Annotated in this window: 50 protein-coding genes and 1 riboswitch; of the genes, 29 read left to right on the forward strand and 21 right to left on the reverse strand. The window is 43.0% G+C overall.

Annotated features, from left to right (window positions below; translation table 11 throughout):
* The first annotated feature begins 325 nt into the window (after window positions 1–325).
* Window positions 326–1,915, forward strand: a complete 1,590-nt coding sequence (gene purH / locus PR808_RS19350) for a bifunctional phosphoribosylaminoimidazolecarboxamide formyltransferase/IMP cyclohydrolase (protein ID WP_272539914.1) — start codon at window positions 326–328, stop codon at window positions 1,913–1,915.
* 17 nt (window positions 1,916–1,932) lie between these two features.
* Window positions 1,933–3,216: a phosphoribosylamine--glycine ligase gene (gene purD, locus PR808_RS19355; RefSeq protein WP_206086785.1), complete on the forward strand. Its 1,284-nt coding sequence runs from the start codon at window positions 1,933–1,935 to the stop codon at window positions 3,214–3,216.
* A 210-nt stretch (window positions 3,217–3,426) separates the two neighbouring features.
* Here the strand turns inward: purD and PR808_RS19360 are convergent, their stop codons facing one another.
* The 6 genes from PR808_RS19360 to nudC form a co-directional block, all read right to left on the reverse strand.
* Entirely contained in the window at window positions 3,427–4,053 is a 627-nt protein-coding gene (locus tag PR808_RS19360; RefSeq protein ID WP_206086786.1) for a DUF1481 domain-containing protein, read from the reverse strand.
* Window positions 4,054–4,142: 89 nt separating this feature from the next.
* Window positions 4,143–4,415 carry an HU family DNA-binding protein gene (locus PR808_RS19365; protein WP_206086787.1) on the reverse strand — a complete coding sequence of 91 codons (273 nt, stop codon included), beginning with the start codon at window positions 4,413–4,415 and terminating at the stop codon, window positions 4,143–4,145.
* Window positions 4,416–4,614: 199 nt separating this feature from the next.
* Complete coding sequence (locus PR808_RS19370; RefSeq protein ID WP_206086788.1) at window positions 4,615–5,202, reverse strand: YjaG family protein; 588 nt, start codon at window positions 5,200–5,202, stop codon at window positions 4,615–4,617.
* Between the two features lie 74 nt (window positions 5,203–5,276).
* Window positions 5,277–5,948, reverse strand: a complete 672-nt coding sequence (gene nfi, locus PR808_RS19375; protein ID WP_206086789.1) for a deoxyribonuclease V — start codon at window positions 5,946–5,948, stop codon at window positions 5,277–5,279.
* A gap of 108 nt (window positions 5,949–6,056) precedes the next feature.
* Entirely contained in the window at window positions 6,057–7,121 is a 1,065-nt protein-coding gene (gene hemE / locus PR808_RS19380; protein WP_272539915.1) for a uroporphyrinogen decarboxylase, read from the reverse strand.
* Window positions 7,122–7,213: 92 nt separating this feature from the next.
* Window positions 7,214–8,005 carry an NAD(+) diphosphatase gene (nudC, locus tag PR808_RS19385; RefSeq protein WP_272539916.1) on the reverse strand — a complete coding sequence of 264 codons (792 nt, stop codon included), beginning with the start codon at window positions 8,003–8,005 and terminating at the stop codon, window positions 7,214–7,216.
* A 265-nt stretch (window positions 8,006–8,270) separates the two neighbouring features.
* Between nudC and PR808_RS19390 the strand changes: the two genes are divergently transcribed.
* The 12 genes from PR808_RS19390 (at window position 8,271) to thiH (ending at window position 19,598) form a co-directional block, all read left to right on the forward strand.
* On the forward strand, window positions 8,271–9,323 hold the full coding sequence (locus PR808_RS19390; RefSeq protein ID WP_225820915.1) for an ABC transporter substrate-binding protein: 1,053 nt from the start codon (window positions 8,271–8,273) through the stop codon (window positions 9,321–9,323).
* Window positions 9,324–9,355: 32 nt separating this feature from the next.
* Window positions 9,356–10,171: an alkaline phosphatase family protein gene (locus PR808_RS19395; protein WP_272539917.1), complete on the forward strand. Its 816-nt coding sequence runs from the start codon at window positions 9,356–9,358 to the stop codon at window positions 10,169–10,171.
* The gene (locus PR808_RS19400; RefSeq protein WP_206086794.1) at window positions 10,171–11,073 is read left to right on the forward strand and encodes an ABC transporter permease; all 903 of its coding nucleotides are present in this window, start codon (window positions 10,171–10,173) and stop codon (window positions 11,071–11,073) included. The genes PR808_RS19395 and PR808_RS19400 overlap by 1 nt, the downstream gene beginning before the upstream one ends.
* Window positions 11,063–11,887, forward strand: a complete 825-nt coding sequence (locus PR808_RS19405) for an ABC transporter permease (RefSeq protein ID WP_225820913.1) — start codon at window positions 11,063–11,065, stop codon at window positions 11,885–11,887. Before PR808_RS19400 ends, PR808_RS19405 begins: the two co-directional genes overlap by 11 nt.
* A complete protein-coding gene (locus PR808_RS19410) occupies window positions 11,887–12,903 on the forward strand; it encodes an ABC transporter ATP-binding protein (RefSeq protein WP_272539928.1) in 1,017 nt (338 codons plus the stop codon). The genes PR808_RS19405 and PR808_RS19410 overlap by 1 nt, the downstream gene beginning before the upstream one ends.
* An 18-nt stretch (window positions 12,904–12,921) precedes the next feature.
* On the forward strand, window positions 12,922–13,584 hold the full coding sequence (locus PR808_RS19415) for an HAD family hydrolase (RefSeq protein WP_272539918.1): 663 nt from the start codon (window positions 12,922–12,924) through the stop codon (window positions 13,582–13,584).
* 208 nt (window positions 13,585–13,792) lie between these two features.
* Window positions 13,793–13,904: riboswitch (TPP riboswitch) on the forward strand.
* Between the two features lie 147 nt (window positions 13,905–14,051).
* Window positions 14,052–16,037 carry a phosphomethylpyrimidine synthase ThiC gene (thiC, locus tag PR808_RS19420; RefSeq protein ID WP_206086799.1) on the forward strand — a complete coding sequence of 662 codons (1,986 nt, stop codon included), beginning with the start codon at window positions 14,052–14,054 and terminating at the stop codon, window positions 16,035–16,037.
* On the forward strand, window positions 16,021–16,686 hold the full coding sequence (gene thiE, locus PR808_RS19425) for a thiamine phosphate synthase (RefSeq protein ID WP_206086800.1): 666 nt from the start codon (window positions 16,021–16,023) through the stop codon (window positions 16,684–16,686). Before thiC ends, thiE begins: the two co-directional genes overlap by 17 nt.
* Window positions 16,687–16,760: 74 nt before the next feature.
* Complete coding sequence (locus tag PR808_RS19430) at window positions 16,761–17,519, forward strand: HesA/MoeB/ThiF family protein (RefSeq protein ID WP_272539919.1); 759 nt, start codon at window positions 16,761–16,763, stop codon at window positions 17,517–17,519.
* The gene (thiS, locus tag PR808_RS19435) at window positions 17,507–17,707 is read left to right on the forward strand and encodes a sulfur carrier protein ThiS (RefSeq protein WP_225820908.1); all 201 of its coding nucleotides are present in this window, start codon (window positions 17,507–17,509) and stop codon (window positions 17,705–17,707) included. Before PR808_RS19430 ends, thiS begins: the two co-directional genes overlap by 13 nt.
* Before the next feature lie 2 nt (window positions 17,708–17,709).
* Window positions 17,710–18,480 carry a thiazole synthase gene (locus PR808_RS19440; protein ID WP_206086803.1) on the forward strand — a complete coding sequence of 257 codons (771 nt, stop codon included), beginning with the start codon at window positions 17,710–17,712 and terminating at the stop codon, window positions 18,478–18,480.
* Complete coding sequence (thiH, locus tag PR808_RS19445) at window positions 18,477–19,598, forward strand: 2-iminoacetate synthase ThiH (RefSeq protein WP_272539920.1); 1,122 nt, start codon at window positions 18,477–18,479, stop codon at window positions 19,596–19,598. The genes PR808_RS19440 and thiH overlap by 4 nt, the downstream gene beginning before the upstream one ends.
* Window positions 19,599–19,652: 54 nt before the next feature.
* Here the strand turns inward: thiH and PR808_RS19450 are convergent, their stop codons facing one another.
* The 6 genes from PR808_RS19450 to PR808_RS19475 form a co-directional block, all read right to left on the reverse strand.
* Window positions 19,653–20,954: a uracil/xanthine transporter gene (locus PR808_RS19450; protein WP_206086805.1), complete on the reverse strand. Its 1,302-nt coding sequence runs from the start codon at window positions 20,952–20,954 to the stop codon at window positions 19,653–19,655.
* 258 nt (window positions 20,955–21,212) lie between these two features.
* Window positions 21,213–21,791, reverse strand: coding sequence for a DJ-1/PfpI family protein (locus PR808_RS19455; protein WP_206086806.1), 579 nt, complete (start codon window positions 21,789–21,791; stop codon window positions 21,213–21,215).
* Between the two features lie 88 nt (window positions 21,792–21,879).
* Window positions 21,880–22,734, reverse strand: coding sequence for a tagatose bisphosphate family class II aldolase (locus PR808_RS19460; protein WP_206086807.1), 855 nt, complete (start codon window positions 22,732–22,734; stop codon window positions 21,880–21,882).
* Window positions 22,735–22,849: 115 nt separating this feature from the next.
* Window positions 22,850–24,316 (reverse strand): DUF2264 domain-containing protein, encoded by a 1,467-nt coding sequence (locus tag PR808_RS19465; RefSeq protein ID WP_272539921.1) that lies wholly within the window; start codon window positions 24,314–24,316, stop codon window positions 22,850–22,852.
* Between the two features lie 63 nt (window positions 24,317–24,379).
* On the reverse strand, window positions 24,380–25,987 hold the full coding sequence (locus tag PR808_RS19470; protein ID WP_272539922.1) for a sulfatase family protein: 1,608 nt from the start codon (window positions 25,985–25,987) through the stop codon (window positions 24,380–24,382).
* Between the two features lie 23 nt (window positions 25,988–26,010).
* Window positions 26,011–27,246 carry an anaerobic sulfatase maturase gene (locus PR808_RS19475; RefSeq protein WP_206086810.1) on the reverse strand — a complete coding sequence of 412 codons (1,236 nt, stop codon included), beginning with the start codon at window positions 27,244–27,246 and terminating at the stop codon, window positions 26,011–26,013.
* Between the two features lie 527 nt (window positions 27,247–27,773).
* On the opposite strand from PR808_RS19475, the gene agaR reads away from it, so the two are divergent.
* The 11 genes from agaR to PR808_RS19530 all read left to right on the forward strand — a co-directional run bounded on the left by agaR (window position 27,774) and on the right by PR808_RS19530 (window position 37,742).
* Window positions 27,774–28,550: a transcriptional repressor AgaR gene (gene agaR / locus PR808_RS19480; protein WP_206086811.1), complete on the forward strand. Its 777-nt coding sequence runs from the start codon at window positions 27,774–27,776 to the stop codon at window positions 28,548–28,550.
* Window positions 28,551–28,601: 51 nt separating this feature from the next.
* On the forward strand, window positions 28,602–29,885 hold the full coding sequence (gene kbaZ, locus PR808_RS19485; protein WP_206086812.1) for a tagatose-bisphosphate aldolase subunit KbaZ: 1,284 nt from the start codon (window positions 28,602–28,604) through the stop codon (window positions 29,883–29,885).
* 8 nt (window positions 29,886–29,893) lie between these two features.
* Complete coding sequence (locus PR808_RS19490; protein WP_206086813.1) at window positions 29,894–31,078, forward strand: SIS domain-containing protein; 1,185 nt, start codon at window positions 29,894–29,896, stop codon at window positions 31,076–31,078.
* A 34-nt stretch (window positions 31,079–31,112) separates the two neighbouring features.
* The gene (gene agaV / locus PR808_RS19495) at window positions 31,113–31,607 is read left to right on the forward strand and encodes a PTS N-acetylgalactosamine transporter subunit IIB (protein WP_206086814.1); all 495 of its coding nucleotides are present in this window, start codon (window positions 31,113–31,115) and stop codon (window positions 31,605–31,607) included.
* Window positions 31,608–31,655: 48 nt separating this feature from the next.
* Window positions 31,656–32,426, forward strand: a complete 771-nt coding sequence (gene agaW / locus PR808_RS19500; RefSeq protein WP_094962833.1) for a PTS N-acetylgalactosamine transporter subunit IIC — start codon at window positions 31,656–31,658, stop codon at window positions 32,424–32,426.
* The gene (locus PR808_RS19505; protein ID WP_206086815.1) at window positions 32,416–33,303 is read left to right on the forward strand and encodes a PTS system mannose/fructose/sorbose family transporter subunit IID; all 888 of its coding nucleotides are present in this window, start codon (window positions 32,416–32,418) and stop codon (window positions 33,301–33,303) included. Before agaW ends, PR808_RS19505 begins: the two co-directional genes overlap by 11 nt.
* 62 nt (window positions 33,304–33,365) lie before the next feature.
* Window positions 33,366–33,797 (forward strand): PTS galactosamine/N-acetylgalactosamine transporter subunit IIA, encoded by a 432-nt coding sequence (agaF, locus tag PR808_RS19510; RefSeq protein ID WP_272539923.1) that lies wholly within the window; start codon window positions 33,366–33,368, stop codon window positions 33,795–33,797.
* The gene (nagA, locus tag PR808_RS19515; RefSeq protein ID WP_206086817.1) at window positions 33,794–34,966 is read left to right on the forward strand and encodes an N-acetylglucosamine-6-phosphate deacetylase; all 1,173 of its coding nucleotides are present in this window, start codon (window positions 33,794–33,796) and stop codon (window positions 34,964–34,966) included. Before agaF ends, nagA begins: the two co-directional genes overlap by 4 nt.
* Before the next feature lie 37 nt (window positions 34,967–35,003).
* Window positions 35,004–35,834, forward strand: coding sequence for a 5-dehydro-4-deoxy-D-glucuronate isomerase (gene kduI, locus PR808_RS19520; RefSeq protein WP_272539924.1), 831 nt, complete (start codon window positions 35,004–35,006; stop codon window positions 35,832–35,834).
* 67 nt (window positions 35,835–35,901) lie between these two features.
* A complete protein-coding gene (gene kduD / locus PR808_RS19525) occupies window positions 35,902–36,657 on the forward strand; it encodes a 2-dehydro-3-deoxy-D-gluconate 5-dehydrogenase KduD (protein WP_206086819.1) in 756 nt (251 codons plus the stop codon).
* A gap of 17 nt (window positions 36,658–36,674) precedes the next feature.
* Window positions 36,675–37,742, forward strand: a complete 1,068-nt coding sequence (locus PR808_RS19530) for a glycoside hydrolase family 88/105 protein (protein WP_272539925.1) — start codon at window positions 36,675–36,677, stop codon at window positions 37,740–37,742.
* A gap of 179 nt (window positions 37,743–37,921) precedes the next feature.
* Here the strand turns inward: PR808_RS19530 and PR808_RS19535 are convergent, their stop codons facing one another.
* Window positions 37,922–38,641: an oligogalacturonate-specific porin KdgM family protein gene (locus tag PR808_RS19535; RefSeq protein ID WP_206086821.1), complete on the reverse strand. Its 720-nt coding sequence runs from the start codon at window positions 38,639–38,641 to the stop codon at window positions 37,922–37,924.
* A gap of 124 nt (window positions 38,642–38,765) precedes the next feature.
* Complete coding sequence (locus PR808_RS19540; RefSeq protein ID WP_206086822.1) at window positions 38,766–40,325, reverse strand: sulfatase-like hydrolase/transferase; 1,560 nt, start codon at window positions 40,323–40,325, stop codon at window positions 38,766–38,768.
* A gap of 906 nt (window positions 40,326–41,231) precedes the next feature.
* On the opposite strand from PR808_RS19540, the gene pepT reads away from it, so the two are divergent.
* On the forward strand, window positions 41,232–42,485 hold the full coding sequence (gene pepT, locus PR808_RS19545; RefSeq protein WP_272539926.1) for a peptidase T: 1,254 nt from the start codon (window positions 41,232–41,234) through the stop codon (window positions 42,483–42,485).
* Entirely contained in the window at window positions 42,482–43,855 is a 1,374-nt protein-coding gene (gene dcuC / locus PR808_RS19550) for a C4-dicarboxylate transporter DcuC (protein ID WP_206086824.1), read from the forward strand. The genes pepT and dcuC overlap by 4 nt, the downstream gene beginning before the upstream one ends.
* A gap of 64 nt (window positions 43,856–43,919) precedes the next feature.
* Here dcuC and PR808_RS19555 read toward each other — a convergent pair whose 3' ends face one another.
* Entirely contained in the window at window positions 43,920–44,879 is a 960-nt protein-coding gene (locus PR808_RS19555) for a VWA domain-containing protein (protein ID WP_442960069.1), read from the reverse strand.
* Between the two features lie 295 nt (window positions 44,880–45,174).
* On the opposite strand from PR808_RS19555, the gene PR808_RS19560 reads away from it, so the two are divergent.
* On the forward strand, window positions 45,175–45,891 hold the full coding sequence (locus PR808_RS19560) for a class I SAM-dependent methyltransferase (RefSeq protein ID WP_272539927.1): 717 nt from the start codon (window positions 45,175–45,177) through the stop codon (window positions 45,889–45,891).
* 41 nt (window positions 45,892–45,932) lie between these two features.
* Entirely contained in the window at window positions 45,933–46,442 is a 510-nt protein-coding gene (locus PR808_RS19565) for a pyridoxamine 5'-phosphate oxidase family protein (RefSeq protein ID WP_206086827.1), read from the forward strand.
* 82 nt (window positions 46,443–46,524) lie between these two features.
* On the opposite strand, the gene rpoC is transcribed toward PR808_RS19565, so the two are convergent.
* The 6 genes from rpoC to rplK all read right to left on the reverse strand — a co-directional run bounded on the left by rpoC (window position 46,525) and on the right by rplK (window position 57,629).
* Window positions 46,525–50,748: a DNA-directed RNA polymerase subunit beta' gene (gene rpoC / locus PR808_RS19570; RefSeq protein ID WP_225820899.1), complete on the reverse strand. Its 4,224-nt coding sequence runs from the start codon at window positions 50,746–50,748 to the stop codon at window positions 46,525–46,527.
* 108 nt (window positions 50,749–50,856) lie between these two features.
* The gene (gene rpoB / locus PR808_RS19575; protein WP_206086829.1) at window positions 50,857–54,885 is read right to left on the reverse strand and encodes a DNA-directed RNA polymerase subunit beta; all 4,029 of its coding nucleotides are present in this window, start codon (window positions 54,883–54,885) and stop codon (window positions 50,857–50,859) included.
* A 357-nt stretch (window positions 54,886–55,242) separates the two neighbouring features.
* Entirely contained in the window at window positions 55,243–55,611 is a 369-nt protein-coding gene (gene rplL / locus PR808_RS19580) for a 50S ribosomal protein L7/L12 (RefSeq protein ID WP_206086830.1), read from the reverse strand.
* 60 nt (window positions 55,612–55,671) lie between these two features.
* Window positions 55,672–56,169 carry a 50S ribosomal protein L10 gene (rplJ, locus tag PR808_RS19585; protein WP_154626049.1) on the reverse strand — a complete coding sequence of 166 codons (498 nt, stop codon included), beginning with the start codon at window positions 56,167–56,169 and terminating at the stop codon, window positions 55,672–55,674.
* 325 nt (window positions 56,170–56,494) lie between these two features.
* Window positions 56,495–57,196, reverse strand: a complete 702-nt coding sequence (gene rplA, locus PR808_RS19590) for a 50S ribosomal protein L1 (protein ID WP_206086831.1) — start codon at window positions 57,194–57,196, stop codon at window positions 56,495–56,497.
* Between the two features lie 4 nt (window positions 57,197–57,200).
* On the reverse strand, window positions 57,201–57,629 hold the full coding sequence (rplK, locus tag PR808_RS19595) for a 50S ribosomal protein L11 (RefSeq protein ID WP_164456258.1): 429 nt from the start codon (window positions 57,627–57,629) through the stop codon (window positions 57,201–57,203).
* Window positions 57,630–57,671 lie beyond the last annotated feature (42 nt).

Below are 57,671 nucleotides of genomic sequence, written 5' to 3' on the forward strand. Positions count from 1 at the left end.
GGCAACCCCTTTTTTGCATTTTTTTATTCAACTGCTGCATTCCACAGCAAAACCCCTACTTATACTGACTTATCCACCAAGTTATCCACAAAGCGAAAATAATTTAAAATTTATCGCGCATTACGCAAACGTTTGCGTTACAATTAGCGCGAAATTTCAGCATTGATTTTGTTTTTATGTTCTGAAATTGTTAGTGACTTATATATCGCTATTGAAGAAGCAATCAAATTCCGCTTTTATAAATAGGTATATAAGAAAAGCCAGTGGCTTTTCACTCATTGATATTCGTATTGCCTTATTTATTCAAATCCAAGGGATCTATCTCATGCAACTGCTTCGTCCTATTCGTCGTGCCCTGCTTAGTGTGTCTGATAAAACAGGGGTTGTTGAATTCGCTAAAGCGCTTTCCGAACGTGGTGTTGAACTTCTATCAACTGGCGGTACTGCGAAACTCCTCGCAGAATCAGGTCTTAACGTGACTGAAGTTTCAGATTACACGGGATTCCCTGAAATGATGGATGGCCGCGTAAAAACGTTGCACCCGAAAGTTCATGGTGGCATTTTAGGGCGTCGTGGCACTGATGACGCAATCATGCAAGAACATGATATTTCGCCTATTGATATGGTTGTTGTGAATTTATACCCTTTTGCTCAAACAGTAGCAAAACCAAACTGCACACTAGAAGATGCGGTTGAGAATATCGATATCGGGGGCCCAACCATGGTGCGCTCTGCGGCTAAAAATCATAAAGACGTTGCGATCGTAGTCAACAGCAATGACTACCAAACTATTATTGATGAAATGGATGGTCACCAAAATTCGCTGAATTGGGCAACCCGTTTTGACTTGGCCATAAAAGCGTTTGAACACACCGCCGCTTACGACAGCATGATAGCGAACTACTTTGGCGAGTTAGTTGCCCCTTATTATGGTGATACCACGCAGCCTTCTGGTCGTTTCCCTCGCACATTGAATTTAAACTTTATCAAAAAACAAGATATGCGTTATGGCGAAAACAGCCACCAAGATGCCGCTTTCTATATAGAAGAAAACCCAAAAGAAGCATCGATTGCAACCGCACAGCAAATTCAAGGCAAAGCGCTTTCTTATAATAATATCACCGATACCGATGCTGCTCTGGAATGTGTGAAGTCATTCGATGAGCCTGCCTGTGTGATTGTAAAACACGCGAACCCTTGTGGTGTCGCTATCGGCAAAGATATTCATGCAGCTTATAATAATGCATTCAAAACTGACCCAACCTCTGCGTTCGGCGGTATCATCGCATTTAACCGTCAGTTAGATAAAACAACTGCACAAGCTATTATTGAACGTCAATTTGTTGAAGTCATTATTGCACCTTCAGTAGCAAATGATGCATTACCGATTCTTGAAACCAAACAAAATGTTCGCGTACTTGTTTGCGGTGAATGGAATAAACCCGTTGCAGGCTTAGATTTCAAACGCGTTAACGGTGGTTTATTAGTCCAAGACCGTGATTTAGGCATGGTAGAAAAAGAAGAACTACGCGTTGTTACGACACGCCAACCTACTGAACGTGAACTAAAAGATGCCTTATTCTGCTGGAAAGTCGCGAAATTCGTTAAGTCAAATGCGATTGTTTATTCTAAAAATGACATGACCATCGGGATTGGTGCAGGCCAAATGAGCCGTGTGTACTCAGCTAAAATTGCGGGGATCAAAGCGGCCGACGAAGGTTTAGAAGTTGCAGGCTGTGCGATGGCCTCAGATGCTTTCTTCCCATTCCGCGATGGTATCGATGCGGCTGCCGCCGTTGGTGTGACTTGTGTTATTCAACCAGGTGGCTCAATTCGTGACGAAGAAGTCATTGCTGCGGCAAATGAACATGGTATTGCGATGATTTTCACTAATATGCGCCATTTCCGTCACTAATTATTAGGAGATTATTCATGAATATATTAATTATTGGCGGTGGTGGCCGTGAACATGCATTAGCGTGGAAAGCGGCGCAATCGCCTTTAGCAAAAAAAGTTTATGTTGCACCAGGTAACGCAGGAACAGCACTTGAGTCTGCTATCGAAAATGTGAATATTTCTGCTACTGATATTGATGGCCTGCTGCAGTTCGCCAAAGAAAAACAAATCGATTTAACGATTGTCGGCCCTGAAGCCCCTTTAGTGATTGGCGTTGTCGATGCATTTAAAGCGGCAGGCTTAACAATTTTTGGCCCAACAAAAGGGGCTGCACAACTTGAAGGTTCAAAAGCATTTACTAAGGACTTTTTAGCTCGCCATCATATTCCGACTGCGGCTTATGAAAATTTCACAGAAGTGGAACCCGCGTTAGCGTATTTAGATAAAGTCGGCGCACCTATCGTGATTAAAGCTGATGGCTTAGCGGCGGGCAAAGGTGTTATTGTCGCGATGACACTTCAAGAAGCAAAAGACGCTGTTCAAGATATGTTAGCAGGCAATGCCTTTGGCGATGCAGGACACCGTATTGTGATTGAAGAGTTTCTTGATGGTGAAGAAGCCAGCTTTATCGTGATGGTCGATGGTGAGAATGTCATCCCAATGGCCACTAGCCAAGACCATAAACGTGTTGGTGATGGTGATACGGGCCTCAATACAGGCGGAATGGGGGCTTACTCTCCCGCTCCAGTTGTCACAGATGAAATTCATCAACGTGTGATGCAGCAAGTGATTTATCCTACTGTTAAAGGCATGGATCAGGAAGGTAATCGTTACCAAGGCTTCTTATACGCAGGGTTAATGATTGATAAAGCGGGCAATCCAAAAGTTATCGAATTTAACTGCCGCTTTGGCGATCCTGAAACACAACCTATCATGATGCGGTTACAGTCAGACTTAGTCGCACTGTGTTTAGCCGGCGCGAACGGTGAGCTGGCAGGCAAAGATTCACTGTGGGATGAGCGCCCTGCTTTAGGTGTTGTCATTGCTGCTGGGGGTTACCCTGGGGATTACTGTAACGGTAATGTTATTTCTGGATTGCCAACCACTGAAGCCGCTGATAGCAAAGTGTTCCATGCAGGCACTCGCATGAAAGATGGTGATGTCGTTACTGCTGGTGGCCGTGTACTATGCGTGACCGCGTTGGGTGATGATATCGAGAAAGCCCAAACTAAAGCATATGAAGCCGCTAAGAATATTCACTGGAATGATAGCTTTTATCGCAACGATATCGGCTACCGCGCCATCGCACGTATTAAGTAATAAAATCCAATAACCGACAAGCTGATAAGAGGAAACTTTTATCAGCTTTTTTATTGTTGTTTGTTTTTAATAGCAGCCAATGGCTCTAAGTATTTCGAAGCATAGCTAGGCGGCAAGGTTACTTATGCCCAGAAGCATAGATAACTATGTGATTGGGTTAAGTCACCGAAGCCAACAACGCTAGGATTTGAAAGACGACGAGCGGTGAAATTAGAGTGAATCTTTAGAAGGCTGCCAGCGGCAAAAATCCGTATCCGCCACCATCAAAAGCTGATTTCCCTCGGAAGACTCCAACCACGCCAAATTCAGCTGAGAATGCCACACTTTCGCACGGCTTTGTAACCAGTTTTCAGCATATGGTTCGAAAGTCACGTCTCTCACATCACCTTCGCAAGTCGTCACTTTACCTTGCTGCCAACGCCCTTGATAAAGTTTAACGCCACCCACGATAAGCGCGGTGTTGGTCTCAAGTACCCGAGCTGCTTCAAAGCGCCAACGCGTGATTTCGTCGGTAGAAAGAGGTGTTTTAGTACCATCCTGAGCACGCTGCATAAAAATAACATCATTATTTTTATCGAAGCGTAACTGTTCCGTAATATCGCCACCTTTTTGGTTCAAGATTTGGCTGCGAATTTGCCAGAGATTACCAGAACGGTATTCGAAGAAATTAACGGAAGTATCAGTGCCTTTATAAGGACTGTAAACCATCATCAAGACAAGGGGTTGGCTTTTTGCATCATTCAGCCGCCACATACGAATGACGCCATCATCGGCAATAAAACCACTTGCACTAAACTCTGGAAGCTTTGGTGCATTCGAGGAACAGGCGCTTAGCATTGAGAGAGCTCCCAATACCAGCAACCCTTTTTGAATAAACAAAAGGGGTAGTTTCTTACCCCCTCTGATAATTCGAGTATACAATGTACTTATTTTACAGCTTCTTTCAGTGCTTTACCGGCAGAGAAAGCTGGTACAGTTGTCGCAGGAATTTGGATTTCTGCTTTAGTTTGTGGGTTACGACCAGTACGAGCAGCACGGTGGCTAACTTTAAAAGTACCGAAACCGACCAGTTGTACACTGTCACCTTTTTTCAGCGTTTCAGAAATAGCATTCAGAGTAGATTCTAAAGCTGCTTTTGCCTGAACTTTGGTCAGGTCTGCTGATTCTGCGATAGCATCAACTAATTCAGTCTTGTTCATAAATTATCCTTACACAGTGTGTTTATCGTTTGCAAAGCATCGAGTGCGTCGGATATGCCAAATTGACAGCCCCTGATACACGCCCCCGATAGCCACTTCTTCTCGCCCCTAAATGTAGACCAGAGTAGGGGCAAATGTGAAGTCTTAGTACTCAGCATTACTGCGCTAAGTCACGTTTTCGATAACGAAAGCGTAAAAATTAGCCTAAAGTAATACCTATATTGCTCACCCCCGCTTCGCGAAGGTCAGATTTTAATCCTTTAATTAACTCTAAGTCGCGCTCTTCACAAGCTGCCAGTAAACGGAAAATGTCCCACTGGATATCCCACTCTTCTTCAATCGCAGGAATTTCTTTAAGTTCTTCATCTGTCATTTCCCGCCCTGCTTGAGTCATTTCGAGCATGGCAACCGTACGAATGGAGGCTTCGCTAACCAATATTGCGTGCTCAAGGGTTTCCCCACTCAATTTTGAGTGAATGATTTCACCTAATGCAATACAGGCATCAATAGCTGGATACACACCATACATATCGAAATCATCTGCTGATGGGATAATTTCTTCTAATTTCTCTAACTGACTGTCGAAATTGACTTTGCTATCTTTAATGACCAAAGTTTCCCAAACTAAATCAAGGATGGAACGATAAACTTTTGCATCGGCAAATTCAGTTTGCTGACAAAACATCTGAAAGTTGGGATACATTCTTTCACATAAACTTGCCATGAAAGTTGTATGTTGCCAGCTTTCTAATTTTTCCAACCTCAAATGAATGGGATTTCTTAACATAATTTCTGACTCATCAATCTTAATACTTCGCAGTTTACCTGAAAATCTGTCAATGCCACATATTTTGCTGATAATTAGCTGATTTTCTCATTCATTCGCTTAAAAAACGTTCGATTTGATGCAATTCCGTCAGCAAAACGTGTTGGTTCAGGCAACCTATAACCCTTTAGACACTGCTTAACCCACGATAAGGAAGACGAAAAACCGACTTTATACCCCGGCGAAACATATAATGGTTTGCAGCGTTTTTTGCTCCGCAATACCCAACCGAGTTGATTTTTCCCTGCCATTAATGGCTGAACACTTTCGGGAGAGTCGTCTAATTCAGCTGCATCACCACATAAACGACTTTTTGCAACGCCTATCGTTGCAACATTGGCCTGTAAACCAAAATGGCAAGCCACGCCAAAGCGCCTTGGGTGAGCAATACCTTGCCCATCCACGAGGACTAATTCAGGCTTGTGCTGTATTTTTTCCCACGCAGCCATTAGACCAGGCACTTCACGAAAAGAAAGTAACCCAGGTATATAAGGTAACTGAGTCGGGATTCGCGCTATCTGATACTCAACGAGTTCTAACTGTGGCCAAGACAACACAACTATCACTGCACGGGTAATTGTGCCTTGTTGTTCAAAGCCCACATCCGCCCCACCAATCAGTTTCAATGATGGAAACTCATCCTGCAAAATGATTTTTGAGGCTTGGCTAGTTTGTTCTTTTCGTAGCTGTTGAGTATCTAAAACCATAGCGCATCCAATGCTTCGATACTTAATTATTCTTAATCATAGATGATAATGGTGTACTTACAAGGTTCTATAAATACACCAAAAATCAAGAACATCAAGAAATGATGACTACTGATGATATTGGCGAGAGAAACGGTGAACCGCATCAACAAATGTGCCTGCATGTTCAGGTGGCACATCCTGATGGATGCCGTGACCTAAGTTGAAAACATGCCCTTCGCCGTGACCAAAACCAGACAGGATATTTTGCACTTCGTCTTCAATACGTGCAGGTGGCGCATACAACATAGACGGATCCATATTACCTTGCAGCGCAACTTTATCGCCAACACGGCGGCGCGCATCGGCAATTTCTGTTGTCCAATCAAGGCCTAATGCATCACAACCAGTTGCAGCCATTTCTTCTAACCACTGTCCGCCACCTTTGGTGAACAAGGTAACTGGCACACGACGGCCATCGTTTTCACGAATTAATCCATCAATGATCTTATGCATATAGTTCAAAGAGAACTGTAAATAATCACGTTTAGTTAATACACCACCCCATGTATCAAAAATCATAATGGATTGTGCGCCCGCACGAATTTGCGCATTTAAGTATAAAATGACGCTATCCGCCAGTTTATCCAATAATAAATGCAGTGTGTTCGGGTCTTCATACATCATTTTTTTGATTTTAGTGAAGGCTTTACTACTACCACCTTCTACCATGTAAGTAGCTAATGTCCATGGGCTTCCAGAGAAACCAATTAGTGGCACGCTCCCTTCAAGGGCTTTACGAATGGCACGAACAGCATCCATCACATACCCCAGCTCCATTTCAGGATCGGGAATTGGGATGTTTTTTACATCCGCCACAGAGGAGATAGGCTTTTGAAAACGAGGACCTTCGCCTGTTTCAAAATACAGTCCAAGTCCCATGGCATCAGGGATAGTTAGGATATCAGAGAATAAAATTGCGGCGTCTAATGGGAAACGACGTAATGGCTGCAATGTCACTTCACACGCAAGCTCAGTATTTTTGCACAGCGCAATAAAATCACCAGCCTCGGCGCGCGTTGCTTTGTATTCAGGCAAATAACGCCCCGCTTGACGCATCATCCATACCGGGGTCACATCTACAGGCTGACGTAGCAGAGCACGTAGATAGCGGTCATTTTTTAACTCAGTCATTATTTACTCCATTATTATTAGTGGCCGCCGCAAATGGCTATAAGCAAAGATGGCTATTGTAACATGTAAAAGGCAACAATATCAGCGCACTGCTACTTGTCCGATTCGTACTCACTTTGACGACACAACGCTACTGTGTCCTCAATTAGGCGCCTTGCGATAGTATCTCCTGGAGGGATAAGCGGTAAGTTATTGTAATGATACCAATTTGCGCTGACTAACTCGTTTGGATCAACCTGAATATCACCGCTCTCATAATCCGCAAGGAAGCCCATCATTAAGGAATGAGGGAAAGGCCATGGCTGTGAAGAGACGTAGCGAATATTTTTCACTTTTATCTGGCTCTCTTCCATGACTTCGCGCATAACGGCTTCTTCTAATGTTTCACCCACCTCAACAAAACCTGCTAATACGGTAAATAATGGGTTTTGGGAATGACGACGGTGCTGCGCCAAGAGAATATGGTCATCACGACGGATCCCTACGATAATACAAGGGGCAATTTGCGGGTAATAACGCTCATGGCAATGATCACACAAACACGCCCATTCTGTTGCACTGTGGCGCATTGCCGTACCACAGTAACCACAATAGCGGTGGGAACGATAGAATTCAGCCAGTTGTACGCCGCGCCCTGCTAGGCGGAATAAGCCTTCATCTTGCGCTGCAACAACCCGCGGAGACGCCATATCTGATGGCATTTTTTCTGCGATCAGCCAGACAATTTCCCCTTGCCATTCACCGATTGGCGTCGCACTTTTACCTTCTAATGAATAGTCTTTAGCACTGCCGCGTGGAATATCCCCTTTCGGTAACCACAATCGACCAGCGAAACAGACGAACCACCAGCCACTTTCTGTTCCTACTAACGTTAATTTATTCATTTTCTCTATCTTTTTTAGCTTTTTGTTGTTGATAAAAAGGTTGTCGATAAAAAATCAGTCTCGAATCACACAATACACTTCTTTGACACAATGTCATTCAAACGTTTGTTTCATTTCCTATCCCTGTCAATTTTGACAGTTTTTAGACAATTCATCCCTTAAAATGTCTAAAAACTGTCATAAAACGGTCAACTCACTGTCACTAATTAAAATTAGGATGCTCAGTAACCAATCTGGTTCACCGTTCCTCAAAAGTGAGAAAACAATGAAAGCTATCGTTCCTGCGATTTTACTATCACTGACCGCATCCAGTATGACATTTGCTGCTGATGCTAATTTAACAGAGTTAATCAATGCAGCGAAAAAAGAAGGGCAAGTTTACAGCGTTGGGATGCCTGATTCTTGGGCAAACTGGAAAGGAACTTGGCAAGATTTAGCCACGCAATATGGCTTAAAACACCAAGATACGGATATGAGTTCCGCACAAGAAATTGCCAAATTTGCCGCCGAAAAAAATAACGCAACGGCAGATATTGGTGATGTAGGCGCATCGTTTGGCCCTGTAGCGGTACAAAAAGGAGTCACCCAGCCTTATAAACCCACCACATGGTCACAAATTCCTGATTGGGCAAAAGATAAAGATGGCCACTGGGCATTAGCCTATACCGGTTCAATTGCCTTTATGATTAATAATGACTTAGTTAAAGATGCACCAAAAAGTTGGGACGACTTATTAAAAGGCAAATACAAAGTCACCGTAGGTGATGTTGGCATTGCAGCACAAGCCAACAATGCCGTTTTAGCCGCTGCATTTGCCCGCGGTGGTGATGAAAATAACCTTAAACCTGCCATTGAATTGTTTGCTGAGTTAGCTAAGCAAAAGCGCCTATCAGTCAATGACCCTACCGTTGCAAATATTGAAAAAGGTGAAGTGGAAGTTGGGATCTTATGGGACTTTAACGCCTTGAATTATCGCGATCAGATCAACCGAGATCGTTTTACTGTTGTCATTCCATCCGATGGCTCAGTGATCTCTGGCTACACCACTATCATCAATAAATTTGCAAAAAACCCAAATGCGGCCAAGTTAGCACGTGAATTTATTTTCAGTGATAAAGGTCAGTTGAACCTGGCAGAAGGCTATGCTCGTCCAATTCGTGCCCAATATCTGACATTACCTGATGATGTTAAAGCAAAATTACTACCAGAAGAACAGTATAAAAATGTTCAGCCAATCAAAGATGCTGACGGCTGGGAAAAATCATCGCGTAATTTACCAAAAATGTGGCAACAACAAGTTCTGATCCACCAGCAGTAATTGAATTTGTTGAATTTAGGAATAAAAGTCTGATGTCTGAAAAAGTCATACTTGTTGTCCTAGACGGCTTAAGTTATTCAGTAGCCCATCAGTGTATGGGCTATCTCAATGGACTTATCAAAGCCGATAGCGCAACACTTTATCAATTGGAGTGCGAACTCCCTTCCATGTCCCGCCCGTTGTATGAATGCATTTTAACAGGTGTGCCGCCAGTGAAAAGCGGGATCGTCAACAATGAGGTTGTACGTTTATCCCACTTTGACAGCATTTTCTCTCTCGCACGTCTTGCAGGCAAAACCACAGCAGCTGCCGCTTATTATTGGGTGAGCGAGCTATATAACCGCGCACCATTCGTGGCGACTCGCGACCGCTTTACGCACGATGAATTGCTCACTATTCAGCACGGCTGTTTTTACCAAGCAGACAGCTACCCCGATGACCATCTCTTGCTGGATGCAGAGTATTTGCGTAACCAATTTGATCCTGACTTCTTGTTGATTCACCCGATGAACATTGACGATACAGGGCACAAGTTCGGGTTTGATTCACCGCAATACCGCAATGCAGCTCGTCATGCCGATATTATTTTGTCGAATTACATCCCAACATGGATTGAGCAAGGCTATCAAATTCTTGTCACTAGTGACCATGGCATGAACAATGACCGTAGCCATGGCGGTACACTCCCCGAAGAGTGCTGGGTTCCGCTGTTTGTTATGGGTTCAAAATTTGCCCATCAGCCTTGTGATATTCAGCAAACTGACATTTGTGGCACAGTATGCCGTTTATTGGGTATCGACCCGCTCGACAAGCCTGTGTGTGATGCGCTATTACAAGGAGATGAATGATGGCTGACCTGACTGCGCCCTACGAGCAAGCCCAACCACAGCTGGGGAAAATGGCCATGTTAAAAAAAACCTTTGCCCGTTTTCATTGGCGCGCAGCATTACTCTTGTTGCCCTTTTTTGTATTGTTTGGCCTATTTCAACTCGCCCCGATGATTTGGGTGTTTATCAACAGTTTTATCTATGAAGAAGCCTGGTCCTTAGGTAATTACTTTGATGTGTTTACCAATGATTTTTACCTGCAAGCCTTCGAAAATACCTTATGGTTATCGTTGATTTGTAGCGTGATCGGTTTGTTTATCGCTAGTGTTACCGCCTTTTCTATCTACAAGATGCAAGGCAAGGTGCGCCGAATGATGATTTCATTCACCACTATGGCAAGTAACTTTAGCGGCGTTCCGCTGGCCTTCGCGTTTATCATTATTTTGGGCTTTAATGGCGCAATCACTTTGCAGCTCAAAGCGTGGGGGATTATCGAAGATTTTAATATCTACAGCGCCAGCGGGTTAATGCTGCTTTATGTCTATTTTCAAATTCCACTCGGTGTATTGTTGCTCTACCCTGCCTTTGATGCCCTCAAACCTGAGTGGGAAGATGCGGCAAAAACTATGGGGGCCAGCAAATTAACCTATTGGTTGAAAGTCGCTATTCCAGTGCTTTCCCCAGCTTTACTTGGCACTTTTATTATCTTAATTGCCAATGCGATGGGTGCGTACGCCAGTACCTATGCATTAACTAGCGGTAACTACAACCTTGTGACCATCCGTATTGCCAGCTTAGTGTCTGGTGATTTATTCCTCGAGCCAAATATGGCGGCGGCGTTATCTGTCCTACTTATCGCTATCTTAGGGTTTATCACGGGTATCCATCATTGGTTAATCAAGCGGAGCTACCATGCAAAATAACAATGTGATTAGCCCTATAATAACCAATAAGAACTCTGGATTATGGTTTCATAAGTTAGTGCTAATCAGTGTTGCCAGCTTATTAGCACTGCCTATTATTGCTACGTTTGTGTATTCCATCGCCAGTTCTTGGGGCGCAACCGTGTTACCCGATGCTTTGTCCATTAAATGGTATCTGCAATTGTGGCAAGACCCGCGGTTTTTAATGGCATTTGGCCGTTCGTTGATTATCTGTTTTGGCACGCTGTTAATCAGTACCTTGGTCATTTTACCGATGACATTTGCTGTGTTTTATCGCTTTCCCAAGCTAAAAGGGCTAATGGATTTATTGATAATCCTCCCTTTTGCGATCCCCCCCGTGGTGTCGTCCGTCGGTTTATTGCAAATTTTCGCGGATGAACCATTTATGTTAGTGGGCACTCCATGGATCTTAATTGGCACCTATTTCACCATCACACTGCCATTTATGTACCGCGCCCTCGCCAATAGTTTTCAAGGGATTAACTTACATGACCTAATGGATGCGGCACATTTGCTGGGGGCAAATACCTTTAATGCTTTCATGATGATTGTGCTGCCAAATATTCGCAAAGGCATGTTGGTTTCATTATTAATTTCATTTTCATTTTTGATGGGTGAGTTTGTGTTTGCCAATATTTTAGTGGGAACACGTTATGAGACCTTGCAAATCTACTTGTTCAATATGCGCCAAACCAGTGGGCACTTCACTTCTGCACTAGTGATGTCTTACTTCTTATTTACGTTATTGCTGACGTGGTTAGCAATGCGTTTAAATCGTTCAGGAGATGAATGATGAGCTATGTTATTGCTGAAAACTTAACGAAATCTTTCGGGTCAAATCAGGTCTTCGCCGATATTCAATTTACCATTGAAAAAGGCGAATTTATCACCCTATTAGGGCCAAGTGGTTGCGGGAAATCAACGTTATTACGCTGTATTGCAGGCCTTGAGCAACCTAATAGTGGTGAGCTTTATATTAACCACAAAAATATTACTCACCAACCTGCCCAACAACGCGGTGTGGGCATGGTGTTTCAAAGCTATGCGCTATTCCCCAATATGACCGTCGCAGACAATATCGCCTTCGGCTTAAAAATACGTAAAATCGATAGCAACGAAAGAACCAAAGCCGTTGCAGAAGTAATCGAACTGGTTGAATTGCAAGGTAAAGAGCAGCAATTTCCCCACCAATTGTCAGGCGGACAGCGCCAACGCGTGGCACTAGCAAGGGCGCTAGTAATGAAACCGCAAATTTTATTACTCGACGAGCCGTTATCCGCCCTTGATGCACGCATTCGTAAGCATTTGCGCCAGCAAATTCGACATATTCAGCGGGAACTTGGGCTAACGACGATTTTTGTCACCCATGACCAAGACGAAGCGATGATCATGTCTGATAGGATCTTTTTGATGAATAAAGGGCAGATCGTACAAAGTGATACGGCAGAGAATATTTATACCCAGCCAGCGAACGAGTTTGTTGCTCGTTTTATGGGGCACTACAATTTGGTGGATGCTCACAAAGCCAATACCATGTTAGGGTTAAATTTACAGGGTACACTCGCCATCCGCCCTGAATCTATTTATGTGAAAGAAGCGGGTCGCCAATACGGTACACATATTTCTCACCCTGTGGATGCCGTGATTTTAGATCATCAGTTGCTTGGCAATATTATTCGTTATAGCGTGAATACCCCTGTAGGAGATATGACCGTCGACCTACTCAATCGCTCTTCTGAACGTTTATTTGAACCTGGCACCCGCCTTGAGTTAATGTTTAATAAAAATGAAATTCGCGCACTTAGCTAATCATACGATAGGAATATAATGCAAAACCAATTAGCCATTTTTGACTTAGATGATACGTTGATTCAAGGGGATAGCAGCGTATTGTGGACACAATACCTGTGGGATAAGCAAATCATCAGTGACCCGCAGTTTGTGGAAGCCGATAAAGCCATGATGGCGCAGTATAATGCAGGCACTTTGGATATGCCGACTTACCTGCATTTTAACCTGCAAACCCTCGCTAATATCAAAACGGAACAAGTGGATATCTGGCTGGATGATTTCGTGCAAAGCGTGGTTTTACCAAAGATCTACCCTGAAGCGAGTCAAACGATCGCCCGCTACCGCGCCAAGGGGATCCCGATTATTGTGATCTCTGCAACCGTTTCATTTATTGTCAAAAAGATCGCGGCTCAACTCAATGCCGATGTCGCCATGGGCATTGATATTAAGCAGCAAAATGGCTGCTATACGACCGAAATTGATGGTATTCCAACCTTTAAGGAAGGTAAGGTTAAACGCCTTATGAATTGGGTTCGCCACCAGCCAATCACCGATGCGTATGTATACTTCTACACCGACTCTGCTAACGACCTCCCGATGTGCCAATTCGCCGACGAAACGTTTATTGTCAACGGCGACCACCGACTTCTCCAAGCCGCCAATGAAAATAATTGGCCGCAATATCAGTGGAATTTATAAACCTTATTGTTATCCGAACCTTGATTTCAATTTTTTAGGTTTTAGGTTTTAACTAACTTGCCTTTCAAAGGTTCCTCTAAATTATTCGTGCTAGAGGAAGGAGATAAATAGAATTATCCCGATGAGCATACATAAGTATGTGACTTGGGGAGCCGAGCGCAGCCAACGCACTTATCGCTTGAAGAATGACGAGGAAAGCTTATACTGAAATCTCTTGTCGGAGTGCCTAGTATGCATAGCATCAGGCTGAGACCGTTAATTCGGGATCCGCGGAACCTGATCGGGTTAATACCCGCGAAGGGAACAAGAGTAATCACTCAGCGCCATTTTTGACCTTTTCCTTTTGGTGAAAATTTAAACGCAACGTCTTTTTTATTACTCCTCCGAACTCCTGACAAGCAACTTTCTTTCGATAAACCCGCTTGGTGCGCTTTGCATCATAGCCGTGACAATGTCAGGAAATTGCTATGTCCAATATTACAAATAATGTTATACCGACCGCTGATTTATCCCCACAAGCTGCACCTGCTCGCACGCGTAAGGCCCAACGTGACGCTGCTGAAAACTTTATCAACACCGTTTCTGGTGTTTCATTTCCGAATTCTGAGCGTATTTATCTCCAAGGTTCAAGAGACGATATTCAAGTCCCGATGCGAGAAATCCAGCTTTCGCAAACCCTCATTGGTGGCGACAAAGATAACCCGCAATTTGAAGATAACGAACCCGTTCCTATCTACGATACCTCAGGCCCTTACGGCGACCCAACATCAGAACTCAACGTTCACAAAGGCCTGAAAAAAATTCGCGCACCGTGGATAAACGAACGTTCAGACACCACCGAAGTCGAAAACTTAAGTTCTGACTTCACACAACAGCGTCTCGCTGATGCGGGTCTCGACCACTTACGCTTTAACAACCGCCCACACCCATTAAAAGCGCAAACCAACAAATGCGTCACCCAACTTCACTACGCTCGTAAAGGCATCATTACCCCAGAAATGGAGTTTATCGCCATCCGCGAAAATATGGGTCGTGAACGTATTCGTGGTGAGGTTTTGCTGCAACAACATCCAGGGCAAGGCTTTGGGGCTAATTTGCCCGAAAACATCACGCCTGAGTTTGTTCGCCAAGAAGTCGCCGCGGGTCGCGCCATCATCCCAGCCAATATCAATCACCCTGAATCTGAGCCGATGATTATTGGCCGTAACTTCTTGGTGAAAGTGAACGCCAATATCGGCAACTCGTCGGTCACTTCATCCATCGAAGAGGAAGTGGAAAAACTGATTTGGTCAACGCGCTGGGGCGCAGATACCGTAATGGATTTGTCCACGGGCCGCTACATCCATGAAACCCGTGAATGGATTTTACGTAATAGCCCAGTCCCCATCGGCACGGTTCCCATCTACCAAGCCCTTGAAAAAGTCAATGGCGTAGCGGAAAACCTGACGTGGGAAATGTTCCGCGATACGTTATTAGAACAAGCCGAGCAAGGCGTTGACTACTTTACTATCCATGCTGGAGTCTTGCTGCGTTACGTACCAATGACCGCTAAACGCTTGACGGGCATTGTCTCGCGCGGTGGTTCTATCATGGCAAAATGGTGTTTATCTCATCACCAAGAAAACTTCCTGTACGAAAACTTCCGCGAAATTTGTGAAATTTGTGCCGCTTACGACGTTTCCTTGTCATTAGGTGATGGCTTGCGCCCAGGCTCCATCCAAGATGCAAACGATGCCGCACAATTTGCCGAACTTCATACCCTTGGCGAGTTAACCAAAATTGCGTGGGAATATGATGTCCAAGTGATGATTGAAGGCCCCGGCCACGTACCGATGCAGATGATCCGCCGCAACATGACGGAAGAGTTGGAGCATTGCCACGAAGCCCCATTCTATACCTTAGGGCCGCTCACAACCGATATTGCACCAGGTTATGACCACTTTACCTCAGGCATTGGTGCAGCAATGATCGGCTGGTTTGGTTGTGCAATGCTCTGTTATGTCACACCAAAAGAGCATTTGGGCCTGCCGAACAAAGACGATGTTAAACAAGGGCTTATCACCTATAAAATTGCAGCGCACGCAGCTGACCTTGCCAAAGGCCACCCAGGTGCACAAATTCGCGACAATGCCATGTCAAAAGCACGTTTCGAATTCCGTTGGGAAGACCAATTTAACTTGGCATTAGACCCCGAAACCGCACGTAAATATCACGATGAAACCTTGCCACAAGCTTCGGGGAAAATTGCCCATTTCTGTTCAATGTGTGGGCCGAAATTCTGTTCGATGAAAATCTCCCAAGAAGTACGTGATTACGCAGCCCAAAAAGAAGCAAACGAAAAAGAAGCGGGTATGGAACAGATGTCTGAAGCCTTCCGAGCCCACGGTAGCGAGCTATACCATGGCGCAGAAATTGTGAATGCAGAGGTCGCTGATAATGAAAAAATCGCCTAATCCTATTATTACGCCAACATCGCCATTCCCCGAAACCGAGCAATACCTCGGTCTCTACCCTGTTGTTGATTCCGTTGAATGGATTGAACGCCTGCTTAGTGCAGGTGTTTCCACCCTTCAATTACGCATCAAAGACAAAGCGGATGCTGATGTACGCGATGATATCCAAAAAGCTATTGCTTTGGGTAAAAAACATAACGCACGGTTATTTATCAACGACTACTGGCGCTTAGCCGTGGAGTTTGGCGCTTACGGCGTACACCTTGGTCAAGAGGATTTGGAAACCACTGACTTGCTGGCAATCCACCAAGCAGGGCTTCGGTTAGGCATTTCAACTCACGATGAACATGAGTTAGCCATCGCCAAATCCGTGCGCCCCTCTTATATTGCAATGGGGCATATTTTCCCCACACAAACCAAAGAGATGCCGTCATCTCCTCAAGGATTGGAAACGCTAAAAGCGATGGTTGAGGCAACACCTGATTACCCAACTGTCGCCATTGGTGGAATATCCATTGAGCGCGTACCTGCTGTTTTAGCAACAGGTGTTGGCAGTGTGGCACTGGTCAGTGCAATTACCAAAGCCGATGATTGGCGGGCAGCCACTGAAACGTTACTGAATTTAATTGAGCGTCATCGCGCTTGTTAATTAATTCATAATCAAATAATTAGCCGTGTATTTAGTGAAATAGACACACGGTTGATAATTCGAGGAATTTAATCATGTTAAGTGACCAAGAATTCATGCGTTACAGCCGCCAGCTATTACTTGAAGACATTAGCCCTGAAGGGCAACAAAAACTGAAAAATAGCAAAGTGCTGATTGTCGGTTTAGGTGGGTTAGGCTCTCCCGCATCCCTCTATTTAGCTGGTGCAGGCGTTGGCGAATTATGGCTTGCTGACCACGATAACCTGCATGTCTCTAATTTACAAAGACAAGTGCTCTACAATACTGATGATATCGAACAGTCAAAAGCCCAACTTGCAGCAAAGAGGCTTCATCAACTCAACCCGCTCGTGAAAACACGAGCAGTTGTGCAAAAACTAGAAGTTGAAACATTAATCCCACTCGTTGAGCAGGTCGATTTAGTGCTTGATTGCTGCGATAACATGGCAACACGCCATGCCGTCAATGCCGCCTGTGTCATGACCAACACGCCACTCGTTAGCGGTAGCGCAGTGGGCTTTGGTGGACAGCTAATGGTGCTCGAACCGCCGTTTAGTTCAGGGTGTTACGCCTGCCTTTACCCCGATCAAGATGAACCTGAGCGAAACTGCCGCACAGCGGGAGTATTAGGGCCTGTCGTTGGTGTTATCGGTACGCTACAAGCACTTGAAGCCCTTAAATTACTTGTCGGGTTGCCTTCATCTTTAAGCGGAAAACTACGCTTGTTCGATGGAAAACAACAACAGTGGAACACTTTGCAGTTAACGCCTTCGCTGCAATGTCCAGTTTGTCGGGAAGAAGCATGCATATCCTAATTAATGACCAAACTATGGCGCTTGATGCCCCGCTGACTGTCAACCAGTTATTTGAGACGCTAGGCCGCTCCACCGCTGGCACAGCACTGGCTATCAACCAAGTGATCATTCCAAAGAGTCAGTGGGATTCTCATCTCATTAATGACCAAGACAATATCTTGTTATTTCAAGCTATCGCTGGGGGCTAACAATGTTAAAAATCGCCGATTTTACCTTTCAATCACGTCTATTTACAGGAACAGGAAAGTTTGCCAATGCCAGGCTAATGCAAGATGCCATTCAAGCCTCAGGTAGCCAATTAGTCACCATGGCCATGAAACGAATTAATTTGCGTGGACAGGATGATGGTATTTTACAACCTCTTCAAGAGCTTGGCGTAAAGCTTTTACCCAATACATCGGGGGCAAAAAACGCCCAAGAAGCGGTATTTGCTGCCCGCCTTGCTCGAGAGGCACTGGGCACCAACTGGGTCAAACTCGAAATTCACCCTGATATGCGCTATTTATTACCCGATCCTATCGAAACCCTGCTCGCCGCGGAGCAGCTCGTCAAAGAAGGGTTTGTGGTATTACCTTATTGCAGTGCAGACCCTGTACTGTGCCGCCGTCTTGAAGAAGTTGGCTGCGCGGCAGTCATGCCATTAGGTGCGCCTATCGGCACCAATAAAGGCTTAGCCACTAAAGAGATGCTGCGGATTATTATCGAGCAAGCCACCGTGCCCGTTATTGTCGATGCAGGGATTGGCGCACCGAGCCACGCCGCAGAGGCTATCGAAATGGGGGCTGATGCGGTGTTGGTGAATACCGCGATTGCCGTTGCCAAGCACCCCATTTTAATGGCGAAAGCCTTTAAACTTGCCGTCGAGGCCGCTGAACTAGCTTATCAAAGTGGATTAGCGGCACCGAAGCAACAAGCCCAAGCTTCCAGCCCACTCACCAGCTTTTTGGAGGCATTATCATGATCCCCCGTTTCCAAGAGCGCTTAAGTACATTGGATTGGGACGACACAACACTGCGAATCAACAGTAAAACCGCCCACGATGTAGAACACGCTTTAGCGAGTGATATCCTCACCCTCGATGATTTTATGGCGCTACTCTCCCCTGCTGGACGCCCTTATGTCGAGGCAATGGCACAAAAAGCACAAAGACTCACCCGCCAACGTTTTGGTCATGCAGTTGGGTTTTACGTTCCTCTTTATTTATCCAATCTCTGCGCAAACGATTGTACTTACTGTGGTTTTTCGATGAGTAACAAAATCAAACGCAAAACACTCAATGATGCTGAGATAATCAATGAGTGCGAAACGATCCGCAAAATTGGGTTTGATAGCTTATTGTTAGTCACAGGGGAACATCAAAGTAAAGTGGGGATGGATTATTTCCGCCATACTTTGCCTATCATTCGCCCTTATTTCAGTTCGTTGATGATGGAAGTGCAGCCATTAAGCACTGACGAATATAAGGAATTGAAAACATTGGGCTTAGATGGTGTGATGGTGTATCAAGAAACATACCATGAGCCAACCTACCAGTTGCATCACCTCAAGGGTAAAAAACAAGATTTCCACTGGCGTTTAGCCACCCCTGAACGACTTGGTGAAGCTGGTGTGGATAAAATTGGTCTTGGGGCATTAATTGGTTTATCTAATAGTTGGCGCACCGATTGCTACATGGTGGCCGAGCATTTACTGTATTTACAGCAATATTATTGGCAAAGCCGCTATTCCATTTCATTTCCGCGTTTGCGCCCTTGTGCGGGTGGCGTTGAGCCTGCATCACTGATGAATGAAGCGGAATTGGTCCAACTCATTTGTGCCTTTCGGTTACTTGCCCCCAATGTTGAGCTTTCACTGTCGACTCGTGAGTCTCCGTACTTTCGCGACCATGTAGTACCACTCGCGATTAATAATGTCAGCGCAGGCTCAAAAACCCAACCAGGTGGCTATGCAGATACCAAAGAAGAGCTAGAACAATTTTCCCCAAATGATAACCGCAGTGCCGCACAAGTAGCGAATGCACTTGTGCAAGCCGGTTTACAGCCCGTTTGGAAAGATTGGGATGGTTATTTAGGCCGTTAGAATTTTACTGAAAAAGAGCATTAGCTGCACAACCGCTTAGTGCTCTTTTATTATTTAGGAGATTTTATCCCACTTGATCGTATTTTCTAAAATAAGAGCCAATATAATGCCTATAAGTAACCCATTACCCAGTAAAGAACTAAACATTGTTGGTAACGAATTTAGTACCGCAGCAGGTGCTGACATCAAAAAAATGCCAATAAAAATAGGTAATGCGAGGCGATAAATATTACGTGCATTTAATTTCATATCCGTCAGAAATGAAAATGACGAAAACAATAACGGCAAATAAGTTGCTAACATAACCGCGCTACCAATGGCTAACGGCAAAGAGCGGAAAAATTGAGTCAATACTGCAACCCCGCCCACACATAAGAAAATAAGGCTGCCAATAGTAAAAGAGATACGTGAACAGTCTTTTGTTTGAGTAATTAGACCAATTGATGAAACAAACGGTGAAAAAGGCACTACGCCTATCGGCGCTGCTAATATTGTTACAACTCCTGACATCATAAAACTACGCCGATATAAGGACTTAACGGGTAATGAATTAGGGTAAAAAACATCCGTTCCCCGCATTGCTCCAAACGTATTTGATGTGTTTAATATTCCAGCCAAAATCGCTGTTATCACAATGCTTATATTAATTTCATCAGAGCGGCCTAATGGAAATAATACCCATTCCCCTGATGAAACAGATGATATCGTGCTACCAAATAACCCACTATAGGCAACCCACCCTATGATTGTTCCAATCAATAATGCATATTTGCTAATATTCACGGGTAAATACACAATTACCCCTATCACAAATATCAGTACTGCGAGCGCCAAAAAGAATACAGGATAATTAACTGTAATATTTTCACTGCCAACACCAAAGGGTAGCCCTAACATTCCTTTTAAAAAAATAGTGACCAGTTGCGCGCCAAGTAAAAACATAAAGACCACCAGCACACCAGGCTTGAACAAACCCGCTAACCAACCACCAAGACCGCTTAGGCCAATAAGAATAGTAATAATCCCAGACAGAAAAATCCCCATGGCTAAACTCCATCCAATCGTCTCAAGAGGAGTTCCTTGCATAGATTCTGACAAAGTTACGGTTAAAATTGTTGCCCACCACAACCCTGTTGGCCCCTCCATCACGGAGCGTTTATGGCCTATAAATGCTTGCAACAAGCAAGCTAAAGCTGTTAATAAAAAAGCATACTGAGTAATAACAAACGTGGTTTGTGGTGACAAATGAAAAGCAGACTGTAACGTCGGGGGAATAACAACCGTATTACAAAAGATAAAAAAGAACCATTGAAAGCCAGAAATAATATTATTTTTTGTAATAGCAATATTCCGCATTTTCATTCCTTACCGGTGATTATATATCTGACCAGCTTAATGTTTATAACGGAAAATTTCTAATTTAAATCTAATTGTTATGATATTTATAAATCATCATTTATTCTTATCATTATAAAAAATAGCTTCATACGCTATTAATTCTCTATTTTTATTTTCATTCGACTAGTTGATAAAAATAAAGCGGGGGAAAATATTATTCCCGCTTTATTTATTACCTTTATTGCCGATATAAAAGTACGTAGTTACCAATAAAAATTATAGATAGGAAAGCGGCCAGTGTTTAAAATAAATATGCTTAGCTTGCCAATCCACTTTATCAATATTGTCGACCAATAAATGTTTTGCAACTGTAAATGCAAATTCAAAACTCACACCAAGCCCTTTTGCACTGATAAACTTTCCATCAACAACAACATCCTGATCAAGATAAATACCATCATTAAATTTTTCAGCCAGCTTGTCGCCTGTACTATAGTATCTCCCTTCCAGTAACTCGTGTGCGGCTAATACCTTTGCGCCTGAAGAGCATAGTGCACAAATATATTTATCCTCATGTATATGCCGACGAAGAAAATCAACCACCTTTTCATTCGCATACAAGCGATCAGTTCCTTTTGGCCCCCCAGGCATCATCACCGCATCATAACTATGGGCTAGCTTATCGACTAAAAGATGATCTGCACTAATTTTAGTACCAAAATACGTATTTAAAACAAGCGTATCCATGCAAGACAGCACATCTACATGAATATCTAACCGGCGCATGACATCAATGAAAACGACCGCTTCTCCTTCCTCAAAACCATCAGCGAGTAAAACAGCAACTTGTTTCATAACATTCCTTTTTTTAAAAAGATCTACTGCGTATCATCAACAACAAATTTGGTTTATACATCAAACAAATTCAGATTATTTTGGCTTATTAAAGTGTTCCATCACTTTTACAAACACGAATTTTATCCATCACAACCGCTTTCATCGCCGCCTTTCCGGGAACCAGATAATGACGGGGATCTGTCGCTTCTGGGTTTTCAATGAAATACTGCTTAATTGCATCAGAAAATGCGATTTTGAGTTCTGTTGCGACATTGACTTTACAAATTCCAAGCTCAATACAATGCCTAACATCCGCATCAGGGATCCCCGAAGCACCATGAAGCACTAAAGGCACATCTGTTTTTTTACGGATTGCTTCTAGCCTAGCGAAATCCAGATGTGGCTCACTTTTGTACATACCGTGAGCTGTTCCGATTGCAACGGCTAATGAATCAATACCCGTTCTTTGAATAAAAGTAACGGCGGCATCAGGGTCAGTAAAAAGCGCATCCGCGGCATCAACAACTAAGTCATCTTCTTGTCCGCCTAAACGCCCCAGCTCCGCTTCTACTGTGCAATCCCATTGATGACAGAAATCAACAACCCGTTTAACGATTTGAATATTTTCATCAAACGGAAAATGAGAAGCGTCAATCATCGCAGAGCGCACCCCCGCAGAGACTTTCTGGAAAATATCTGGAATATCTTCATGATGATCGAGATGTAAAGCGACTGGGACTTTATAGCGCTCAGCCGCTTGCTGACAAATAGCAATCAAGTAGTCACTTCCTGCATAAGAAAATGTACTCGGTGTCCCCGCTAAAATAACGGGAGACGCCATTTCTGCGGCAGTTTCCATAACAACTTGAATGGTCTCCAAATTGTGAATATTAAATGCGGGAACTGCATAGCCTCCCAGTTGGGCTTTGTTCAACATATTACGGGTAGATACCAAGTACATAGTCGCCTCTTAACTTTCGATTGATTTCGATTAATATTAAACGAAAGAATAGGAAAGGTAAAAGATCTAAATCACATTTCCATCCCTTTCGCACTGAAAGCAAATGAAAGAAAGGCTAGAAGTAGTGAGCCATTTTAGAGCTATAACTCGTGACTCCTTTACGTAACAGATTGTTTTTAGGGCGCCTTGATTGACCTAATAGCATTTCAACTACTTTCTGAGAACATAACTGCTTTTCTAAGCGACGTGTCAGAGGAGATTGTTGTTTGAGGTAATCTTCACGAAATATCACAGTAACCTCTTGTGTTTCTTTCACACCAATAACCGTTGCTGCAATGGACGATATTTCGAAATGAAAGTCTGAGTGTTCAATTGGCAGCGGACTGCTAGGGCTATCCCAAAGTTGAATGCGGTTGCCACAATACAAAGCAATAATCACTGCACGTAATGACCAAAAACTACTCGCAGGACCACTATAATTATCGACTAAGCGGGCATCATAACCAAATAAACCTTGAGTTGGCGCTCCTGCTTTTAAAGCACCATGGCCAATAAAATAACGTAAAGTACTTTCTAGTGCATTTTTAGCCTCACCCACACTCACTGCATCACCACCTAAATCAACGCCTGCAAGTAAAGGTGCGGACACCGCGAGGCGATAACATGCACTGCGGCCAAAAAAGGGGATCCCTTGTGGTGTCATAAAATAACGATAATGATGGTTAAACTGATTTAGTGAACTACGAATGAATTCTTCATCGAAGTCTGGGCAAATTTGGTTTAGCCAATATAATGAATAGTAAAATCCCCATGCATTGTAATAATCAAAGTTACCTTTCGCGCCATCTCGAAACCAACCATCACCCACGTAAAATTGTTTCACTCTTTCATACCGCCACGTTGCAATGGCATCTCGACCAGTGAGAGCTTGGAGCACAAATTGCACAGTAAGCGGGAAAAGGTGCCAGTTATTATCAACGATATCGCAATGATTAACCTGTTCAAACCACTCAATAATTCGTTGTTGCGCAAGGTTATCTAATTTTTCCCATACCCACTCACGACTCAACCAGAGAGTCAGCGCTAAATCTGCAGATTCACAAATTTTTTGGTCATAATTTTCAAGCCTTCCCCAATAGCCTTTATGAGCAGGGTCTGTACCATGTAAAAATGCATTTTTGATGATTTCAGAAAGGTCAATTGATGCTAAATTTAACCCATTCAATGTTGCTTTTTGGCTGTGAACTAGCCATGAAGCAAGTAAAGGTAGTACCCTACTAACCCCTTCTAGGGCATCAGTTCGCACTGTTTGCTGGCCTGGGCTACCAGGGTAGTAAGCGTGGGAGTAACCCCATGTTTGATAATGAACAAAGGCTTCCGTCGTATAGCGTACTAATAATTCGCAAAGAACTGAAAGAGGTTGATTTTCATCTTGAAAGGCTTTGGTGATGTGGTTATCGTTACATTGATAGGCTGACTTTCTAATTAATCTTCGAATGATATTCTCTTTGAATAACTTCTGATAAATTTTGATATCAGGGTGTTCATAAGGCAGCTTTGGGCGTTCAGTCGGTATTGTCATACGTATTTCTCTATGATGCAAACAGGCGCATCCTTGCGCGCAGATTAAAATAAAATCTTGTGTTTATTTTGCTGATTCAATCAGAACTTGGTAACGATCTTGCCCCCATACAACGGGTTTAGGCTTATCTTTAACCCATTGATAATAAGCAGATTTTAACTCTTTTACTTTTTCTGGATATTGCGCCGCTAAATCATTCGATTCGGCTGGGTTTTGTTTATCATTGAATAATTGAAGCTGGTTAGAACCATCATCATAAAAATAAAGTGCCCATTCCCCATCACGGATCGCCCATGAACCTTTCGATAGTTTTTCTAAATTTGGGTTGTTTGGAATTTCTTTGCGTTGATAAGTGATCCATTCATGGTAGCCATGCCAAAAATCTTGGTTTTCTTCGCTGTAATGTTTCGTCCCTGGCCCTGTCCAATACAGGTAGTCATGTGGTGACTTTTCTGTTTTACCCATTAAGAGTGGCATAATATTTTTGCCTTCAATCTTCATGCTATCAGGTATGGAGATCCCTGCGTTTTGTAATGCAGTTGGTAAGATATCAATCGCAGAGACCATCGCATCACTCTGTTTACCCGCTGGAATATGCCCTGGCCAATAAGCGACAAATGGAACACGTACACCACCATTAAACATTTGTCCTTTAAAGCCTTTATCCATCGCATTCATTGGCATTGGCGACTCATGCACCGCGCCATTGTCAGAAATAAAGAAAATTAGCGTATTATTTAATTCACCATTTTCCTTTAGCGTGTTGATAATTTTGCCAATTCCCTCATCAGCCGCATTTAATGCAGCAAAATATTTGTCGGCTTCAACATTACCCGTGTTGAATTTATCCATGTATTTCGCTGGCGAGGCTTCTTCTAATGGGATGTGTGGTACGCTGTATGAAAGATTGATAAAGAAAGGTTTATCTTTGTGCCCATCAATGAAATTAATAGTTTCATCCGTTAGTAAATGCGTGGTATAGCCAGACGCTGGCACATTTTCACCATTTCGCCACATTGCCGGAGAGTTCCAAAGTGCCGCTCCCGATGCATAGAAACTATACGCATAATCGAAACCTCTTTCATGAGGTGAAAAACCAGGCTCTGGTGTCGAAATCATATTATCGTGATAATCACGAGTTTGCTTTTCTGATGCAATTTTAGGTTTTTTCAAGACCTTCGCATTATGCCATTTCCCGATACTAGCTGTGGCATAACCATTTTCTTGGAATAGTGCCGGTAATAGTTTGATGTCTTGTGGAATACCTAACATCGCATCATCATTACTGTAAGTGCCAAAGCTCGCAGGAGAACGCCCAGTAAAAATACCCGCTCGTGATGGGCCACAAACAGGATGAGCAACAAATGCATTGGTCATCTTAATTCCACCAGCAGCCATATCCGCAACATTTGGCATTGCCACTCTTGCTGCTTCCACCATCTGATTAATATCACCCTGATAACGCTGTGGTGACGGGCGCTGTGCAAGTTCTTTGACATCAAGACTATCAAGCACAAAATCGAGCTGCCCTGTTCCTAAGTCATCCATGATAATCAATAAAACATTCGGCTTTTCTGGTGTCCCGCCCGCATTCGCCGCAATGGGAGGCACTAGGCTACTCGCTGCTATCAATCCAGCTAGCAGGCTTCTCTTCATAGAAGGTAATCTCACAAAAATATCTCCAGATAATATGATTATTGCTTGTAAGCATGCTGTATTGCACCCAGTGCATCACTGGCTAAAGCGCCACGTGATATCGCTTGGCGCATTAACTGCATACCTAAAGCGGTATGATGAAAAATCTTTTTATATGAATGACATAAATAATTATGGCGATATTTTTCACCTTCTATCGCCGTGATCCGGTGCTTAGGGCAACCACCATAACAAAGGCTTTGAACCTCACAGCGCTGGCAAAGATTAGTTAGCTTGTCATATTTATTTTGCCCAAAACGGACTTGCTGCTTAGAGGAGACAATACGAGAAAGGGAGTGTTGTTGTACGTTACCTAATCGATTTGCGGGGTACACATAGTGATCACAGGAATAGACATCCCCATTAGATTCAATAATCAGCGCTTGCCCACACGTTTTAGATTGGACACAGGTTGATGCTGGATAGCCCATCCAAGTCCCTAATAAGCTATCAAATAGACGAATATAAACTTTGCCAATATCTCCTTGATGGATCCATTCATCAAAAACATCAGCCATAAACTGCCCATAACCTTCAGCGGGCACTGAAAAAGGTGCCATTACGGCATTTGGCCCAGGTGCATAATGGCCACCTTGGATATGAGGAAAGCGCCTATCCACCTCAACAATAGGGATAAACTGAAAAAACGTGGAACCCAATGCTTTCAAAGCACGGTACGTTTCTTTCCCTTTCCGCCAATTTTGGTCATTAACAACGGTTAAGGTATTAAATTCAACACCATATTCAATCAAAAGCTGAATTGCTTTTTTAACACGCTCAAAAGTTGGGTTGCCATTAACGGAAATTCGATATTTATCATGAACTGCTTCTAAACCATCAATAGATACACCGATTAAAAAATGATGATCTGCAAAAAACTGCGCCCATTGCCGATTAATCGCTATCGCATTAGTTTGCACACTGTTTGTGATGGTTTTTCCTTGGGCATATTGCTTTTGATATTTTACAACTCGCTCAAAGAATTCGAGCCCTGCAAGTGTTGGCTCACCACCTTGCCATGAAAAATCGACCTGCTCACCTGCATGGGACTGGATATAGTCTTTGATATAACGACGTAGCACGTTATCAGGCATAACGTCATGTTGGTCTTGCGCAGGTTGCTCGTGAAACACATTTTCTTTTTCCAGATAAAAACAGTATTCGCATTTAATATTGCAGCGATAACTCGTGGGTTTCGCCATCATATGAAAGTAAGTGGGTTGGTTTGCAGGCATTTAAATTAATCCGAAACAGTCAGGTTATTTTTATAGCATTACCCAAAACACGAAAAATCAAAAGAGATTGAAATCACAAAACAGCAAAATGAAAGAATTTGAAAGAAAGAAGTTTGAGTTAGAGCAATTGAAGAGAGTATAAATAACATACAGTAAACCGCTGACTTTTGTTTTTGATTTAAAGAAACTTCTCTTCCTTTCGAAATTTAAATATCACCTTCACACTTTATGCCGATTTTTGAGCTTATATTCCGCGAATTTTTTGCAAATATTGCTAATATTTATGCAAAACACCGAGTTTGCTCAGTAAAAGTACAATTATTGATACTTTATTGATTGGATACTTTCTTATTCGAAGATATGATATTTAAAATTTGAAAATATCCGTAAGCAAACAACACGCAAATCGAAACTTTGTGAAAGAGATCAAAAGTTTTGTTTTTTTTCGTTGTCGGTATTTTTTAGCGTAGTAAACTTAATTCGAAATCAAATGAAAGCAAATCATTTGGTTTCGTAAGGAGACGAAAGTGAAAGCGGCAGTTGAACGGCGTATGGAAATCCTCGACATGATTAACCAACAAGGTAAAGCACGAGTCGAAGATTTAGCCGAAATATTTAAAGTTTCAAGTGTCACCATCCGTAGCGATTTAAGCTTTCTTGAAAAGAATGGTTATGTGGTCCGCTCCCATGGGGCAGCAATTCCGAATACTGGGTTTATTGCTGAACTAAGCATCCACGAAAAGCGTGGGCAGAATGCGGGCACAAAAACATTAATAGGGGAAGCCGCCGCCGCGCTCATTAATGATGGCGACACGATCATTTTAGACTCGGGGACAACGACACGGGAAATTGCGACACACTTAAAGTCGCGGGATAACGTCGTTGTCATGACTAACGGTTTAGATGTCGCAATGGAGTTAGCAACAGCCGCAGGCGTTGATGTACTAATGACTGGCGGCGCATTGCGCAAAAATGCTTTATCGTTTTCTGGCTCACAAGCAGAAAATAGCCTCAGAAATTATCGTTTTGACAAGGTTTTTCTTGGGGTTGATGGATTCGATTTACGCGTTGGTATCACAACACACAATGAACAGGAAGCTAGCCTTAACCGGTTAATGTGTGAAATCTCGGAAACAGTTATTGCGGTTGCTGATTCTACGAAATTTGGTAAGCGCAGTTGTCATATGATCCGTGAATTCGCTGATATTGATGTTTTGGTGACAGACTCTGGCATTCCTGAAGAATATGTCCAAGAGTTGAAAAACCATAAAATTGAAGTAGTCATCGTCGATAAAGAGCAATAATTCGCTAACTCCATTAACAATACAACCGTGTTGATTGTGGAGTTAGTATTAATGCATCCTTTAGAAAAGATTGTTCAGCAAAATAAACTTGGTAAACAGAATGGTATTTATTCTGTTTGCTCAGCCCACCCATTTGTGATTGAAGCATCATTGCACCAAGCGCTGGATAATGATTCCTTTCTTTTAATTGAAGCCACATCGAATCAAGTTGACCAATTTGGTGGCTATACGGGTATGACTCCGGCTGATTTTTTCAATTATGTAGTTGAAAAAGCAGAAAAAATCAATTTCCCTCTGAATAAGTTAATTCTTGGTGGTGACCATTTAGGTCCTAATCGTTGGCAAGGGCTTAATGCCGCTGATGCCATGAATAATGCGGATGTCTTAATTGAGCATTACGTTGCCGCAGGGTTCAAGAAAATCCACCTTGATTGCAGTATGTCCTGTGCAGATGATCCCGTTCCACTCACGGATGAAATTGTTGCACAACGTGCCGCCCGACTCGCCGTTATTGCAGAAAAGACCGCCAAAGAAAAATTCGGTTACAGCGATATCGTGTATGTTATTGGTACAGAAGTTCCTGTACCTGGTGGAGCAACTGAAGATCTTGAAGGCGTTGAAGTGACAGCCCCACAAGCCGCGAAGAAAACATTAGACTGCCATGCGAAAGCATTCGAAAAAGCAGGTATCAGTGATTGCTGGACACGTGTTATTGGCCTAGTCGTTCAACCTGGCGTGGAGTTTGACCATATTCATGTTATTGATTACCAACCCCAAAAAGCACAAGCCTTGAGTAAAGTTGTTAATGACTATCCTCACCTCGTTTTTGAAGCACACTCAACCGATTACCAAACACCAGATGCCTATAAGCAGCTCGTTCAAGACCACTTTGCCATTTTAAAAGTTGGCCCTGCTTTAACATTTGCTATGCGAGAAGCACTCTATTCTCTATGTGAAATTGAGGATGAAATGTTCCCGACGGAACAGTGTTCCCACTTAAAAGAGAAAATGGAACAGCTGATGTGCCGTGAGCCCGAATTTTGGCAAAAGTACTACCATGGTGATGCCCAGCAGCAAGCGTTTGCACGCGTTTATAGCTTTAGTGACCGAATTCGTTATTACTGGCCTGATAAAGAAATTAACCAAGCCATAGAAACACTGATGGCTAACTTATCTTCAAAACCGATCCCGTTACCACTTTTAAGCCAATACATGCCGCATCAATTCCAACAATTGAGAGAAGGTATGATCGACGGCTCAGCGAAGTCCTTTATTTTTGCAAAAATTCGCGACGTACTTTCGGTATATGCCGATGCATGTAAATTTAGTCACTGAGGTTTGACATGGAATATTTAAGCTATCAAACACCTGAACTCGAAAAGCTAAACGCATTCTGGACAGCAAAAGAAATTGAACAACAACCTGAGTGTTGGGAAAAAACAAACCAGCTAATACAAAAGCAACGCGCTGAAATTGATGCATTTTTAGCTAAAGTACTTCAGGCATCAAACGCACGGATTATCATGACAGGTGCTGGAACATCAGCCTTTGCAGGGCGCGCTCTTGCCCCTGTTCTAACAGGCCATTTAAAACGTCGCGTAGATGCCATTGCCACCACGGATTTAGTTGCCGACCCAAAAGAATATTTAGCAGAAGACGTACCAACGTTACTCATTTCTTTTGCTCGCTCGGGCAATAGCCCCGAAAGTGTTGCCGCCCTCGATGTGGCAGAAAAATGCTTAACTCAATGTTATCACTTAGTTTTAACCTGTAACGAACAAGGGCAGCTATATCGTTATTGCCAAAATAATACCCATGCATTAGCCATTTTAATGCCTGAAGAGTCAAATGACCGTTCATTAGCAATGACGTCAAGCTTTTCATCCATGATGATGGCTGCACTGTGTATCTTCTTAACCGAATCCTTCTATTTAAACGAAATTAAACCTTATTTCCAAGATTATCACGACAGTTATACCCAATTTAACCGTCGTATCCGGGAAGATTATGCAGGTAAATTTAAACGAGTCATTTATTTAGGTAGTGGTGGCCTACAAGGATTAGCACAAGAAGCCGCCTTAAAAATGTTGGAACTAACGGCTGGTAAGGTCGTTGCTAACTTCGATACTCCTTTAGGCTTTCGCCATGGACCGAAATCTATCGTCAATAAAGAAACGTTGGTCGTGCTGTTTCTGTCAAACGATAAATACACCAGACAGTATGAAACTGACTTATTAAGAGAGGTAATTCACGATAATGCTTCAGCAAAAGTGATCGCGGTCACCTCCTCTTCTGATGACACACAAATAGAAGAAAGTTTTGTTTATATTAAAAAAATGGAGAAATGCTCAGACTCAGCCCTGTTTTTTCCTTATTTAATGTTAGCACAGGCCTTTGCATTCCATAGTTCCATTGCACTGGGGAATACACCTGATAACCCATCTCCAACTGGAGAAATTAATCGAGTTGTTCAAGGTGTCACTATTTACCCGTTCTCATATCAAGAAGATGGCGTCATACCTTCTTAATGATAAATATAGCTAATAATAAGAGAGCAATTATATGCACGCACCAAATATTGTCTGGACCCGAATCGATGAGCGTTTATTACATGGGCAAATTCGAATCACTTGGGGTAAACACACTGAAGCAAATTTAATTCTTGTTGCTAATGACGATGCTGCGGATGGCCCTAACGCCGCTTTTATGCAAGCAGGAATGAAAGCCTCCGCGGGTGGAGAATATGCCGTCCGGTTTTTCTCTATTGAAAAAACCATTGATGTCATTCACAAAGCATCTCCTCGTCAAAAAATCTTTATTCTTTGCAATAACCCAACAGATGTTGCTCGTCTTGTCGAAGGCGGCGTTCCTATCACTCACTGCAACGTCGGCAATATGCATTTCCATGAAGGAAAGCGCCAAATTGCCAAAACGGTGTCAGTGGATGAAAGCGACTTAGATGCATTTCGTCGGCTTGTTAACAAAGGAGTAGCTTGCACGATTCAAAATACTCCCGATCAAACCCCCGTTAATGTTCTGACTCTCGCATCAGCATAGGCAGAGTGAAATAACAACTTAACACTAAGGCGTTTAAGGAAAACTATTATGATTTATGAAGCTTCTCTTGTGGCTTTATGGGCCTTCTTTTGCGGTATAGATAAGTATGACGTTGCACTCAATATCCACCGCCCGCTGATCACAGGGCCTGTAGTTGGCCTGATTATGGGTGATATGCAAGTCGGTTTAATTGCAGGTGCAACATTAGAATTAGCTTGGCTTGGGCTTGTTCCAAATGCTGGAGCTCAGCCACCTGATGTCACTTTAGGAACTATCGCTGCTGTTGCATTTGCCATCATGACTAACCAGTCACCAGCGGTAGCTATGGGGATCGGAATGCCAATTGCCGTTCTCATGCAAATGATCATTATCGGGTTTTTCGCTATCACCGCATTCACCATGGGGAAAGCTGATCGCTACGCGGAAAAAGCGGATGCAGCTGGGATCTCCCGATTATTAATCGCCACAATTACCGTTCGTTCTTTACTCTATGCGATCGTCGCCTTTGTAACAGTTTACTTTGGTGAACACGCAGCACAGTGGATTGATGAAAACACGCCAAAAGTGCTCCTCGAAGGCTTAGGTATTGGGGCGAAAATGGTTCCAGCAATTGGTTTCGCTATGCTGTTAAAAATCATGTGGTCAAAAGAAGTGGCTGGCGTGTTCTTTGTTGGTTTCGTTATGACCACTTATCTCAAACTACCAATTATGGCCGTAGCAATACTCGGTGCATCTGCAGCGGCACTGTATTACTTCTTCAGCGGTAACAACAACAAGAATAACTCACAACAAAATGAGGATTTTGAAGATGGTATCTGATAACAAAACTGCAGTAGAAACCAAAAACTTACCAGCGGAATCCTACGTTGATGGCATTGATGAGTATCAAGATACCACTGTCCGCAAAGTCATCACGAAAGGCGATCTATGGCGTTGTGCTTTTCGCGGGCTATTTATGGAGGGTAACTTTAACTTTGAACGTATGCAGGGGGGAGGATTTGCATTCTCCATCATCCCAGCACTACGCAAAATTCATGGTAATAACAAACGTGATTATGCAACCGCACTGAAAAACCACTTGCAGTTTTTTAATGCGAGTCCAAAATTATTTACTTTCTTACTTGGTACTGCTGTTGCCATGGAAGAAAACAAAGAGAAGCCTTCTACTGTTAACGTCATGAAAGTAGCGGGTATGGGCCCAACAGGTGGAATTGGCGATGCTATCGACCATATGACATTGATGCCACTGACTTTAGCGTTAGGTGCATCTATCGCAATGGAAGGCTCAATTGCTGGCCCATTCGTTTTCTTCTTTTTGTATCAAATTGTTCACTTTTTTGTCTATTTCGGCTTGATGTTCATGGGCTATCGCGCAGGTACTGCAGCGATGGTTAACATGAGCGACGCAACAGAAAAACTGGCTAAAGCCGCTAACATCATGGGTATTTTTGTGATTGGAGCACTTTCCGCCACTTTCATAAAGGTACAAACCACCGCCGCAGTCGAGGTGGGTGGCAAGGTGGTCGAACTACAAACCGCCTTGTTCGACAAAATCATGCCTAACTTGCTCCCTCTGTGCCTTGTCTTTTTGATGTTCAAAATGGTGAAAGGGACTGGTTTCTGGGCAAAACCGCCAGTACTTATCTTCTCTGTCTTAGCCTTCGGTGTTATTGGCCATGTACTTGGTGTGATGTAACAGAATCGTATTAAATTGTTTTTAGGTGGGTAACTAAGTTACCCACCAGCAAGGAGTTGTAAATGATTGGTTTGATTGTTTCTGGACACATTAATTTTGCAAGTGGCATGGCTTCCGCAGTTAAAGCCATCGCAGGTGAACAGGAAAATATGGTGTTTATTGATTTTGTTGAGACCCTTTCTCCCAACGAATTGGAACAACAAATGCGAGCAGCAATGGACACCATGAATTGTGAACATGTGCTTTTTCTCACCGACCTTCCTGGTGGAACCCCTTGTAATCGCGCTATGGCAATTATGATGGAAGATAAATCCGTTGAAGTTTTAGCTGGCGTTAATCTGCCGATGATCGTCAATGCGGCATTAGAGCGTGAAGGCGTTGATACAAAAGAACTTATTTCTATCTTACACGATATTGGCACTAGCAGTATTCAAGACCTACGTCAGCAACTGACTATGATATCAGCACCTGAATTTGAAGAAGATGGCCTATGAAACAGCAATATGCCATTTTAGCGGATCGCACCTTTACTCCAGAGGGAATTCGCTATCAGCAATATGTTCGAGTGTGTAACGGTATTATACAGGAAATTACGGATACCGCCCCCGAACACTGCCCAGTCATTCGTCTTGAAGGCCGCTCCTTACTACCAGGATTTGTTGATATCCATATTCATGGCCGTGCTGGTGCAGACGTCATGGATGCAAGCCAACAAGGGTTGCAAACCATTGCTGATGCATTAGTCAAAACAGGTGTTGTGGCTTGGGTGGGAACGACCGTCACCGCCCCCATGGATGATATCAAACGCGCACTAATCCAAGTGTGTGAATTTATCACCAAGCCGCAAACATCAGGCGCCCAATTAGTCGGCAGTTTTTTAGAAGGCCCTTACTTCACTGAACGTCATCGAGGATCACATCCTGTTAAGTACTTAAAGGCGCCGAGCATTCATGAGTTGGAAGACCTTGTGCAATGTGCTAACCACACCCTTTTGCGTGTAGCTGTTGCACCTGAAGCAGAAGGCGCTATTGAGGTTATTGATTGGTTAGTACAACACGGTATTAAAACCAGTGTTGCACATACTGCTGCCGATTTTATACAAACCCGCCTCGCATTTTCACATGGTGCAGATTGTGGCGTGCATCTTTATAACGGCATGACGGGTTTACATCATAGAGAGCCTGGTTGTTGTGGCGCAGTGTTGTACCACGATGTCCTTGCGGAACTGATTGCCGATGGCATTCATGTTCACCCTGTCATGATGCAGTTGGCTTATCGAATGAAAGGTTACCAACAGCTAGCGTTAATCACGGATTGCATGCGAGCTGGAGGGCTACCAGATGGTGATTATGCCCTAGGGGCACAGACGGTGAAAGTCACCCAAGGGCAAGCCCGCACTGCAGATGGTTCTCTTGCTGGTAGTACGTGCAGCCTTGATAACGCACTGCGCAATATGGTGCAACTCGCTCATGTTCCTGAGTGGGAAGCTGTACAAATGGCCACATCGGTCCCCGCTCAATACCTTGGAATTGATGACCAATTTGGCTACATCCGAGTTGGGGCTCAAGCTAATTTTGCCGTTGTTGATAATAATTTTTATCTAACAGACACATTCATCAGAGGTGAACACGTTCACTCTGTATTCGGGGATACCGACCATTAAGGTTGGTTACCTATCAGTAAATCATGAGGTATTTATAATGGAAATTCGTCAACCAATTCACAGTGAGCATGCAAAAACACTTGATACTGAAGGCTTACGCAAACAGTTCCTGATCGAGAACTTGTTCCGTGAAGGGGAAATGAATCTCACTTATAGCCATATCGATCGCATTATTGTGGGCGGCATTGTTCCAACACAAAAGCCACTCGCTCTTATGGCAGGAAAAGCATTAGGCGTTGAGTTCTTTCTTGAGCGTCGTGAACTGGGTGCAATTAATATTGGGGGGGCAGGTCAAGTTATCGTTGATGGCGAAACTTATGATATCGCACCAAAAGAAGCTATTTATATTGGTATGGGTGCTAAATCTGTCGAGTTTATCAGTAACGATGCCATTACCCCTGCACGTTTTTACATCAACAGTGCTCCTGCACACCATACCTATCCAACACGCAAAATTACTATCGAACAAGCTTCACCAGAAAAATTGGGTAATGTTGAAAATTGTAACGTTCGAACCATTTATAAATTCTTACACCCATCTATTTTACCAACCTGCCAATTATCAATGGGTATGACAGTTCTAGAGCCTGGCAGTTTATGGAATACCATGCCATGCCATACCCATGAGCGCCGTATGGAAGTGTATCTGTATTTTAATATGCAAGAAGACAACGTTGTTTTCCATTATATGGGTGAGCCTTCCGAAACACGTCACATTGTTGTTCGTAATGAACAAGCCGTCATTAGTCCAAGCTGGTCTATTCACTCAGGCGTGGGAACTGCGGCTTATACATTTATATGGGGAATGGTTGGGGAAAACCAGGTATTCCACGATATGGACCATGTCGCGATGAAAGATCTGAAATAACCCTTTTATCTTTTTAACATAATAAAAAACGATGTGGCAGTACTGTCACATCGTAAGTGAGGCACAGATGAATTTATTTGATTTAACAGGAAAAGTTGCGATTGTCACTGGATGTAATACCGGTTTAGGTCAAGGGATGGCAATTGGTTTAGCCCAAGCAGGCGCGGATATTGTTGGGGTTGGTATCCAAGATGCCCCTGAAACACGTGCTCAAGTTGAAGCTTTAGGCCGTAAATTTCACTATATTATCATGAATTTAATGGAACAAGATGGGTTACAAACTTTGGTTGATGATGCAGTATCCGCCATGGGCCATGTTGATATCCTTGTCAATAATGCAGGTATTATTCGCCGTGAAGACTTATTAGAGTTTAGTGAAAAAGATTGGGACGATGTGATTAATATTAATCAAAAAACCTTATTCTTTTTATCTCAACGCGTTGCGCGCCAATTCGTGAAACAAGGTAATGGCGGGAAAATTATTAACATTGCGTCAATGCTCTCGTTCCAAGGTGGTATTCGAGTTCCATCATACACGGCAAGTAAGTCAGCTGTCATGGGGCTCACTCGAGCACTTGCCACTGAACTTTCCCAATACAATATCAATGTGAATGCAATTGCCCCAGGTTACATGGCAACAGACAACACGGCGGCACTGCGCGCTGATGCAGATCGCAACGCAGCTATCTTAGAACGTATTCCAGCAGGCCGTTGGGGAACACCAGAGGATTTGGCGGGACCTGCCATCTTTTTAGCCTCCAAAGCAAGTGACTATATTAATGGTTATACCATTGCGGTTGATGGTGGCTGGTTAGCTCGCTAACCCATCTGGAGAAAAGAATGGAACAATCATCATTACCAAAACCATTACAACGTAATACAGTTTTAGACGATATGAAACGGGTTTACCGTTATCAATCAAAAAACCAAGTACGCAGTGTGCTTCGTCGTAGTGGCAAAACCCGTTTTATTAAAGATACGGACTGGGAACGTGGTGTTCTGTGGTCTTGTGTTGCTGCTGCATGGCAAGCAACACAGGATAACGAATATCTCGCTGGTGTATTGGATTACACATTACATACAGGATTTCGTACAGGACCTAACCCGCGATTTGCCGATGACCATGTCTGTACCCAAGCCTATTTAGCCGTAAGCTCACAATTTGATCATCCAGAAGTCCTTGAGCCCACTATTAACGCATTCAACCTTATGTTAGTTGAGCCAAAACCAGGTCGAGAGGACTGGTGGTGGTGTGACGCTCTTTTCATGGCTCCTCCCGCTTTTGCAGCATTATCTGCACATACAAGTGACAGCCGTTATTTAGATTATATGCATACTGCTTATTGGGATGCGATAGAACATTTACGAGATCCTGAAACTGGCTTAATTTATCGTGATTATCGCTATATTCCTGATGGCAAAGGTGGTGAGTTGCGTGAAAAAAATGGTGAAAAAGTATTTTGGAGTCGAGGTATTGGCTGGGTTATAGCTTCTATCCCGCGCATCTTACAATCTTTACCTGATGATTTTCCTGCTCGTCAGCAGTATGTGGATTTATTTACTCAGCTAATAGAAACTGTCATTCAATACCAACAAGAAGATGGTTTCTGGCGTACCAGTTTGCTGGATCCCCAAAGCTTTCCAGCTCCCGAAAGTAGTGCCACTGCGTTATTTTGCTATGGCTTAGCGTGGGGCTTAAACCAAGGTTTACTGGAAGAAACACACTACCTGCCTTTGCTCGAAAAATCATGGAGCGCACTGCAAAGCTGTATTCATCCCAATGGGATGTTAGGTTGGGTGCAGCTTCCAGCATTCAACCCACGAGATGTCCAGTATGACCATAATATGGATTATGGCGCTGGAGCCTATTTATTAGCAGCAAGTGAAGTTATTCAACTCAAAATTTAATTTATTACAACCCAATTTACCATTGCTCAAGTTGTCATTTCATTAATTTATTTTTGGCCAATTTATTGGCCATTTTTCTTACTGTTTTTCGTATCATTCTTCCACTTTTATTTACATAGCCAGCAATAAAAAAACCCACGATCACTCGTGGGCATATAGTTATTTAATAGAAAGTGATATCACCAGGTATATTGAATACCCACACGGAAACGTGTTTGTCGATCACTTGAAAATCTATTTTCTTTTACATTACCCACTTCAACAAATGGGCGCCACAAAGCACCATCATCAGCTTTGATATCATAACGAAGACGAACATTGTGTTGATAATCGAATTTCTTATCATTATAAAGAGGTTGAGCGTTGTCAGCCATTTCCCACATTAAATCTAACTGATATTGTAAATCTAAATTACCCCATTTGTAGCCGATCCAACTATCAAACTCTTGGATCTTAGAGTGATAATTACTGCCATTCTCCCCTGCTTGGCCATAATCCCATACTTTCCATTTATAACGGCCTTGCAAACGAATGCCATTATCGAATGTATAATTTAAACGAACATAAGGAACATACACTAGACCTAATTTATCAAAATCAAGAGAAGCACCAACTAGTCCCACTAAATTTGGGTTCAATTTTTTATAATAAAATGCTGAGAATTCGGAGCCATCAATTTTCATTGCATCATAGGCACCATCTTTATTCCCATAACGAGCATCTAGTTCAAATCCAATATTTTTCCCTGTATCCAAAAAAGCCTTAATTCTATCTCCACTTTTTCCTGATGCATCTAAATATTGATGGCGATACTCAATTGTTGTTTTATAGTTATTTGCAAGAGCATATTGTGATGAAATTGAAAGTAATACTGCACTAGCAATAATTAATTTTTTCATTATCTTTATTCCAAAGCTGTGTACTATTTAAGCACGAGGATAGTGATTCCCTGTTTTATTAGAGAATAATATTTTCATTTTTTTAAATTAATGCCACCTAGTTTATTAGGTGGCAAAAAATGATTTATTTAACTTCACAAGCTGAAACTTTTTTATTTAATTTATTTGTTGTTGCTGTAATGAATTCTGTTGGTCTCCAAGAATCACCCGTTTTTTCTAACCATGGTATGAGCTCATCTTTAATTAATTCATCAATAATTGGCTTATTTTCGTCTGCCACATTTTTCATTTGATAAGGGTCGTTTACATTATCATAAAGCGTATATTTCAAAGGTTGTCCATCTTGGCGGTCAATAACCAATGTATGTGTTTTCGTTCTTACGCCACGTTTACCAAACGAAGGTTCACCATAAGGAATAAATAAATAAAGTTGAGAATTGGCGACTTCACCTTCACCAGTAACGACACGCTCAGCTAAGTTACTGCCTTCAACTGAGCCAGGGATCCACTGCTCTAACCCCAATAAGCCTAGGATCGTTGGATAGATATCTGGTGCTGACATTAATGCATCATCTTGTCCTGGTTTAATCTTACCTGGCAAGCGGAACATCATCGGAACACGCATCGATTCTTCATATGGGTTATTTTTCGTCGGTTGGCCATTTGCACCAAGACAACTCCCATGATCCGAAAAGAAAACGACTAGTGTATTATCTGCAAGCCCTTGTTTTTCAAGCTCATCAACAATACGACCAAATTGTTCATCGACGCCGTTTACCATTGCCAGATATTCTTTAAAATATTGAGGGCCGTAACCTTCTTGGTATTCCGTATCCCATTTAACATTCTGCCGAGTATTTAACTCTTGTGATGTTTTTCCTTTATAGACATCGAGATATTTTTGTGGAACTTGGTCATACGGTGAATGTGGGGGGTTCATTGAAACAACCAGCGCAAATGGCTTTGTATTGTCACGATATTGCCCATTTTTATTCTGTAAGAATTTTATGGCCATATCCGCTTCATGTTCTGGTCCCCATTGGTCGACATAAACAGGTTTTTCACGTGGCGTATCGTTGGCCCAATACATTGGCTTCATATGCAGGTCATATGTCCCATAGGAGTACCAAAAATCAAAGCCATGGCGGCGATTTGGCGCTGCCCATTCATTCCAATAACGCCCTTCCATCGGGTTGTTATAACTTTCAATAAAAGGGGCGTATGGCGCATCTAAATGCCATTTACCAATATAACCTGTGCTGTAATCTAGTGATTTTAATACATCAGACCAACAATTAGCATAAGGCGATAAATCAATCCCTACCTTTCCGCCATAATCATGTGCATTGCCAGTGATACCATTACGAACAGGATATTGTCCTGTCATAAACATGCCACGGAATGGAGAACATAATGGGTAATTTGACGCCATTTGCGTCATGACTTTCGCCTGTTTGGCAAACTTATTTAAATTAGGCGTAATTGACGGATCTTCTCCCATAAATTGTAGCGCATGGGCACGCATTTCATCAGGAAATACTATCAATAAATTAGGCGCATTATCAGGCCGATAAGGTGTACCGTTTGAAGGTTTTCCTTCATTGGCTAAAATGGGACTAGAAACCGATATTGCTGCACCGCTGGCTGCTAATCCTTTTATAAAGGTTCTTCGCGAAACAGTCATTGCTTCATCCTCTTTTTGTTTACGTTTTCTTTCGTTTTCGGTTAATACATATTATTTATACTTTTACATAAGATCAAAAAGTAAGTGATCGAAAATACCAAAATTCAAGTAGAGATCACAAAAAGTAAGCAATTCATCGAAAATAAGTCGATTACCTCGCTGTAAAAAGATGATAACAACTTAGGAAAAATAACCATAATCAACTGATTTTTAATAAAAACAAATAATTCAGAGATACTGAGCACAAAAGTGGAATTTTGCTTTGAAATTACATAGCAAGTGGTAGTTAAACAGTCGACAGCAAGTTTTCATTTACTTTCAAACAAGGGGTAGATAGAGGCAATATGAAACAATACAAAGAAAAATTTTTATCACTACCCTATAAAAATCAACCAATATAATGGGCATTATAAAATTTATTCAATTATCTAAATGAAAGATAAAGAAATAAAATGTCAAAATATGATTTTAAGCATTCATTCCATCTACTTTTCTATTAATGTTGTTAAATTAAAATTGTTTTTATTTTTAGAATAAATTATCTTTTAATTACCTAACAAAAATATATATTAATTAAATTTAAGATAGAGCGAGTTTAATACTAGGTGTTAAATAAAATATACATTATGAAAGAATATTATCACGTATCAATATCAATAATTTAACAATGCAAAGTTAGGAAAAATAAGGTAGGAATAAAGTCGCTCATTTTAATTCATTATACGAATAATGCCACTATTAATTATCAATTTTATATTCTCACTAGCATTTCTTAGAAAAATTCAACAGGTCTGATATTCAAAATATCTTTAGTTGTGATACAAGAATAATACTGTGAAATGAAATTACAGTCACAGATATAACTAATGTAAAACGCATTCTATAAGATGCTGGGGAATTAAAAGAATGAATATTGTTGAGCGGTTTATTTCTTACACCAAAATTAACACCACCACTGATAGGGAAAAGGGCGCGGCAGGAATTATGCCATCCTCAGAAGGGCAACGTGTACTTGCGAAACAACTGGTTCAGGAGCTAGAGGCTCTGGGCGTTGAAGATATTAAACTGCGTGACACTGCCATTGTCACCGCCACACTGCCCTCTAACCTTGATTACGACGTCCCAACTGTCGCATTTTTTGGGCACTTAGACACAAGTGCAGAACAAACTAATGATACTAAAGCACAAATATTGCCTTATACCGGCGAAGACTTGTGTATGAACAAAGAACTGAATATTTACTTACGTAAGAGCGACTTCCCTGAGCTAGTCAATTACATTGGCGATGACATCATTGTCACCGATGGAACCAGCTTATTAGGTGCTGATGATAAAGCGGCTATCGCATCTATCATGGATATGCTGCAGTACTTCAAACAAAACCCTGACGTAAAACACGGAACCATCAAAGTTGGTTTTGTACCTGATGAAGAACAAGGCCTGCGCGGTGCAAAAGTGTTTGATGTTAAAGAGTTTGGTGCAGACTTTGCCTATACTCTCGACTGCTGTGGTATTGGTGAGTTAGTGTATGAAAACTGGAACGCAGGGGATGCAGAAATTATCTTTACAGGTAAATCTGCCCACCCAATGTCTGCAAAAGGTAAATTAATCAACTCATTACTGATGGCACAAAAATTTATTGCCATGTTACCTGGGGGTGAAGCACCCGAATATACCGAAGGGCGTGAAGGCTACTACTGGGTTAAACAAATGTCAGGAAACAGCGCGCGTACTGTATTAAAAATGGACGTTCGCGATTTTACTGAAGAAGGCTACTGTGCACGTATGGCTTTCTTGAAAAAACTGGCTGAAAACTGTGAAGACCTGTGGGGCAAAGAAAGCGTCGTTTGCAAATTAGCCGACCGCTATTCAAATGTGTATAACAGCCTGCAAGGTGATAACAGCTATCCGATTGATATTGCTGTTGATGCTTACCAAGCTTGCGGAATTACACCGAAAATTATTCCAATGCGTGGGGGTTATGATGGTGCGGCATTGTCGCAAAATGGCTTACCTTGCCCGAATATTTTTACTGGTGCTCATAACTTCCATTCAATCTATGAATACCTCCCAGTAAAATCTCTGTACGCAGCAAGCGATGTTCTGAAACAAGTGGTCCAAATTACGGCTGAACGCTTCAAACCAGGAGCGAAAGCATGATCCCAATTCTAACGGTTCTGATTATCGTTGTTTTGGTTGCGCGGTTTATTTTGAAGGGCTACAAAGCAGAACCTGTGTTACTCATCGCGGGTTTAGCACTGATGATCTTCACCATGGCACTGGGTTGGGGGCCAATCCTGCCTAAAAACGTCGCAACAACAGGGATAACCTGGCTCGATCCATTTGAAGTAATGCGTGACCTTTTCAGTAGTCGTGCGGCAGATCTTGGTTTGATGATCATGGCTTTGATGGGCTTTGCACAGTATATGGACCATATCGGTGCAAATGAAGCCGTTGTTCGTGTTGCCACTAAGCCACTGAAAAACATGCGTTCGCCATATGTGTTGCTGTTTTTCTCTTTCTTATTGGCAAGTATCCTACAACTGGCAATCCCGTCAGCAACTGGTCTTGCTGTATTACTGATGGGAACCATGTTCCCGATAATGATTGGCTTGGGTTTATCCCCTGCATCCGCGGCTGGGGTTATTGCAACCTCCCTCGGTGTTGCATACACACCAACCGCCATCGATGCGATTCGTGGCGCAAAAGCCGTTGATATGTCTGTCGTTGAATATGTCCTTTACTACCAAGGCCCTGCGGCATTAGCCACTGTGCTGGTGGTAGGTATTACACATATTTTCTGGCAACGTCATTGTGACCGTAAACAAGGCTTTGTGCCTGAAATCGGTAAAGCCGTTCAATCCAATGAGAAAGCTGAAAGCAAAAAATCCGTTCCAGGATACTATGCATTTCTTCCTATGCTACCAATCGTGATGGCGGTCGGTACATCCAATCTATTCTTTGCAGGTATTCACTTAGATGTGGTGACCATTGTATTGATTGCGATGGCAATTTGTATGGTGATTGAAACCCTAAGAGTACGTAATTTTAAATTGGTATGTAATGGCTTTCAGACGTTCCTTAACGGAATGGGACATGCTTTTAGTAACGTTGTTGGCTTACTCGTTGCAGCTGGGGTATTTGCTCACGGTATCAAAGTCAGTGGTGCGATTGACCAACTGATTTTAGGGGCGGAGTCAGTCGGCTTACCGCCATTTGCTATGGCGATCGTCTTTGCCCTAGTGACACTTGCTGCCGCAATTATCATGGGCTCAGGTAATGCGCCATTCTTAGCGTTTGTGGAGTTAATTCCGCAAATCGCACACAGCATGGGCGTGAACCCGATCTCGATGATCCTACCGATGCAACAAGCTTCCCATATGGGTCGTGGTATGTCCCCAGTAGCAGGCGTGATCATTGCCGTATCCAGTGGAGCAAAACTACAGCCTTTCGATGTGGTGAAACGAACGGCGGTACCGCTGATGGTCGGTTTTGTTGCACACTGTGCAATCATTGGTATCTTCTATTAGTCTGTATGACTATGAGTCACAAAATAGAAAAGAGGGAGAAACTCCCTCTTTTTTTGCTTAAAAATCAATGATCACATTGGCAAGCCTTAACCACATCATGGTGCTTCTCGGATCCTCCTGGACAACAAGCATCTATCGTTTTATTGATAATTTCAGCCAATGTATTAACTGTCGCGATAATTAAAGGGAGCTGTTCACAAACCGTTGCACAGCTAGACTTCTCTGTATCTGGGCGACTCGGAGGCGTTAAGCTATCACATAAAATCTCTTGCAGAACCAACGAAAAATTCGCTATTCCAGTAGTATAAATATACGCACGTCCCCCCGTTTGTACTGCTAAACGCTCATACTCTTTCGTGACTTTGTCTCGGTCACTCAAGGTTGGGAAACGGTCAATATTGGATGGATCATCATTTGGTGTGCCTTGATAAGTATATACTTTTACATGGGCATTTTGTGCAACGGCAATAGCCTCGTTATTTTTCAATACCGCCGCGCTCGTTAACGTCCCTCCGCCGCCTTCTAAGCCTTCATCCCCCAAGACAAAAATCGCTCTACGTGCATTATCACGCCAATCAAAATAGTTACTGACATCAATCACCGCGCGACACAAATCTTCTTTATTACCTGCATGGTCAATACCATCAGCTTCTTTAAAAGGCTGCCTTGCCTGTAAACTACTTTGATTAACGCCTAAAGCAGTTAAATAGTCACTCACTGATTGGTCAAATTTTGTGTTATCCCATGTCCCTTGGATACCTAAAAAAGTGGCTCTTAACTGAGAAGGACAATTCGTAGCTGCTTTTTCGATAGCCGCATCAATTTGCTGACTCAGGTCATTTGACTCATCAGACATTGAACCACTGGTATCAATAATAACGACTAAATCCAATGCAATAGAACCACTTCCAGTGACAATCTGGGAAGTATTAATAGCGGCAAAATTATTCGGGAAATTTCCTTGTTGGGTAGACAAGTTCATTTTTTCATTATCACTCTGATTATTTATAATATCTTTATCCATTTAATATTCCTTTAAAATTTAAAATAAAAAATAATTAATCCCCTTATTATTCCCTCTAATTGATATCGAGGTCATTTATTATCACTATTTTTTATTTATCATCATCCTATAAAAATTAACAACATCTAATAAAACTCAATATTTACATATAAATTTACCAACATTATATTATTTCAAATTTTTTTCAAAACTCATGTGAGAGAAAACAAATAACCAGTAAAAACAGCCAATTAAAAAATTATGATAAATATAAAAATAAACGATTAATTCAACTTAATAAATAATTTAAAGTAACATGAAAAAATTTGATCAACTTACTGAAATTTACAGTCATGCCTTTCAGTGGCCCTTTCGTATGCATATCGATATTCCTACGATAAAACCATATATAGATAAGCTAGAAACACTGGCTATTTTAGATTATGGATGTGGTGCAGGGTTTATATCACACTGGTTAGAGAAAGAAAGAGCAAAAAATATAGTTGGGTTTGATATTTCATCCAACATGCTCAATTTGGCAAGAAAAAATGCAAAACTGAATAATTCAAATATTATTTACACCTCTAATCTTGATAATTATTTTGAATATTTTGATTTAGCTCTTGCCATTTATGTTTTTCCTTATTGCCAGCATACGAATGACATACATTCTATTGTGCGGTCAATTTATCGTGTATTGAAACCAAATGGTCGCTTAACGATATTAACAATTAACCCTGATTTTTCTGGCAATAGCGAATATTATTATAATTATGGTTTTCGATTAATTGAAAAGCAACCAAGAAAAGATGAAAGTTCTATTCATTTTAATATTTGCCTCCCTCCGTATAATGAAACAATACAAGCTTACTATTATTCCTATAACACTTTAGGTAATACTATTTTACAGGCTGGATTCAGCTATCTTCAATATGGAAACATAATTGCCGACCATTCTGAAACTACAGAGCTATATTTGGACTACCTACAATGTCCCCACGCCCTACTTATAACTGCATCGAAAACCGCATAGTTATTTCTAATAAACCTACAATTTTGATTAAAGGACCCTATATGAATTTAAAAACACGCAGTTTATTACTACTGCAAAATACCCGCTTTTTAACACTGGCTACACAAGGTAATGATCAATTACCTTGGGCATCAACCGTCGAACATTGCGTCAAATTAAACCCACTACGCTTTATTTGGTTTTCATCTCGACAAGCAAAGCACTCTAAGAATATCCAACAAAATGAAAAGATCAGTGGCTCATTATTTAATCACTCATTACCTGAAATGCTAAAATCAGGTCTAGATGGAATGCAATTTACAGGGAAAGCACGAGAGCTCACGGATGCGGAATGTGAAGAAGCCCTTGAAGAATTTTATCCCCAATCACCTTTTGATGAAATATCGCCCTCTTTCACTCAGGTAAACTTAAATGCATTACGTAGCAATGGCCATTCACGCTTTTATGAAATGACAGTCGATCATTTATGGATGTTTGATATAAAAAGCTGGGAGGATAAGCAAGAAAGTCGAAGAGTCACCGTTCCAATATCATTACTTAGTAATAAATAAGCGTTTTTATCATCTGTTAGGCATAAAAAAACTGGTGCCTTACGACACCAGTTTTTATCAAGAAACACTTGGAAATCAGAAATTAATTCTGGTTGTCACTCGTGAAACCTGCATTTAACAGTTCAGCTAAGTTCGCTGTTGCTTCATCTGCGCTAACTTGTGGCGCTTCCACAACGTCGTTCAGATGACGGCGACGGATACGGTCTTGGTGATACGCAAAACCAGTACCTGCTGGGATCAGACGTCCAACAATAACGTTTTCTTTCAGACCACGCAGTTCATCGCGTTTACCTGCAACGGCTGCTTCTGTCAGTACGCGTGTTGTTTCTTGGAACGATGCTGCTGAGATAAAGGACTCTGTTGCCAGAGATGCTTTAGTGATACCCAACAGGTCGCGTGCGTAATTGGCTGGAATTTTGCCTTCCACTTCCAATTTACGGTTAGAAACTTTAACACGTGAGTACTCGACTTGTTCACCTTCAAGGAATTCAGAACTTCCTGCATCCGCGATGGTGACTTTACGCAGCATCTGACGAACGATAACTTCGATGTGTTTATCGTTTATCTTAACGCCTTGTAAGCGGTAAACTTCCTGAACCTCATTCGTGATATAGCGCGTAACAGCATGGACACCACGCAGACGCAGGATATCATGTGGAGATTCTGGACCATCAGAAACAACGTCACCGCGTTCAACAATTTCACCTTCGAACACGTTAAGCTGACGCCATTTAGGGATCATCTCTTCGTACGGATCGCTACCATCTAATGGGGTGATAACCAGACGACGTTTACCTTTGGTTTCTTTACCAAACGAGATAATACCGCTGATTTCAGCCAAGATTGCAGGCTCTTTCGGACGACGTGCTTCGAACAAGTCAGCTACGCGTGGCAGACCACCCGTGATATCTTTAGTACCCACAGATTCTTGTGGAATACGCGCTAAAGTATCACCCGCATTGATAGCAACGCCATCGTCTAACTGAACAATTGCTTTACCCGGTAAGAAGTACTGAGTTGGCATGTCCGTGTTAGGGATAAGAACATCGTTACCATTTGCGTCAATAACACGCAGAGCAGGACGCAGGTCTTTACCACCACTGGTACGTTCCGCAGTATCCAGAACAACGATTGAAGACAGACCCGTTAATTCATCAGTCTGACGCGTCATTGTTTGACCATCAAGCATGTCAGAGAAGCTGATGAAACCAGAAACTTCACTGACGACTGGCATGGTATGTGGATCCCAGTTCGCAACAGTCTCGCCGCCCGTTACCGCAGCGCCATCACCTTTAGACAGGTGTGCACCGTAAGGTACTTTGTAGCTTTCTTTCGTACGACCGAATTCGTCAATCAGACGCAGCTCAGTATTACGCGAAGTAATAACCAGTTTGCCTTCTGAGTTCGTAACGAATTTCGCGTTAACCAGTTTCAGAGTACCTGTGTTACGGACTTGGATGCTAGATTCAGCTGCAGCACGAGATGCCGCACCACCAATGTGGAACGTACGCATCGTTAACTGTGTACCTGGCTCACCGATTGACTGTGCCGCGATAACACCGATAGCTTCACCTTTGTTAATGATATGACCACGAGCAAGGTCACGACCATAACAGTGTGCACACACACCAAAGTCTGTTTCACAACTTACAACAGAACGTACTTTCACGCTGTCGACAGAGTTAGCTTCTAACAGGTCACACAGTTTTTCATGAAGCAAGGTGTTACGTGGAACCAGAATGTCCGCTGTACCTGGGATCAGGATATCTTCAGCAGTCACACGACCCAGTACACGCTCACGCAGTGGCTCTTTAACGTCGCCACCCTCGATAACCGGAGTCATCAGGATACCTTCGTGAGTTCCACAGTCGTCTTCAGTCACAACCAAGTCCTGTGCAACGTCGACTAAACGACGAGTCAGATAACCAGAGTTCGCTGTTTTCAATGCAGTATCGGCAAGACCTTTACGCGCACCGTGCGTCGAAATAAAGTACTGGAGAACGTTAAGACCTTCACGGAAGTTTGCCGTGATTGGTGTTTCGATGATGGAGCCATCTGGCTTAGCCATCAGACCACGCATACCCGCTAACTGACGGATCTGAGCGGCGGAACCACGAGCACCAGAGTCGGCCATCATAAAGATACTGTTGAAAGAAACTTGTTGTTCTTCGACGCCATCACGGTTGATAACGGATTCAGTTGACAAGTTTTCCATCATCGCTTTAGCAACACGTTCGTTTGCCGCTGCCCAGATATCGATAACTTTGTTGTAACGTTCGCCTGCTGTAACCAGACCAGACTGGAACTGTTCCTGAATTTCTGCCACTTCAGCTTCTGCTTCGGCGATAATCCCAGCTTTTTTCTCTGGAATAACCATATCGTCGATACCAACTGATGCACCTGAACGTGCCGCATAGGCAAATCCGGTATACATGATTTGGTCAGCAAAAATAACCGTAGGCTTCAGGCCCAGAACACGGTAACAGGTGTTCAGCATTTTAGAGATCGCTTTCTTACCTAACGCTTGGTTAACCAACGCGTAAGGCAGACCTTTTGGTACGATCATCCACAAAATTGCACGACCAACCGTGGTATCAACTAACCCCGTGTTGATAGTGATGTTACCTTCCGAATCTTTCACTTCTTCAGTGATACGGACTTTAACGCGGGCATGCAGTGAAGCATGACCTGAACGGTAAACACGCTCAGCTTCTTTAGGACCGGCTAATACCATGCCCTCGCCTTTCGCGTTTACACAGTCACGAGTCATGTAGTAGAGACCCAATACAACGTCCTGAGAAGGAACGATGATAGGCTCACCACTTGCAGGTGACAGGATGTTGTTGGTTGACATCATCAACGCACGTGCTTCTAACTGAGCTTCCAGAGTCAGAGGAACGTGTACCGCCATTTGGTCTCCATCGAAGTCGGCGTTGTATGCCGCACAAACGAGTGGGTGCAATTGGATAGCTTTACCTTCGATCAGAATTGGTTCGAAAGCTTGGATACCCAGACGGTGAAGTGTTGGTGCACGGTTCAGCATGACCGGGTGTTCGCGGATAACTTCATCCAAGATATCCCAAACAACCGCTTCTTCGCGCTCAACCATTTTCTTCGCAGCTTTGATGGTTGTTGCCAGACCACGTAATTCTAATTTGCCATAGATAAATGGTTTGAATAACTCAAGAGCCATTTTCTTCGGCAGACCGCACTGATGCAGACGCAGGTATGGACCTACGGTGATAACAGAACGACCTGAGTAGTCAACACGCTTACCAAGTAAGTTCTGACGGAAACGACCTTGTTTACCTTTGATCATATCAGCCAAAGATTTCAGAGGACGTTTGTTAGAACCTGTGATAGCACGACCACGACGACCGTTATCTAACAGCGCATCAACCGCTTCTTGCAACATACGTTTTTCGTTACGTACGATGATGTCTGGCGCAGCCAGATCCAGAAGACGTTTCAGACGGTTATTACGGTTGATCACGCGACGATACAGATCGTTCAGATCTGATGTTGCGAAACGGCCACCATCCAGTGGAACTAATGGACGCAGATCCGGTGGTAATACTGGCAGCACGTTTAAGATCATCCACTCTGGTTTGTTACCAGATTGAATGAACGCTTCCAGCAGTTTGATACGTTTGGTCAGCTTTTTACGCTTAGTTTCAGAGTTAGTTTCGTTTAACTCTTCACGCAGCGTTTCACACTCGTTCTCAAGATCGAGGTTTTTCAGCAGGCCTTGGATAGCTTCCGCACCCATTTTCGCATCAAATTCGTCACCGAATTCTTCCAGCGCATCTAAGTATTGCTCTTCTGTCAGAATCTGTGCGCGCTCAAGGCTAGTCATCCCGCCTTCAACAACAACATATGATTCAAAGTACAGAACACGTTCGATATCACGCAGTGGCATATCGAGCAGCAAACCGATACGAGATGGCAGTGATTTTAAGAACCAAATATGTGCGGTCGGAGAAGCAAGTTCAATGTGACCCATGCGCTCACGACGGACTTTGGTCTGTGTAACTTCAACGCCACACTTCTCACAAATCACACCGCGGTGTTTTAAACGTTTGTACTTACCGCACAGACATTCGTAGTCTTTCACTGGCCCGAAAATACGCGCACAGAAAAGACCATCACGCTCAGGTTTGAACGTACGGTAGTTAATCGTTTCTGGCTTTTTCACTTCACCGAATGACCATGAACGGATCATATCAGGTGATGCCAGAGCAATCTTGATAGCATCAAACTCTTCGGTCTTGGTTTGCGCTTTCAGAAACTTTATTAAGTCTTTCACAAAATGCTCCTGTCGGAGTTAGACCTGTCAGGTGAGTATTCAAAGACACTCTCCCCAAATCCCAGTGCTTACATAGGCCGGAAGGCGAACCCTCCGGCACAAAACGAATTACTCGTCTTCCAGCTCGATGTTGATACCCAGTGAGCGGATTTCTTTCAGCAATACGTTGAAAGATTCCGGCATGCCAGGTTCCATCTGATGGCTGCCATCGACGATGTTTTTATACATCTTCGTACGGCCGTTAACGTCATCCGATTTAACTGTAAGCATTTCTTGAAGAGTATAGGCTGCACCGTATGCTTCCAGTGCCCACACTTCCATCTCCCCGAAACGCTGACCACCGAACTGCGCTTTACCACCCAGCGGTTGCTGAGTAACCAAGCTGTAAGAACCTGTTGAACGGGCGTGCATCTTATCGTCAACCAAGTGGTTCAGTTTCAGCATGTACATGTAACCGACAGTAACTTGACGCTCGAAACGCTCGCCAGTACGACCATCGAATAATGTAATCTGACCTGAAGTTGGCAGACCGCCCAGTTTCAGTAGTTCTTTGATTTCTTTCTCTTTCGCACCATCAAACACTGGTGTCGCAATTGGCATACCTTTTTTCAGGTTCTCAGCCAAACGCATCACTTCTTCGTCAGAGAAAGTGTTCAAGTCAACTTTCTGGCGTGGATCATCACCTAAATCGTACGCTTTTTGGATAAATTCACGCAGTTTGGCAACTTCTTCATGCTGTTTAAGCATAGCATTGATTTTCTCACCAATACCTTTTGCTGCCATCCCCAAGTGGGTTTCCAAAATCTGACCGATGTTCATACGTGATGGTACGCCCAGTGGGTTCAGAACGATGTCAACTGGGTTACCGTTTTCATCGTAAGGCATGTCTTCAACTGGGTTGATTTTTGAGATAACACCTTTGTTACCATGGCGACCCGCCATTTTATCACCCGGTTGAATCTGACGTTTAACAGCCAGATAAACCTTAACAATTTTCAGTACGCCAGGTGCCAGATCATCACCTTGGGTAATTTTACGACGTTTTGCATCGAGTTTTTTCTCGAACTCAGATTTCAGTTCGTCGTACTGTTCAGCTAATTGTTCTAACTGGTTTTGCTTCTCTTCATCAGCTAAAGATAACTCTAACCAACGATCACGAGGCAGCTTGTCCAGTTTGTCAGCTTCAATTCCGCCGTTAACCAGTACAGAACGGATACGGGCAAACAGGCCAGCTTCGAAAATACGTAGCTCTTCTGTTAAGTCTTTCTTCGCATCACGTAACTGAGTTTCTTCGATCTCTAATGCACGTTTGTCTTTCTCTACACCATCACGGGTAAATACTTGTACGTCAATAACCGTACCAGAAACACCGTTAGGGACACGTAAAGAAGAGTCTTTAACGTCTGACGCTTTTTCACCGAAGATAGCACGCAGCAGTTTCTCTTCTGGGGTTAACTGAGTTTCACCTTTCGGTGTTACTTTACCAACCAGAATGTCGCCGCCTTTCACTTCTGCACCGATATAAACGATACCGGATTCATCCAGTTTAGAAAGCGCAGCTTCACCGACGTTTGGAATATCCGCAGTGATTTCTTCAGGCCCTAATTTGGTGTCACGAGACACACAAGACAGTTCCTGAATGTGAATAGTCGTGAAACGGTCTTCTTGAACAACACGCTCAGAAACTAAGATGGAGTCTTCGAAGTTATAACCATTCCATGGCATGAATGCCACGCGCATGTTTTGACCCAGTGCTAATTCGCCGAGGTCTGTTGAAGGACCATCTGCTAACACGTCACCACGCTCAACTGGCTCACCTAAAGATACACAAGGCATCTGGCTAATACAGGTGTTTTGGTTAGAACGGGTATATTTAGTCAGGTTATAAATATCGATTCCAGCTTCGCCTGGATACATCTCATCTTCGTTAACTTTGATAACGATACGAGACGCATCAACGTACTGAACTGAACCACCACGTCTTGCAACAGCCGTTACACCCGAGTCAACCGCTACTGCACGTTCCATACCTGTACCAACTAATGGTTTGTCAGCACGTAAAGTTGGAACCGCTTGACGTTGCATGTTCGCACCCATCAATGCACGGTTGGCGTCATCGTGTTCAAGGAATGGGATCAGTGACGCACCAACAGAAACAACCTGTTGAGTCGAAACGTCCATATATTCAACCTGTTCACGGCTGAATAAGCTTGATTCACCTTTGTTACGACAAGTGACTAACTCTTCGATAAAGCTACCATCTTCACCTAATACGGTGTTCGCCTGAGCAATGATGAAGTTACCTTCCTCAATTGCAGACAGATAGTGGATTTCATCAGTGACTAAGCCATCACGAACTAAACGGTATGGGGTTTCTAAGAAACCGTACTCATTGGTCTGTGCATAAACAGATAATGAGTTGATCAGACCGATGTTTGGACCTTCAGGCGTTTCGATTGGACATACACGACCGTAGTGAGTTGGGTGTACGTCACGTACTTCGAAGCCCGCGCGCTCACGAGTCAGACCACCAGGGCCTAATGCAGAGATACGACGTTTGTGCGTAATTTCAGACAGTGGATTGTTCTGGTCCATAAATTGTGACAGCTGGCTGGAACCAAAGAACTCTTTAACTGCGGCTGAAATAGGCTTAGCGTTAATCATATCCTGTGGCATTAATGCATCAAGATCACCCAGAGAAAGACGCTCTTTCACTGCACGCTCAACACGAACCAGACCAACACGGAATTGGTTCTCTGCCATCTCACCAACGGAACGAATACGACGGTTACCTAAGTGGTCGATATCATCGACTTCACCTTTACCGTTACGGATATCGATGAGTTTACGCATCACCTCGATGATGTCTTCTTCGCTCAGGATACCTGAACCTTCGATTTCATCACGGTTCAGTGAACGGTTGAACTTCATACGACCTACAGCAGACAAGTCGTAACGATCTTCAGAGAAGAACAGGTTCTCGAACAGGTTTTCTGCCGCTTCACGGGTCGGTGGCTCACCAGGACGCATCATGCGGTAGATTTCTACCAATGCACTCAGACGGTCGTTAGTTGGGTCGACACGAACGGTTTCAGAAATGTAAGCACCGTGGTCTAAGTCATTGGTAAACAATGTTTCGATTGTTTTGTGACCAGACTGGCTCAAACGTGCCAACATGTCTAAAGAAAGTTCCATGTTCGCTGCACAAATCAGCTCACCAGTACTTTCATCGATGTAGTCTCTTGCAACAACTTTACCTGCGATATATTCAACAGGTACTTCGATGTTGCTAACTTCTTCTTTTTCTAACTGACGAATATGACGAGCAGTGATACGGCGGCCTTTTTCAACATAGACTTTACCGTTCGCTTCGATATCAAAAGAAGCAGTCTCACCACGCAGACGCTCAGGAACCAGCGTCATCATCAGTTTGTTATCGCGGATTTGGAATACAGTTTTTTCGAAGAACAGGTTTAAAATTTCTTCGGTGTTGTAATCCATTGCACGCAGAATAATGGTCGCTGGTAATTTACGGCGACGGTCAATACGTACAAACAGGTTATCTTTCGGGTCAAATTCGAAATCAAGCCATGAACCACGGTAAGGGATAATACGTGCGTTATAGAGCACTTTACCTGAAGAGTGTGTTTTACCTTTATCGCTATCGAAGAACACACCTGGACTACGGTGTAACTGAGATACGATAACACGCTCTGTACCGTTGATAACGAAAGTTCCGTTTTCAGTCATGAGTGGAATTTCACCCATGTAGACTTCTTGTTCTTTGATATCTTTAACGGTGCCTTCTGGTGCTTCACGCTCATAAACGATCAGGCGTAATTTAACACGTAGAGGAGCAGAATAAGTCACACCGCGAATTTGACATTCTTTAACATCAAAAACAGGCTCGCCTAAACGATAGCTGACATATTGAAGTTCAGCATTACCGCTGTAGCTCTGAATTGGAAACACAGAACGGAAAGCTGCTTCCAGCCCATTCTGGCCATCTGGATCTTGCTCGATAAACTTCTGGAACGAGTCAAGTTGGATAGAAAGGAGGTAAGGTATGTCCAAAACTTGTGGACGTTTACCAAAGTCCTTACGAATACGTTTTTTCTCGGTATAGGAGTAAACCATAGGTTTCCTCAGCTCGTTGATCAGTGACCCAAGTGGTTAGCTCTTAAAGTAAGAGTCTTAACCGCAACGCGTTTTATATAAGAAATGGAAAATGAATACTTTCCTTAATACTCATTGCTATTACTCTTAAATCATTTCATTGCGCGCTTTGGCTACCGAGCTACCCGAGCGGGTCGTAGCGAAGAACACAGTATATTAAGTCGTCAATAGAAAGAAGTATTGGAGGGTTGTTGTTAACATTAAAACTGCGTGAAAAGCTGTTAACACCCATCACGCTTTACAGCGCAAAAAGGCTGGTGATTAAAAAATCACCAGCCGTCAGCCTAATTAAATTAAGCTGCGTTCTTGAAATTGAACTTATTTAAGTTCAACAGAAGCGCCTGCTTCTTCAAGAGCTTTCTTCAGAGTTTCAGCTTCGTCTTTGCTTGCGCCTTCTTTGATAGTCGCTGGAGCTGATTCTACCATGTCTTTAGCTTCTTTCAGGCCAAGACCAGTTGCGCCACGAACTGCTTTGATAACTGCAACTTTGTTACCGCCGATAGCAGACAGAACAACGTCGAATTCAGTTTTTTCTTCAGCAGCTTCAGCAGCAGCACCTGGAGCAACAGCAACAGCTGCAGCAGCAGAAACGCCGAATTTTTCTTCCATCATAGTAATCAGTTCAACAACGTCCATTACAGACATTTCTGCAACTGCATCAAGGATTTGGTCTTTAGTGATAGACATAACAAGTGTTCCTAAAATTCAGAAATAGTTTATACGTTAAAAAGCAACGAAGGAAAGGGCTTATGCAGCTTCTTTCTGATCGCGCAGAGCAGCCAGAGTACGAACCAATTTGCCGGCAGCGGCTTCTTTCATGGTTGCCATCAGGCGTGCGATTGCTTCATCGTAAGTTGGGAGAGTTGCCAGACGATCGATATCTTTCGCTTGGATTAACTCACCTTCAAAGGCCGCAGCTTTAATCTCAAATGCTGGATTCGCTTTCGCGAACTCTTTGAACAGACGAGCGCCAGCGCCCGGATGTTCGTTAGAGAAAGCAATTAAGGTTGGACCAACAAACGCGTCTTTCAGTACATCATAAGAAGTACCTTCAACAGCACGGCGAATCAGTGTGTTACGAACAACACGGATATAAACGCCAGCTTCGCGACCTGCTTTACGCAGTTCAGTCATTTTTGCTACAGTTACGCCGCGTGAATCAGCAACAACTGCAGAAAGCGCGCCTTTGGCTACTTCGCTGACTTCAGCAACAATCGCTTGTTTGTCTTGAAGATTTAGTGCCATTAGCTTCTTGCTCCTGGATTAACCGGGAAACCCCCGGGACTCACATCACTCGAATACAACATGTATTTGAGCGCTAAAACACGGTGAGCAGAATAGAATCCAGAATAAAATTCTAGGTATCTCTGTCACCGTCTACGCAGGTAAATTAAGTGACTATAAATAGCACACCTGCGGTCTTGGACGGGGTCTGGAAAGGCCAGACTCCATACCGAAATTTGTGGTTTGTTGGATACATTTCTATACCCAACAAACTCAAGGCGTCAAATTTTATACAAAATCGACGCAAAGGTAAAGCCTAATTACTCATTAGCCGAAGCTATAGCAATTAAACTGTCGCTGACAGACCTGCTTGGTCAACAGCAACACCTGCACCCATAGTGGTAGACAGGCTAACTTTCTTGATGAAAACACCTTTAGCAGAAGCTGGTTTTGCTTTTTTCAGCGCGATCAGCAGTGCTTCTAAGTTTTCTTTCAGTTTGTCAGCGTCGAAATCAACTTTACCGATAGTGGTGTGGATGATTCCGTTTTTGTCGTTACGGTAGCGAACCTGACCTGCTTTAGCGTTATTAACCGCTTCAGCAACGTTAGGCGTTACAGTACCTACTTTCGGGTTTGGCATCAGACCACGTGGGCCTAAAACTTGACCTAATTGGCCAACAACGCGCATTGCATCTGGAGAAGCAATAACAACGTCAAAGTCCATTTCGCCAGCTTTGATTTTATCAGCCAGATCTTCCATACCAACCAGTTCAGCGCCAGCAGCTTTAGCAGCTTCAGCATTTGCGCCTTGTGCGAACACAGCAACGCGAACTGAACGGCCAGTACCGTGTGGCAGTACAGTTGCACCGCGAACGTTCTGGTCAGATTTACGAGCATCGATGCCCAGGTTAACAGCAACGTCAACGCTTTCAACGAATTTAGCAGTCGCTAATTCTTTCAGCAGTGCAACGGCTTCAGCGATGTCATACTGTTTAGTAGCATCAACTTTTTCACGGATATTGCGCATGCGCTTAGTCAGTTTAGCCATTGTCTTAGTCCTCCACAACCAGGCCCATGGAACGAGCAGTACCTTCGATTGAACGCATCATTGCGTCAACATCAGCACCAGTCATGTCCGCAGCTTTAGTTTCAGCGATTTCGCGAATCTGAGCAGAGGTCACTTTACCAACTTTCTCTTTGTTAGGCTTGCCTGAACCAGACTTAACGCCAGCTGCTTTTTTCAGCAGAACTGCTGCAGGTGGAGTTTTGGTAACGAAAGTGAAAGAACGGTCTGCGTAAACAGTAATAACAACAGGAATTGGTAAACCTTTTTCCAGGCTGTCTGTTTTTGCGTTGAACGCTTTACAGAATTCCATGATGTTAACACCTTGTTGACCCAGAGCTGGACCAACTGGTGGACTTGGGTTCGCCATACCAGCTGCAACTTGCAGCTTAACGTAGGCTTGAACTTTCTTAGCCATGATATTTCCTCTAGATGGGTGATAACGCCTTAACGTTCGTAA

Source organism: Providencia sp. PROV197 (assembly GCF_028479625.1).
Taxonomy (GTDB): Bacteria; Pseudomonadota; Gammaproteobacteria; order Enterobacterales; family Enterobacteriaceae; genus Providencia; species Providencia vermicola.

Coding starts and splice junctions, on each gene's coding strand:
- purH (WP_272539914.1), top strand. CDS start 326: ATGCAACTGCTTCGTCCTATTCGTCGTGCCCTGCTTAGTGTGTCTGAT.
- purD (WP_206086785.1), top strand. CDS start 1,933: ATGAATATATTAATTATTGGCGGTGGTGGCCGTGAACATGCATTAGCG.
- PR808_RS19360 (WP_206086786.1), bottom strand. CDS start 4,053: ATGCTAAGCGCCTGTTCCTCGAATGCACCAAAGCTTCCAGAGTTTAGT.
- PR808_RS19365 (WP_206086787.1), bottom strand. CDS start 4,415: ATGAACAAGACTGAATTAGTTGATGCTATCGCAGAATCAGCAGACCTG.
- PR808_RS19370 (WP_206086788.1), bottom strand. CDS start 5,202: ATGTTAAGAAATCCCATTCATTTGAGGTTGGAAAAATTAGAAAGCTGG.
- nfi (WP_206086789.1), bottom strand. CDS start 5,948: ATGGTTTTAGATACTCAACAGCTACGAAAAGAACAAACTAGCCAAGCC.
- hemE (WP_272539915.1), bottom strand. CDS start 7,121: ATGACTGAGTTAAAAAATGACCGCTATCTACGTGCTCTGCTACGTCAG.
- nudC (WP_272539916.1), bottom strand. CDS start 8,005: ATGAATAAATTAACGTTAGTAGGAACAGAAAGTGGCTGGTGGTTCGTC.
- PR808_RS19390 (WP_225820915.1), top strand. CDS start 8,271: ATGAAAGCTATCGTTCCTGCGATTTTACTATCACTGACCGCATCCAGT.
- PR808_RS19395 (WP_272539917.1), top strand. CDS start 9,356: ATGTCTGAAAAAGTCATACTTGTTGTCCTAGACGGCTTAAGTTATTCA.
- PR808_RS19400 (WP_206086794.1), top strand. CDS start 10,171: ATGGCTGACCTGACTGCGCCCTACGAGCAAGCCCAACCACAGCTGGGG.
- PR808_RS19405 (WP_225820913.1), top strand. CDS start 11,063: ATGCAAAATAACAATGTGATTAGCCCTATAATAACCAATAAGAACTCT.
- PR808_RS19410 (WP_272539928.1), top strand. CDS start 11,887: ATGAGCTATGTTATTGCTGAAAACTTAACGAAATCTTTCGGGTCAAAT.
- PR808_RS19415 (WP_272539918.1), top strand. CDS start 12,922: ATGCAAAACCAATTAGCCATTTTTGACTTAGATGATACGTTGATTCAA.
- thiC (WP_206086799.1), top strand. CDS start 14,052: ATGTCCAATATTACAAATAATGTTATACCGACCGCTGATTTATCCCCA.
- thiE (WP_206086800.1), top strand. CDS start 16,021: ATGAAAAAATCGCCTAATCCTATTATTACGCCAACATCGCCATTCCCC.
- PR808_RS19430 (WP_272539919.1), top strand. CDS start 16,761: ATGTTAAGTGACCAAGAATTCATGCGTTACAGCCGCCAGCTATTACTT.
- thiS (WP_225820908.1), top strand. CDS start 17,507: ATGCATATCCTAATTAATGACCAAACTATGGCGCTTGATGCCCCGCTG.
- PR808_RS19440 (WP_206086803.1), top strand. CDS start 17,710: ATGTTAAAAATCGCCGATTTTACCTTTCAATCACGTCTATTTACAGGA.
- thiH (WP_272539920.1), top strand. CDS start 18,477: ATGATCCCCCGTTTCCAAGAGCGCTTAAGTACATTGGATTGGGACGAC.
- PR808_RS19450 (WP_206086805.1), bottom strand. CDS start 20,954: ATGCGGAATATTGCTATTACAAAAAATAATATTATTTCTGGCTTTCAA.
- PR808_RS19455 (WP_206086806.1), bottom strand. CDS start 21,791: ATGAAACAAGTTGCTGTTTTACTCGCTGATGGTTTTGAGGAAGGAGAA.
- PR808_RS19460 (WP_206086807.1), bottom strand. CDS start 22,734: ATGTACTTGGTATCTACCCGTAATATGTTGAACAAAGCCCAACTGGGA.
- PR808_RS19465 (WP_272539921.1), bottom strand. CDS start 24,316: ATGACAATACCGACTGAACGCCCAAAGCTGCCTTATGAACACCCTGAT.
- PR808_RS19475 (WP_206086810.1), bottom strand. CDS start 27,246: ATGCCTGCAAACCAACCCACTTACTTTCATATGATGGCGAAACCCACG.
- kbaZ (WP_206086812.1), top strand. CDS start 28,602: ATGCATCCTTTAGAAAAGATTGTTCAGCAAAATAAACTTGGTAAACAG.
- PR808_RS19490 (WP_206086813.1), top strand. CDS start 29,894: ATGGAATATTTAAGCTATCAAACACCTGAACTCGAAAAGCTAAACGCA.
- agaV (WP_206086814.1), top strand. CDS start 31,113: ATGCACGCACCAAATATTGTCTGGACCCGAATCGATGAGCGTTTATTA.
- agaW (WP_094962833.1), top strand. CDS start 31,656: ATGATTTATGAAGCTTCTCTTGTGGCTTTATGGGCCTTCTTTTGCGGT.
- PR808_RS19505 (WP_206086815.1), top strand. CDS start 32,416: ATGGTATCTGATAACAAAACTGCAGTAGAAACCAAAAACTTACCAGCG.
- agaF (WP_272539923.1), top strand. CDS start 33,366: ATGATTGGTTTGATTGTTTCTGGACACATTAATTTTGCAAGTGGCATG.
- nagA (WP_206086817.1), top strand. CDS start 33,794: ATGAAACAGCAATATGCCATTTTAGCGGATCGCACCTTTACTCCAGAG.
- kduI (WP_272539924.1), top strand. CDS start 35,004: ATGGAAATTCGTCAACCAATTCACAGTGAGCATGCAAAAACACTTGAT.
- kduD (WP_206086819.1), top strand. CDS start 35,902: ATGAATTTATTTGATTTAACAGGAAAAGTTGCGATTGTCACTGGATGT.
- PR808_RS19530 (WP_272539925.1), top strand. CDS start 36,675: ATGGAACAATCATCATTACCAAAACCATTACAACGTAATACAGTTTTA.
- PR808_RS19535 (WP_206086821.1), bottom strand. CDS start 38,641: ATGAAAAAATTAATTATTGCTAGTGCAGTATTACTTTCAATTTCATCA.
- PR808_RS19540 (WP_206086822.1), bottom strand. CDS start 40,325: ATGACTGTTTCGCGAAGAACCTTTATAAAAGGATTAGCAGCCAGCGGT.
- pepT (WP_272539926.1), top strand. CDS start 41,232: ATGAATATTGTTGAGCGGTTTATTTCTTACACCAAAATTAACACCACC.
- dcuC (WP_206086824.1), top strand. CDS start 42,482: ATGATCCCAATTCTAACGGTTCTGATTATCGTTGTTTTGGTTGCGCGG.
- PR808_RS19555 (WP_442960069.1), bottom strand. CDS start 44,879: ATGGATAAAGATATTATAAATAATCAGAGTGATAATGAAAAAATGAAC.
- PR808_RS19560 (WP_272539927.1), top strand. CDS start 45,175: ATGAAAAAATTTGATCAACTTACTGAAATTTACAGTCATGCCTTTCAG.
- PR808_RS19565 (WP_206086827.1), top strand. CDS start 45,933: ATGAATTTAAAAACACGCAGTTTATTACTACTGCAAAATACCCGCTTT.
- rpoB (WP_206086829.1), bottom strand. CDS start 54,885: ATGGTTTACTCCTATACCGAGAAAAAACGTATTCGTAAGGACTTTGGT.
- rplL (WP_206086830.1), bottom strand. CDS start 55,611: ATGTCTATCACTAAAGACCAAATCCTTGATGCAGTTGCAGAAATGTCT.
- rplJ (WP_154626049.1), bottom strand. CDS start 56,169: ATGGCACTAAATCTTCAAGACAAACAAGCGATTGTTGCTGAAGTCAGC.
- rplA (WP_206086831.1), bottom strand. CDS start 57,196: ATGGCTAAACTGACTAAGCGCATGCGCAATATCCGTGAAAAAGTTGAT.
- rplK (WP_164456258.1), bottom strand. CDS start 57,629: ATGGCTAAGAAAGTTCAAGCCTACGTTAAGCTGCAAGTTGCAGCTGGT.